This is a genomic window from Streptomyces canus (genome assembly GCF_030815415.1).
Taxonomy (GTDB): domain Bacteria; phylum Actinomycetota; class Actinomycetes; order Streptomycetales; family Streptomycetaceae; genus Streptomyces; species Streptomyces canus_F.
Genome location: NZ_JAUSWW010000001.1, coordinates 6,483,473 through 6,541,143 on the forward strand (window position 1 = coordinate 6,483,473; position 57,671 = coordinate 6,541,143).

Annotated in this window: 47 protein-coding genes and 2 pseudogenes (2 of these 49 running past the window's edge); 22 read left to right on the top strand and 27 right to left on the bottom strand. The window is 71.5% G+C overall.

Annotated features, from left to right (window positions below; translation table 11 throughout):
- Together QF037_RS30035 and QF037_RS30040 are read right to left on the bottom strand one after the other, a co-directional pair.
- Window positions 1-2,170, bottom strand: partial view of an ABC transporter permease gene (locus QF037_RS30035; protein ID WP_307030505.1) — the 5' portion only. 1,058 nt of this gene lie to the left of the window's left edge; the window shows 2,170 of its 3,228 coding nt (coding positions 1-2,170); it begins with the start codon at window positions 2,168-2,170; the stop codon falls past the left edge of the window.
- Between the two features lie 146 nt (window positions 2,171-2,316).
- The gene (locus tag QF037_RS30040; RefSeq protein WP_307030507.1) at window positions 2,317-2,721 is read right to left on the bottom strand and encodes a globin; all 405 of its coding nucleotides are present in this window, start codon (window positions 2,719-2,721) and stop codon (window positions 2,317-2,319) included.
- 125 nt (window positions 2,722-2,846) lie between these two features.
- Here QF037_RS30040 and QF037_RS30045 point away from each other — a divergent pair, with 125 nt between their 5' ends.
- Window positions 2,847-3,833, top strand: coding sequence for a methyltransferase domain-containing protein (locus tag QF037_RS30045; RefSeq protein WP_307030509.1), 987 nt, complete (start codon window positions 2,847-2,849; stop codon window positions 3,831-3,833).
- Between the two features lie 262 nt (window positions 3,834-4,095).
- On the opposite strand, the gene QF037_RS30050 is transcribed toward QF037_RS30045, so the two are convergent.
- The 15 genes from QF037_RS30050 to QF037_RS30120 form a co-directional block, all read right to left on the bottom strand.
- Window positions 4,096-5,748 (bottom strand): FHA domain-containing protein, encoded by a 1,653-nt coding sequence (locus QF037_RS30050; protein WP_307030511.1) that lies wholly within the window; start codon window positions 5,746-5,748, stop codon window positions 4,096-4,098.
- Window positions 5,749-5,796: 48 nt separating this feature from the next.
- Window positions 5,797-7,143: a vWA domain-containing protein gene (locus tag QF037_RS30055; protein WP_307030513.1), complete on the bottom strand. Its 1,347-nt coding sequence runs from the start codon at window positions 7,141-7,143 to the stop codon at window positions 5,797-5,799.
- A gap of 100 nt (window positions 7,144-7,243) precedes the next feature.
- Window positions 7,244-8,596, bottom strand: a complete 1,353-nt coding sequence (locus tag QF037_RS30060; protein WP_307030515.1) for a PP2C family serine/threonine-protein phosphatase — start codon at window positions 8,594-8,596, stop codon at window positions 7,244-7,246.
- Window positions 8,597-11,128 carry a serine/threonine-protein kinase gene (locus QF037_RS30065; RefSeq protein WP_307030517.1) on the bottom strand — a complete coding sequence of 844 codons (2,532 nt, stop codon included), beginning with the start codon at window positions 11,126-11,128 and terminating at the stop codon, window positions 8,597-8,599.
- Window positions 11,125-12,459 (bottom strand): hypothetical protein, encoded by a 1,335-nt coding sequence (locus QF037_RS30070; protein WP_307030520.1) that lies wholly within the window; start codon window positions 12,457-12,459, stop codon window positions 11,125-11,127. The genes QF037_RS30065 and QF037_RS30070 overlap by 4 nt, the downstream gene beginning before the upstream one ends.
- A 62-nt stretch (window positions 12,460-12,521) precedes the next feature.
- Window positions 12,522-13,628 carry a glutamate ABC transporter substrate-binding protein gene (locus QF037_RS30075; protein ID WP_373463834.1) on the bottom strand — a complete coding sequence of 369 codons (1,107 nt, stop codon included), beginning with the start codon at window positions 13,626-13,628 and terminating at the stop codon, window positions 12,522-12,524.
- 14 nt (window positions 13,629-13,642) lie between these two features.
- Window positions 13,643-15,055: a hypothetical protein gene (locus QF037_RS30080; protein WP_307037446.1), complete on the bottom strand. Its 1,413-nt coding sequence runs from the start codon at window positions 15,053-15,055 to the stop codon at window positions 13,643-13,645.
- Window positions 15,056-15,321: 266 nt separating this feature from the next.
- A complete protein-coding gene (locus tag QF037_RS30085) occupies window positions 15,322-16,287 on the bottom strand; it encodes an N-acetylglucosamine kinase (protein ID WP_373463835.1) in 966 nt (321 codons plus the stop codon).
- A complete protein-coding gene (locus tag QF037_RS30090; protein WP_307030524.1) occupies window positions 16,284-17,549 on the bottom strand; it encodes a 6-phospho-beta-glucosidase in 1,266 nt (421 codons plus the stop codon). Before QF037_RS30090 ends, QF037_RS30085 begins: the two co-directional genes overlap by 4 nt.
- An 87-nt stretch (window positions 17,550-17,636) precedes the next feature.
- Window positions 17,637-18,530, bottom strand: coding sequence for a carbohydrate ABC transporter permease (locus QF037_RS30095; RefSeq protein ID WP_307030526.1), 894 nt, complete (start codon window positions 18,528-18,530; stop codon window positions 17,637-17,639).
- A 3-nt stretch (window positions 18,531-18,533) separates the two neighbouring features.
- Window positions 18,534-19,475 carry a carbohydrate ABC transporter permease gene (locus tag QF037_RS30100; protein WP_307030528.1) on the bottom strand — a complete coding sequence of 314 codons (942 nt, stop codon included), beginning with the start codon at window positions 19,473-19,475 and terminating at the stop codon, window positions 18,534-18,536.
- Window positions 19,476-19,477: 2 nt separating this feature from the next.
- A complete protein-coding gene (locus tag QF037_RS30105; RefSeq protein WP_307030530.1) occupies window positions 19,478-20,812 on the bottom strand; it encodes an ABC transporter substrate-binding protein in 1,335 nt (444 codons plus the stop codon).
- Window positions 20,813-20,884: 72 nt separating this feature from the next.
- On the bottom strand, window positions 20,885-22,078 hold the full coding sequence (locus QF037_RS30110; protein ID WP_307030532.1) for an ROK family transcriptional regulator: 1,194 nt from the start codon (window positions 22,076-22,078) through the stop codon (window positions 20,885-20,887).
- Window positions 22,079-22,263: 185 nt separating this feature from the next.
- Window positions 22,264-23,097 carry a hypothetical protein gene (locus tag QF037_RS30115; protein WP_307030534.1) on the bottom strand — a complete coding sequence of 278 codons (834 nt, stop codon included), beginning with the start codon at window positions 23,095-23,097 and terminating at the stop codon, window positions 22,264-22,266.
- Between the two features lie 145 nt (window positions 23,098-23,242).
- Entirely contained in the window at window positions 23,243-24,334 is a 1,092-nt protein-coding gene (locus tag QF037_RS30120) for a mechanosensitive ion channel family protein (protein ID WP_307030536.1), read from the bottom strand.
- 291 nt (window positions 24,335-24,625) lie between these two features.
- Here QF037_RS30120 and QF037_RS30125 point away from each other — a divergent pair, with 291 nt between their 5' ends.
- On the top strand, window positions 24,626-25,162 hold the full coding sequence (locus QF037_RS30125) for an HNH endonuclease (RefSeq protein WP_020116449.1): 537 nt from the start codon (window positions 24,626-24,628) through the stop codon (window positions 25,160-25,162).
- A gap of 85 nt (window positions 25,163-25,247) precedes the next feature.
- On the opposite strand, the gene QF037_RS30130 is transcribed toward QF037_RS30125, so the two are convergent.
- The 3 genes from QF037_RS30130 to QF037_RS30140 all read right to left on the bottom strand — a co-directional run bounded on the left by QF037_RS30130 (window position 25,248) and on the right by QF037_RS30140 (window position 28,212).
- Entirely contained in the window at window positions 25,248-26,666 is a 1,419-nt protein-coding gene (locus QF037_RS30130) for an ABC transporter permease (protein ID WP_307030540.1), read from the bottom strand.
- Window positions 26,667-26,995: 329 nt separating this feature from the next.
- Window positions 26,996-27,682, bottom strand: a complete 687-nt coding sequence (locus QF037_RS30135) for an ABC transporter ATP-binding protein (RefSeq protein ID WP_307030542.1) — start codon at window positions 27,680-27,682, stop codon at window positions 26,996-26,998.
- The gene (locus QF037_RS30140) at window positions 27,679-28,212 is read right to left on the bottom strand and encodes a PadR family transcriptional regulator (RefSeq protein ID WP_307030544.1); all 534 of its coding nucleotides are present in this window, start codon (window positions 28,210-28,212) and stop codon (window positions 27,679-27,681) included. Before QF037_RS30140 ends, QF037_RS30135 begins: the two co-directional genes overlap by 4 nt.
- A gap of 664 nt (window positions 28,213-28,876) precedes the next feature.
- Between QF037_RS30140 and QF037_RS30145 the strand changes: the two genes are divergently transcribed.
- The 8 genes and pseudogenes from QF037_RS30145 to QF037_RS30180 all read left to right on the top strand — a co-directional run bounded on the left by QF037_RS30145 (window position 28,877) and on the right by QF037_RS30180 (window position 40,310).
- The gene (locus QF037_RS30145) at window positions 28,877-32,890 is read left to right on the top strand and encodes an amino acid adenylation domain-containing protein (protein WP_307030546.1); all 4,014 of its coding nucleotides are present in this window, start codon (window positions 28,877-28,879) and stop codon (window positions 32,888-32,890) included.
- 78 nt (window positions 32,891-32,968) lie between these two features.
- Window positions 32,969-33,577, top strand: coding sequence for a serine O-acetyltransferase EpsC (epsC, locus tag QF037_RS30150; RefSeq protein ID WP_307030547.1), 609 nt, complete (start codon window positions 32,969-32,971; stop codon window positions 33,575-33,577).
- Window positions 33,578-34,031: 454 nt separating this feature from the next.
- Window positions 34,032-34,649 (top strand): annotated as a pseudogene (locus tag QF037_RS30155) (ATP-grasp domain-containing protein); the annotation flags it as partial.
- A gap of 9 nt (window positions 34,650-34,658) precedes the next feature.
- The gene (locus QF037_RS30160; RefSeq protein ID WP_373463976.1) at window positions 34,659-35,900 is read left to right on the top strand and encodes a cysteine synthase; all 1,242 of its coding nucleotides are present in this window, start codon (window positions 34,659-34,661) and stop codon (window positions 35,898-35,900) included.
- Window positions 35,897-37,162, top strand: a complete 1,266-nt coding sequence (locus tag QF037_RS30165; RefSeq protein ID WP_307030549.1) for an ATP-grasp domain-containing protein — start codon at window positions 35,897-35,899, stop codon at window positions 37,160-37,162. The genes QF037_RS30160 and QF037_RS30165 overlap by 4 nt, the downstream gene beginning before the upstream one ends.
- Window positions 37,163-37,241: 79 nt before the next feature.
- Window positions 37,242-38,498, top strand: coding sequence for an ATP-grasp domain-containing protein (locus QF037_RS30170; protein WP_307030551.1), 1,257 nt, complete (start codon window positions 37,242-37,244; stop codon window positions 38,496-38,498).
- A 9-nt stretch (window positions 38,499-38,507) separates the two neighbouring features.
- Complete coding sequence (locus tag QF037_RS30175; RefSeq protein ID WP_307030553.1) at window positions 38,508-39,773, top strand: MFS transporter; 1,266 nt, start codon at window positions 38,508-38,510, stop codon at window positions 39,771-39,773.
- A gap of 84 nt (window positions 39,774-39,857) precedes the next feature.
- Window positions 39,858-40,310 carry a cupin domain-containing protein gene (locus QF037_RS30180; protein ID WP_266826971.1) on the top strand — a complete coding sequence of 151 codons (453 nt, stop codon included), beginning with the start codon at window positions 39,858-39,860 and terminating at the stop codon, window positions 40,308-40,310.
- A gap of 92 nt (window positions 40,311-40,402) precedes the next feature.
- Here QF037_RS30180 and QF037_RS30185 read toward each other — a convergent pair whose 3' ends face one another.
- The gene (locus tag QF037_RS30185; protein ID WP_307030555.1) at window positions 40,403-40,951 is read right to left on the bottom strand and encodes a nucleoside deaminase; all 549 of its coding nucleotides are present in this window, start codon (window positions 40,949-40,951) and stop codon (window positions 40,403-40,405) included.
- A gap of 31 nt (window positions 40,952-40,982) precedes the next feature.
- Window positions 40,983-41,819 (bottom strand): LLM class flavin-dependent oxidoreductase, encoded by an 837-nt coding sequence (locus tag QF037_RS30190; protein ID WP_307030557.1) that lies wholly within the window; start codon window positions 41,817-41,819, stop codon window positions 40,983-40,985.
- A gap of 287 nt (window positions 41,820-42,106) precedes the next feature.
- Between QF037_RS30190 and QF037_RS30195 the strand changes: the two genes are divergently transcribed.
- The 3 genes from QF037_RS30195 to QF037_RS30205 all read left to right on the top strand — a co-directional run bounded on the left by QF037_RS30195 (window position 42,107) and on the right by QF037_RS30205 (window position 44,765).
- The gene (locus tag QF037_RS30195; protein ID WP_307037450.1) at window positions 42,107-42,304 is read left to right on the top strand and encodes a hypothetical protein; all 198 of its coding nucleotides are present in this window, start codon (window positions 42,107-42,109) and stop codon (window positions 42,302-42,304) included.
- Complete coding sequence (malQ, locus tag QF037_RS30200) at window positions 42,305-44,392, top strand: 4-alpha-glucanotransferase (protein WP_307030559.1); 2,088 nt, start codon at window positions 42,305-42,307, stop codon at window positions 44,390-44,392.
- 97 nt (window positions 44,393-44,489) lie between these two features.
- The gene (locus QF037_RS30205) at window positions 44,490-44,765 is read left to right on the top strand and encodes a hypothetical protein (protein ID WP_307030561.1); all 276 of its coding nucleotides are present in this window, start codon (window positions 44,490-44,492) and stop codon (window positions 44,763-44,765) included.
- 136 nt (window positions 44,766-44,901) lie between these two features.
- Here QF037_RS30205 and QF037_RS30210 read toward each other — a convergent pair whose 3' ends face one another.
- Entirely contained in the window at window positions 44,902-45,522 is a 621-nt protein-coding gene (locus tag QF037_RS30210; RefSeq protein WP_307030563.1) for a TetR/AcrR family transcriptional regulator, read from the bottom strand.
- Between the two features lie 141 nt (window positions 45,523-45,663).
- Here QF037_RS30210 and QF037_RS30215 point away from each other — a divergent pair, with 141 nt between their 5' ends.
- On the top strand, window positions 45,664-47,115 hold the full coding sequence (locus QF037_RS30215; RefSeq protein WP_307030565.1) for an FAD-dependent monooxygenase: 1,452 nt from the start codon (window positions 45,664-45,666) through the stop codon (window positions 47,113-47,115).
- A 51-nt stretch (window positions 47,116-47,166) separates the two neighbouring features.
- Here QF037_RS30215 and QF037_RS30220 read toward each other — a convergent pair whose 3' ends face one another.
- On the bottom strand, window positions 47,167-47,688 hold the full coding sequence (locus tag QF037_RS30220) for a MarR family winged helix-turn-helix transcriptional regulator (protein ID WP_307030567.1): 522 nt from the start codon (window positions 47,686-47,688) through the stop codon (window positions 47,167-47,169).
- A 146-nt stretch (window positions 47,689-47,834) separates the two neighbouring features.
- Here QF037_RS30220 and QF037_RS30225 point away from each other — a divergent pair, with 146 nt between their 5' ends.
- Both QF037_RS30225 and QF037_RS30230 read left to right on the top strand, forming a co-directional pair.
- Window positions 47,835-49,145 (top strand): MFS transporter, encoded by a 1,311-nt coding sequence (locus QF037_RS30225; protein ID WP_307030570.1) that lies wholly within the window; start codon window positions 47,835-47,837, stop codon window positions 49,143-49,145.
- 70 nt (window positions 49,146-49,215) lie between these two features.
- Complete coding sequence (locus QF037_RS30230) at window positions 49,216-50,166, top strand: EamA family transporter (protein WP_307030572.1); 951 nt, start codon at window positions 49,216-49,218, stop codon at window positions 50,164-50,166.
- Between the two features lie 87 nt (window positions 50,167-50,253).
- Here QF037_RS30230 and pepN read toward each other — a convergent pair whose 3' ends face one another.
- Window positions 50,254-52,827 (bottom strand): aminopeptidase N, encoded by a 2,574-nt coding sequence (pepN, locus tag QF037_RS30235; protein ID WP_307030573.1) that lies wholly within the window; start codon window positions 52,825-52,827, stop codon window positions 50,254-50,256.
- Between the two features lie 121 nt (window positions 52,828-52,948).
- On the opposite strand from pepN, the gene QF037_RS30240 reads away from it, so the two are divergent.
- Window positions 52,949-53,425, top strand: coding sequence for a DUF1203 domain-containing protein (locus QF037_RS30240; protein WP_307030575.1), 477 nt, complete (start codon window positions 52,949-52,951; stop codon window positions 53,423-53,425).
- Between the two features lie 206 nt (window positions 53,426-53,631).
- Here QF037_RS30240 and QF037_RS30245 read toward each other — a convergent pair whose 3' ends face one another.
- Window positions 53,632-54,648: an aspartate-semialdehyde dehydrogenase gene (locus QF037_RS30245; protein WP_307030577.1), complete on the bottom strand. Its 1,017-nt coding sequence runs from the start codon at window positions 54,646-54,648 to the stop codon at window positions 53,632-53,634.
- Between the two features lie 106 nt (window positions 54,649-54,754).
- Window positions 54,755-55,102 (bottom strand): hypothetical protein, encoded by a 348-nt coding sequence (locus QF037_RS30250; RefSeq protein ID WP_307037837.1) that lies wholly within the window; start codon window positions 55,100-55,102, stop codon window positions 54,755-54,757.
- On the opposite strand from QF037_RS30250, the pseudogene QF037_RS30255 reads away from it, so the two are divergent.
- The 5 genes and pseudogenes from QF037_RS30255 to QF037_RS30275 all read left to right on the top strand — a co-directional run.
- Window positions 55,043-55,241 (top strand): annotated as a pseudogene (locus tag QF037_RS30255) (IS200/IS605 family accessory protein TnpB-related protein); the annotation flags it as partial. The gene QF037_RS30250 and the pseudogene QF037_RS30255 sit on opposite strands and share 60 nt — an antisense overlap.
- Window positions 55,242-55,460: 219 nt before the next feature.
- A complete protein-coding gene (locus QF037_RS30260; protein ID WP_307030579.1) occupies window positions 55,461-56,000 on the top strand; it encodes a sigma-70 family RNA polymerase sigma factor in 540 nt (179 codons plus the stop codon).
- A gap of 1 nt (window position 56,001) precedes the next feature.
- Complete coding sequence (locus QF037_RS30265; RefSeq protein ID WP_307030581.1) at window positions 56,002-56,745, top strand: hypothetical protein; 744 nt, start codon at window positions 56,002-56,004, stop codon at window positions 56,743-56,745.
- 85 nt (window positions 56,746-56,830) lie between these two features.
- The gene (locus tag QF037_RS30270; RefSeq protein WP_307037451.1) at window positions 56,831-57,313 is read left to right on the top strand and encodes an RNA polymerase sigma factor; all 483 of its coding nucleotides are present in this window, start codon (window positions 56,831-56,833) and stop codon (window positions 57,311-57,313) included.
- A gap of 2 nt (window positions 57,314-57,315) precedes the next feature.
- Window positions 57,316-57,671: the start of a hypothetical protein gene (locus QF037_RS30275; RefSeq protein WP_307030583.1), read on the top strand. The gene runs 385 nt beyond the window's last position; the window shows 356 of its 741 coding nt (coding positions 1-356); it begins with the start codon at window positions 57,316-57,318; its stop codon lies off the right edge, out of view.

The window sequence follows — 57,671 nt, forward strand, 5'->3', positions numbered from 1 at the left end:
TGGGCAGGGGCTGGACCAGCTGGACGTCCGTGAGCGTCAACGGGCCTGCGGGGACCGCAAGTTCGAGGGTGTGCGGGCGGCCGTCCCCGGCGAGCGTGCCCGCCGGAACCCGGTAGGGGGTGCCGTAGCGGTCCTCCAGCGTCACCGTCACATCGGCGGTCGTGTCCGCGGTGGCGCCGCGCAGGGTCGCCGTCAGCCGCAGCCGGTACGTGCCCGCCGGTATCCTCGCGCCCGCCGTCGCGCCCTTCGGACCGAGTCCGGTGAGCAGCGGGCGTACCGGCTCGGCGGCCAGGTCCCGGCGCATCAGCACGGTGTCCGCGGCGTGCGCGGTGTCCAGGGCCAGCACCGCCGCCGTGCGGTTGCCGGACAGCGGCAGTTCCGTGCGGACGGCGGGAGCCGCCTGTCGTACGTGGTCGACGGCCGCGTACTCGTCGGTGCGGCCGAGGTCGTCCTGCCCGTTGGCCAGTACCCGCACCGGCACCCCCGCCCGGAAGTCGGCCTGGTCGTCCTGCGAGCGGTCCCAGGAGGCGCCCTGGGCGATCGCCAGCATGCCGAGCGCGACGGCGAGGACCAGCAGCAGCACCGGACCCGCACCGCGCCCCGGACGGCGCCCGATCTGCCAGCCCGCGAGGGCCGTGGCCAGACCCCGCCCGGCGGCCGCCCGGCGTTCGGCGAGACGGGCCAGCGGCGGCAGCAGACGCAGAGTGATGACCGTACCGGCGAGGAGCGCCAGGGCGGGGGCGGCGACCAGCAGCGGGTCCACGCCGAGGGCGCCCGAGCTGTCGCCCGTGACGGCACCGGTGGTCTCTCCGCTGAGCTGCCAGTACGCGACCCCGGCGATCACCAGCAGTCCGATGTCCGCGCCCGAGCGCAGCGCGCCCGGCAGCGCGCGGGCCCGGCCGGTCGCGAAGGAGGACGTCAGCGCGGGCAGGGTCACCGCCAGGGCGCAGCCCAGCGCCACACCGGCCGCGACCAGCCACACCCCGATCCGCCCGGCGGCCGGCACATCGAGACGCAGCCCGATCCGGGCCAGCGCGCCCTGCCCGGCGAGCAGCCGGGTCAGCGGTCCGGCCAGCAGGGGCGCGAGCGTCACCGCGGGCACCGCGAGCAGCAGCGCCTCGGTGGCGGCCAGGCCCGCGACCCGGGGCCGGGAGGCGCCGCGCGCCCTGAGCAGCCGGGTCTCGCCCGCGCGTTGGGAGCTGAGCAGCCGGGCCACCAGAAGCAGGGCACAGCCCGCGAGCAGCCCCAGCTGGAGGGCGACGATCAGCAGGGTGGAGCGTGAGACGAGCAGGGCGCGGTCGACGCGGTCGAGGACGGCGGGCAGTTGGGTGTTCGCGGCCGTCGTGCCGCTCAGCGCGGACTTCCCGCGCATCGCCGCGCTGCCGCCGAGCGCCGCCTCGCGCAGCGCGTCGATCCGCCCGGTCGTCAGCGTCGAGAAGTCGGCGGTCGCCAGCCAGGCCGACGCCCCGGCGCTCACCCGGCCGTCGGCCAGCGCGTCGGGAGCGGCGAGCAGGGGGCCGTACGTTGTGAAGTCGAGCTTGTTGACGCCGCGGCCGTGCAGGTCGTCGAGGAGCTGCCAGTACGGGGCGTCCGTGCGGGCCGGCCGGTACAGGCCGACGACCGTGATCCGCACGTCCGGGCCGTCCAGGCGGTCGACGAGGGTGAGGCGGGTGCCGGGCTTCAGCTTCATCAGCCGGGCGGCGCTCTCCGGGAAGGCCACCTCGTCCACGGCGGAGGGCATCCGGCCCTCGGTGATCCGTACCTGCGATCTGTCCAGTGCCGCGAAGTGCGTGAGATCCGGGTCCTCGGACCGCTCGGCTGCGGGCCGGAGCGAGCGGGGCAGCGCGTACGGGCCCGACCGCATGAGCTTGTGCACGGTCACCGGCAGCCCGTCGAAGGTCTTCCGCGCCCCTTCGCGTACGGCGGTGTCGGCGGCCGTACGCTCCTCGGCGGGGACGTCGGCCTTGACGACGAGCGCGGTGTCGGCGGCGTTGCGGGTGTCGGTCAGGGAGTGGCGCAGGGCCGCGTCGCCGATCGCGCCCGAGTAGGCGGTGAGGGTCGCCAGGACCGCCGTGGTCAGCAGGACGGCCAGCAGTGCGGCGGCGAGCAGCGGACGGTGTGCTCGCGCCCGCAGGAGGACGAACCGCGCGAATCCCCCGAACCCCGTCACTCCGACCCGGCCCCCCGCCGTGTTGTCCAGACCTCCCGGCGATGTTGTCAGAGGACAGTGGGGGCGGGTAAGCGGTTGTGGACCGGGCTTGACCGGATCGTGATCGGAATCCGGCGTCGAACGACCGGAATCCGGGACTCAGCCGGTCAGCTCGCGGTGTTCACCATCGAGGCCGCGGCATACGTCAGGTAGTTCCACAGCGTGTGCTCGTGCTCCTCGGACAGACCGAGCTCGTCGACGGCGACCCGCATGTGCTTCAGCCAGGCGTCGTGCGCCGCACGGTCCACCTGGAACGGGGCGTGCCGCATCCGCAGCCGGGGGTGGCCGCGGTTCTCGCTGTACGTCGTCGGACCGCCCCAGTACTGCATGAGGAACAGCGCCAGGCGCTCCTCGGCCGGGCCCAGGTCCTCCTCGGGGTACATGGGCTTGAGTATCGGGTCCTCGGCCACACCCTCGTAGAAACGGTGGACGAGGCGGCGGAAGGTCTCTTCGCCGCCGACCTGCTCGTAGAAGGTCTGCTCCTGAAGCGTGCCGCGCGGAATCTCTTTCACGGGTCCATGGTCTCAGACGGGGGAACCAGGACTTGGGGCTTAGGACCTCTGGCCGGGAGGGGGTGATTCCGGATCGGTGGGCCGTGGTGCTCGCTTCGGCCGCGGTCCCGCAGGACAGTGGACATATGGGTGCGCATGCTCTCCACAGGGACCTGGACGTCGTCGCCGCCGAGGAGCGGGCCGCGCTGGTGCACCGCATCGAGGCGAGCGGGGCCTGGGCGGACGACCCGGTGTGGCGGGACGCCTTCGTGGCGGTGCCGCGGCATCTGTTCGTGCCGTACTACTACGTCGGCGTCAAGGGCGGCTACGAGCGCCGGTGGGGCGAGAGCCCCGACCCGCGCACGCGCGAACGCTGGGTGCGCGGCGCCTACGCCGACGCCCCGCTGGCCACCCGGATGCGGGACGGCGAGCTGGTCTCCTCCAGCAGCCAGCCCTCGCTGATGGCGATGATGCTGGCGGCACTGGAGGTCGAGGACGGTGCCAGGGTCCTGGAGATCGGTGCGGGTACGGGGTACAACGCGGCCCTGATCGCGCACCGGCTCGGCGACGACGCCCTCGTCACGACCATCGACCTGGAGCCGGAGATCACCGAGGCGGCGCGGCAGCACCTGGCCGCCGCCGGGTACCGCCCGCTCGTCGTCACCGGCGACGGTGCGCGCGGGGTGCCCGAGCGGGCCCCCTTCGACCGGATCATCGCGACCTGCACCCTGGCCTCGGTCCCGCGGGCCTGGCTCGCCCAGTGCGCCCCCGGTGCCCGGATCCTCGCCCCCCTCGCCACCGGCCTGATCGCGCTGACCGTCCGGGACGCGGGGCACGCCGAGGGCCGCTTCCTGCACACGCCCGCCTACTTCGTGCCGCTGCGGGGCGAAGGGCGCCCGGAGTCGGAGCCCGCCCGGCTCGGCGGGGTGCCGTCCCGGGCCCGGGAGAACGAGCTGTTCCGCTTCCTGCTGGAACTGAGCCGGGGCAGCCTCGATCCGCAGGAGGCCTACCAGTTGTGGGAGCGCGAGGGGTGTCCGCAGCGCGAGCGCTACGGGATCACGGTGAGCGACGGCCGCGAGTGGGCGTGGCTGGACGACCCGGAGGGACCGTACGCGTGGCCGCTTGGGGGCTGACGTGGCGAGGGGCGTCGATGCGGTGAGGGCGGCCGCGGGGCGGAGGCGGCGGTCCGGTGCGGTGGTGGGCGGGAGTGGGCGGGGCTCGATGATCGGGAGGGACCGTACGCGTGGCCGCTTGGGGGCTGACGTGGCGAGGGGCGTCGATGCGGTGAGGGTGGTTGGCGGGGTGGAAGCGGCGGGCGGGAGTGGGCGGGGCCGCTCGTAGCCGACATGGCCAAGGGGCCCGGCGCGTGGTGCGCCGGGCCCCTGGTCGTCGTGACTATCCGCGGCGGACCGTGATGGTCGTCCAGGCGCCCACGTGTACGCGGTCGCCGTCCTGGAGCGGGACCGGGACGAAGGGCTGGATGGGCTCCTCCGCGCCGTTGACCGTGGTGCCGTTCGTCGAGTTCTGGTCGACGACCGCCCAGGTGCCGTCGGGCTGCTGGACCAGCACGGCGTGCTGGTGCGAGACGCCCGGGTCCTCCGGCGGCACCGACAGATCGATGTCGGGGGTGTCGCCGGTGGAGTGCCGGCGGCGGCCGATGGTGATCTGGTTGCCGGTGAGGGTGCGCTGCTGCTCGGGCGAGTATGCGGGCAGGTTGAGCCCCGCGGCCTCGGGGCCGGAGCGCTGCATCATCGCCATGAAGTACTCGCGGTCCGGACCGATCGTCGCCGACCAGGTCGCGGGCTGCTGCGGGTAGCCGGGACCGGGTCCGGGCGGGGGCTGGGTGGAGCCGGGCTGCGGGTAGCCGTAGCCGCCGCCGGGACCGTTGGGCGCGGTGGAGGACGGCGGGGAGATCACCCAGTCGTCGTCACCGCCGCCGAAGCCACCGGGACCGCCGGGACCGGGCGGCTGCTGGAAGGCCGAGGGGGCGCCGCCGGTCGCACCGGGGCCGGCGGGCGGCGTCGGTCCCGGAGGCGGAGGCACCGGGCGCGAGGGGTCGCCGCCGAAGGCGGAGGGGGCGCCTTGGCCGCCGGGACCGCCGGGCCGACCGGGTCCGCCGGGTCCACCAGGGCCGTCGTAGCCGCCGGGCCCACCGGGGCGACCGGGACCGTCGTAACCGCCCTGACGGCCGGGGCCGCCAGGAGCACCGGGACCACCGAAGCCGCCGGGAGAGTTGGGGCCGTCGAAGCCACCCTGGCCACCGGGGCCACCGGGGCCACCGGGTCCGCCAGGGCCGTCGTAGCCGCCGGGCCGACCGGGACCACCGGGACCGTTGTAACCGCCGGGAGCGTTGGTGCTGCCTGGTCCACCGGGGCCCTCGAAGCCACCCTGGTTGCCGGGGCCACCGGGTCCGTTGGGTCCGCCGAAGCCGCCCGGACCGCCGGGGCCGCCGAAGCCGCCCTGGTTACCCGGACCGCCCTGGTTACCCGGACCGCCCTGGTTACCCGGACCGCCCTGGTTGCCCGGGCCGCCGGGTCCGCCGAAGCCTCCGGGGCCGTTCGGGCCGGGGGGCGGGGGCGGGCCTCCGGGCGGGCCGGAGGGGTCGTTGCCGAAGGGCGGGATCGGTTCGGCGGGGCGGTTCATCTGGGACGGGCGGGAGCCCTGGTACTCGTACGAGTCACCGGCGCCGTACGACGAACCCTGCGGCGGTCCCTGGAAGCGGACGCCCGGGCCGGGGGCCGGCGGGCGCGGGGCGGCCGGGGTGTACGAGGTGGCCGTGTTCGTCAGGAAGTTCCACCGGCACTCCTCGCAGAACGGCGCACCGCCCTCACGGGGCGTACGGCACTGCGGGCAGAGCTCCGGCTCATGGTCCGGGACGGCGGACAGATGCGGCGGGCGCCCACCGGGCTGACCCGGCGGCGGGAAGCCGTAACCACCACCGGGCGGCGGCGGGGGAGGGGGCGGAGGTACGGCACCAGCCATGCGGTGACCGCAGACCTCGCACCAGTCGTCGGAACCCGACTGGTGTCCGTTAGGGCAGGTCGGCATGTCGGCGCGTCCCCCTCTCCTTCTCTGTCCTACCAGGGTCCTGCTAGGTCACTTCTTTACACGAACAGTCTTTGTGGACCGGGTCTCGAGAGTCATCTCGTCCGCTTCCGCGACCTTCGCCTTCAACCGCACAGTACCTGTCGCGGCATCGACCACGTCCACCACCTTCGCAAGCAGTTTCGCAGTATCGGCGTTCCCCGAGGCGCTCGCGAGCTGAACGGCCCGGCCCAGTTTGGCCGTTGCTCCATCCATATCGCCCGCTTTGCGAAGATCGAGGCCTTGTTGGATGACTTGTGCCAGTTCGGCCTGGCCGGTGTAGTGGGCGACCTGTGGGTTGATCGACGTCGAGGCGACCATGTCGTCGGTCCACACGGCCCGTACCAGACCCTGCGCGCCCAAGTTCTGGGCGGAGCCGTCGGGTTGGGGGACGACCAGGGAGACCCGGGCGGCCAGCATCTCCTGGCCGAGGGCGGCGGCCGGGACCTCCACGCAGAGGTGGTAGTCACGGGACTCGTCTCCCCAGGAACCGGTGGGATAGTCCCCGGCGCGGGGGCCGGCCTCGGTGCGCCGGTCGGTCAGCTCCACGACCGTGGGAGCGACCTGCTTGACGAACTTGATGGTGGTGCCGACCGGTGTCCACACCCGCAGGGAGACGTCCGCGACCTCCTTGCCCATGGCCGTCTCCATCATCTGTGTGAAGTCGGCGGCGAGACCGGCCGGGTCGGCAACGATGTCCGCCGTGCCGAGCAGGGCCGAGGCGATCCCTGTGACTTCACTCACTTCCCAGTCGGTGCCCACGCCACGGGCGTCACAGGTGAAGCGTCCGGCGCAGGCGTCGAGGGAGGCTTTGAGGTCCTGCGCCGACTCGTGTTCGTTGCGGCCGTCGGTGAGCAGGATGCCGTGACGGATGGTGACGTCCGCCGAGGACAGCAGCCGGTCGGCGAGCCGCAGCCAGGTGCCGATGGCGGTGCCGCCGCCCGCGCTGAGCTTGCGCAGGGCCTGCTTGGCCTGGTCACGGGTGGTGCTGTCGGCGACCGCGAGCCGGCCCCCGCCCGGGTACACCTCCCTGGCCACGTGGGTGCCGTCGATCACCGCGAAGTGCACCCCGTCGCGCAGGGTGTCGATGGCGGCGGCGGTGGCGTCCCGGGCGTTGCGCATCTTGGTCGGCGGATAGTCCATCGACCCCGAACAGTCGACCATGATCGCCACGGCCGCATCCGGTCCCTGCCCCGGTGTGAACAGATGCGGTACCGCGACGGCGCTGCCGATCGTGCCGCCACCGGTCGCGGTCACCGTGACGATGCCGTTGACCTCGCGGGCGCCTTCCGGCAGGTACTCGTTCTGGTACACGTCCATCGAGAACTGCGGCACGTTGGACTTCGAGAAATTGGCCATGCCTGCTGAATCCCCCTCGCAGACCCCACGGTTGTCGTGAGGTGATGACTGTGTGCGGACCGGTCCCCTCCGGTCCGCTGAGACGTCCCCGAAATCGGCCTCAGGCCGATCCTGCCCCCTGCGGCGGGGCGGGGAACGGCACGACGGCCACTGTTACGTTGTCGTGGCCCCCGCCGTCCAGAGCGTGACCGACGAGCACCTGTGCGCTGTGCAGCGGACGCACCGCCGCGTCGAGCGGTACGGCCTCGGCCATCTCCTGCGCCGCCTCGGCGTAGTTCCACAGTCCGTCGGTGCACACCACCACTACACCCGCACGGTCCGGCTTGAAGGAAGCGGTGTGCGGCTCCAGTTCGTACGCGTCCGCGCCGAGCCAGCCGGTGATCGCGTGGGCCCGCTCGTCGGCGTAGGCCTCCGCCTCGTTCATCAGACCCGCGGCGACCATCTGCGCGGCCCACGAGTCGTCCTCGGTGAGCCGGGCCGGCAGCGAGCTGCGGTCGACCGGGACCCAGTAGGCGCGGCTGTCGCCGACCCAGCCGACGACCAGCAGCCCGGACGTCACGATCGCGCCGACGATCGTGCAGGCCGGGGCGTTCTGGTGCGGGGCGTGCTCCCGCGCCGTGGCCGGTTCCGCGGCCAGCGAGTTGACCGCGCGCGAGGCGGCGACGATCGCGTCGTGCATGGCCTGCTGCGGGTGCGTGCCGAGCGGCAGGGCGGCGAGCAGCGACTCGCTCGCCGCGCGGGACGCGGCCAGGGAGGCGTCGTCGGGGCGGGTCGCCGAGGAGACGCCGTCGCAGACGATCGCCATGGCGGCGGACCGGCCGTCGGGCAGGGTCGCGTTGCCGATGGCGAACGCGTCCTCGTTGCGGTGGTGGCGCAGGCCCCGGTCACTGACGGCCGCGATCGGGCCGGACTCCTGCTCCATGTGGTCGCGTTCGCGTGGCTGGGCGTGGCCGCAGTTCTCGCAGTAGCCGTCGTGGTCGACGCGCCCCGCACGGCAGGCGACACACACCTTGACGCCCTCCGCGGGGGTCGGCGTCTCCTGGGCGACGCGTGGGTCGGGTGCCTGGAGCGGGTACTCGTCCGGCTCCGGCGGGCGGTCGAAGCGCACGCCGGTGACGGGGGAGACCGGGGAACCGGTGGGCGGGGGCTCATGGGCGCCCGCCGCGGGCACGGCCGGCAGCTCACGGCCGCCGGAGTCGGTGCCCGCCAGGTCCGTCGGCAGATGGGTGGCCGGCGGGGTGTCGGAACCGGCCGGCTCGGGGGCGACCGGCCAGGGGACCCCCTCGGCCGGACCCGAGCCGTTGACGACGAGCGTCGGCTCGTCGTCCGGCGGGGCGGGCACGGCGGACAGGTCGTATCCGCACGCACCACAGAAACGGTCCCCCGACTCGAGGGGTTCCTCGCAGCTCGGGCACCTCGACAGGGCGATCGGCTGGGGCATCTGCGACATCAACTACACCCACGTCCGGGGGCGGTAACGATTGGCACGTTCCACCAGGTCGATCCTCTCCTCGCCGCCTCGGGCCAGCCGGGCCAGCGTGCGGTACGAACGCTCCAGTCCGAAGCGGAGTCCCCGCTCGTCCAGTTCGCTGCCGAGCAGTACCCGGCGTGCGGACGGTGCGGCGCCCTGACCACCGGAGAGTATCCAGTCCAGCGCGGAGCCGAGGACTTCCGCGGACAACTGCTCCCGGCGCGCCGGATCCAGCCCGTACGCGTCCAGCGCCTCGACCTGCCCCGCGGCCGCGGTCAGGTCGTCCAGGAACGGTACGTCACCGGCGGCCGCCGTGCGTCCGCGCAGTCGCGCCCGTACGGCGGCCACGCGGGCGGCCGTGTAGTGGATGGACGACTCCGGGACCGACTCCAGTGTCCGTACGGCGCCGGTGCGGTCCCCGCTCGCGAGCTGGACGCGGGCCAGACCGAAGGCGGCGCTGACATAGCTGGGGTCGGTCGACCACACGAGACGGTAGTACTCGGCCGCGTTGTCGAGCTGTCCCAGCACCTCCGCGCACAGGCCGAGCGCCAGCTTCGGCGCGGGCTCGCCCGGGAAGGCGTCGTAGATCGCGTCGAAGGCGAGCGCGGCGGCCTCGTGATCGCCGGTGACGAGCGAGGCGACTCCGCGGTACCAGACCACCCGCCAGTCGTCGGGCCGCTCCTCCTCCAGCCGCCGCAGGGCCTCCAGCGCGGTGTGGGCGTCCCCGTTCTCCAGCCACGCCCGGATCTGCCGCAGCCGGGTCTCGACGGAGGGCGCGGGTGCGGCGGCGAGTGCCCCCAGCAGCTCGGCGGCCGCGGTGGCCATGAGCCCGGCGAGGAACCCGGCGTTGGGATCGGCGGGGTCGACCCGGGGAACAGGCAGGGCCAGGGCCGCGGCCGGTGTCCCCACAGTCTTGACGAGGGACTCGGTGCTGCCGAGCGCCGGGACGACGACCCCGCCGCCGGCCGACAGCTGCGGAAGGGGAGAAGACGAACGGCGGCGGGTGACGACCACCCGCGCCCCCAGCCGGGACACCTCGCCGTCCAGCTTCGGGAACAACTCCGTGTCCGTCACCCGCAGTTCGGGACCGAACAGCGTCGACAGCGCGGGCCGGGCGCGCCCCGTCTGGAGGGACACGACCTCCCGCAGCACGCCCGTCAGCTGCTCGGCCATCTCCTGCGCGGAGGCGAACCGGCGGGCCGGGTCCGGGTCGGTCGCGCGGACCAGCAGCCGGTAGAACGACTCGTACTGACGGAAGACCTCGATGTTGTCGGGGTCCGGCAGCGAGTCCACGAAGACGTTCGTGTAGCCCTGGAAGTCGAAGGCCAGGACCGCCAGCGTCCGCGCCACCGTGTACAGGTCGGAGGCGACCGAAGGGCCGACCTCCGCGACCTCCGGTGCCTGGTAGCCCACCGTGCCGTAGATGGCCGACTCGTCGTCGTCCATCCTGCGCACCGCGCCCATGTCGATGAGCTTGAGCTGGTCCTCGGTCTGGATGGCGTTGTCGACCTTGAAGTCGCAGTACAGCAGATTGCGGCTGTGCAGATGACCGAGGGCCTCCAGGGCCTCGATGCCGTACGCGCAGGCCTGCTCCACCGGCAGCGGGTCGCGCTTGCCGGTGGGGGTGCGGCGGTCGTTGGCGATCTCCTTGAGCGACTTGCCGCCGACGTACTCCATGACGATGTAGCCGTCGAGCGAGCCGGTGCGCTGGTCGAGGTGCTCGACGAAGTTGTAGATCCGCACGATGTTGGAGTGCTCGATCTCCGCGAGGAAGCGCCGCTCGGAGATGGCGGCGGCCATCGCGTCCTGGTCGCCGGTGTCCAGCAGGCCCTTCAGCACCACCCAGCGGTCGGACACCGCGCGGTCCACCGCGAGATAGACCCAGCCCAGACCGCCGTGCGCCAGACAGCCCACGACCTCGTACTGGCCGTGCACGATGTCACCGGCGTTGAGCTTCGGGATGAAGGAGTACGGGTTCCCGCACTTCGTGCAGAAGCCCTCGGTGCGGCCGGGGCGGTCCCCGCGGGAGCGGCCCACCTGCGCCCCGCAGTCCGAGCGGGAGCAGAACCGCTTGCGCTCGGGGACCTCCGGGTTCTCCTGGACCATCGCGCGCGGGTCGGGCCGCGGCACGTCCGGGACCTGGACCAGACCCACGCCGAGCCGGCCGCGGGCGCTGGTGTTGGTGCTGGACCCGGAGCTGCGCACCGACACCGAGCGGCCCGTCGTACGGCCCGACAGGGCGCGCGAGAGGCGTCCCGACACCGAGCGCCGGGACTTCGACGACTGCGACGACGTACGGGAACTGGTACGGCTGCTGGCGCGCGAACTGCTGCTGGCCGAACCACGGGAGCTTTTGCCGCCGCCGGTGATACCGGTCGGCGGGGAACCCACCATGCCCTTCGACGACACCACCGGTGCCAGACCGCAGGTGTCGCAGTACAGTTCGCCACCGCCCACGTCCTCGTACGATCCGCCGCAGCCGGGCCGCTGACAGGTCTGCTGTGCCTCACTCATGACTGGGCCTCCCCCCTACGGTCCTCGGGCCCGCTCTGCTCCGGCACCCGCGGGCTGCGGAACAGGTCGGCGGCCGCCTGCTGGTAGCGCAGGACGGCCTGTTCGGCGACGCGCAGATCGCAGGGCGCGCTCCACAGCATGCGGCGCGCCGCGTCGTACCGCTCGATGAGGAACGGATCCTCGGCGAGGCCGTGCCGGGCGACCTTCGCCTTGTACGCGTCGAGGCGGCCGCGCAGCTCCGCGCGGACCGCCAAAGGCTGGGTGACCGCGCTCAACGACTCGCGGGCACGCAGCAGTTCGTCCTCCGCCTTCTGCTCCAGGGACTCCAGGAGCGGCGAGAGGCGGTGCCACTGGGCCTGTCTGCGGTACTCGGCGGCCGTCGCCAGCTGCTCCTGCAGCGCGGTCGGCGGCCCGCTGACGACGGGCACCTCCGTGGCGGCGATCTTCGCCAGCACCTCGCCGCGCGCGATGCGGGCCTCGGCGAGCGTACGGTCCGCGCGGGACAGCACGTCACGCAGCCTGACCAGGCGCTGCTCGGCGTCCTGGCGGACCGTCAGCACCGCGTCGATCTCCCGGCGCACGTCCTCCAGGGCGCGTGCCTCCCGGTCGTACACCGTGGTGTCGGGCCGGCCGCCGCCCGGTGCCGAACTCCCCTGTGCCGGCAGCCAGTACGCCAGCGGGTCCGACACCACCTGCTCCCGCAGATGCGTCAGCGTGCGCGTGATGCGCTCCAGGTCGTCGCCGGCCGGGTGCTCGCCCGGGCGGACGCCGACGGAGTGCGCGAGCTTGCGGGTGCGCTGGAGCTCCGCGGCCAGTAGATCTATGCGCGCGGGCAGCGCCGACCACACCGCGTCGGCGGCGACGACCATGTCGAGGCTCGTCGCGTACAGCTCGTTCATCCGGTCGACGAGGGTGACCAGGCTGAACTGCTCGCTCAGCTTGCCCGAATTGCCGTGCAGCGTCGGCGCGTTGGCCGTCGCCGTGGCGCTGCCGGCCACCGTGACCGACTCGCCGCGCAGCAGCTCCGTCAGCTCCGCCAGATCGCCCTGGCTGGACCAGCGACGGCGGGACCTGATCTCCCGGGCGCTGCGCAACGCGTCCGTGTACGCGTCGAAGTACGCCCACAGCAGCGTGATCGACGCCTCCGCGGACGTCCAGCGCTCCTTGGTGACACCCGTGAGCGCGGCGCCCTCGAGCAGTCTGCGGCCCGAGTGGTCCTGCAGGGCGAGGAGTGAGGTCTCGATCGCCTCGTACTCCGCGCCGAGCCGCGCCAGCGCACGGTCCACCTCGTCCCGGTCCATCACCGGCCCGGGGGGTCCCGTGACGCCCATCGATCACCTCTCGCTGCTGCGTTGTCGGGGTTGGGTTCGCGTTGTGGGGGGTTCGCTCCGCGTCAGCTCTTGCGCAGGTATTCCGGAGCCGGGGGCTCGGACTTCGCCGAGTCCGTTCCCAGTGTCGCCGACAGCCACTTGTCGTACGACGCCTGCCAGCCGTTCGCGGTGTCCTTGCGGTAGTCCACCAGGATCTGGTTGACCCGGCGTACCAGATCGTCGGCGTCGAGCTTCATCGCCACGCCGTAGTACTCGGTGGTGAAGGGGGCGTCGCCCTTGAGCTCGACCGTCGGGTCCTGCGCGGCCTGGCTCGCGGCGAGCGCGCCGTCGGTGACCACGGCGTCGACCTCACCGAGCTGGATCCGCACCAGGCAGTCGAGTTGGTTGGGGACGACGGTGGAGGTGATGTCGGTGGTCTTGGGGAGCTTGCCGGCCTTCTGGCGCGCCTTCAGCTCGGAGTTGGCCGTCGAACTCGCCGCCGTGCACACCTTCTTGTCGGCGAGAGAGCCGTCGGGGCCGGTGATCGGCGAGGACTTGGGCGCGAGGACCTGCTGGCCCGTCTTGAAGTACGGGGCGGAGAAGGCCACGTCGGCCATCCGGCTGCAGTTGATGGTCATCGTGCGGACCACCATGTCGACCCGGCCCGACTGGATCGCCGGGATGCGCTGGTTGGTGGGGATCGCCTTGAACTGCACGGCGTTCGGGTCGCCGAGGATCTCCTGGGCGATCCGGTGCACCAGGTCGATGTCGAAGCCCTCCAGCGTGTTGCCGCCCTCGTCGTTGTTGGGGTCGCGGTAGCCCCAGCGGTAGCTGTTCTGGTCGACGCCGACGATCAGCTTGCGCTTCTCGCCCTCGCGGGCCTTGATCTTCTTGATGGTGTCGCCGTCCGCGCTCGACGGGGACAGGGTCTGCTTCTCCGGGGCCTTCTTGATCTGCGGGTCCAGGCAGGGATCGTCCTCGGCCCTCGCCTGGACGCCGTGGGCCACGCCCGGGCCGCCGGTGCTCTCGCCCTCGCCGGACGACTGCGTCAGCGGCAGCAGCAGGACGAAGGCGACCGCGAGGGCGCAGACGACCGCCATCGCGGCGACCCCGCCCCAGCCCTTCAGACCGGTCCGCAGTGCTCGCCCACGTCGTGTACGCCGTGCCTTCGGTGCGTGCGGTGCTCGCATCGGCTTGCCCCCTCTCACCGGTACTCCGACAGCCTGCGGCCGATGCCGAGGACCGCGCCGGCCGCGCCCAGGACGGCGAGGACGGCGGCGCCCACCGGGAGCCCCGTCATCGCGCCCCGGCCGTCGCCGGCCGCCTGCGCGAACTCGGCCTCCTCGTGCTCGAGCGCGCCGGCGAGGTTGTCGTCGACGCTGTCGAAGCACTCGCCGGTCGCGCCCTTGGCGCCGATGACCAGGTTCAGGGCCTCGTCGTAGTTGCCGAACTCGTCCTGTTCACGGGCCGCGGCGTGCCGCTCCTTCCACACCGTCATGTTGCCCTGGGCGGCCGTGACCGGCTTCTTGCCGGAGCCGTCGTCGGCGAGCTTCGCCGCCTCCGCCAGGCCCTTGCCGAGGGTCTTCATGTCGGTGTCGAAGTCGTAGTCGTAGGCGTCCACGCTCACGTCTTTGCCGTTGGCGTCCTTGACCATCTTCGTCTCGGCGCCGCGGGCCACCAGGGTCAGGTTCTCGTTGCCGCGCGCCTTGAGAGAGGCGATGCGGGCGTCGTGCAGCACGTTGAGCGAGCGGACACCGTGGTCGTAGGAGTCGTTCAGGTCCGCGCGCGCGACGCTGTGGCCCACGACGAGCCACAGCATGACGACCGTCGCGGTGGCCGTCGCGGCCACCAGACCGTGGTTCATGAGGCGGTTGGTGCGCTGGTAGTTGCGGTGCTGGGCCCAGGCGAGCGCGGCCAGGGCGAGGACGCCGAGACCGATCGCGGCCCAGGGGTAGGGCGTCGCGTCGGCGTAGTCGGCGCGCAGCCGCTGGTTCTCCTTCTTGTACAGGTCCTCGGCCGCCGGGAGCATGTCGTTCTGCATCGTCTCGTTGGCGAAGCGCAGCCAGGCGCCGCCGACGGGAAAGCCCTGGCGGTTGTTGGTCCGCGCGCGCTCCACATAGCCCTTGTACTGCGGCAGCAGACGGTTGAGCTCGGAGACGGTCGCGGCGGCGGCGGAACCGGGGTCGGAGTTCGCGGCGGCCTTGACGAGGCCGGCCGCGGCCCGGTCGATGTCCTTCTCGTAGCGGTCGCGGGACGCGGCCGACTCCTGGCCGCCCGCCAGGAAGTTGCCGGAGGCGGTGGTGTTGGCGTCGGCGAGGCTGCGGTAGATGTCTGCGGCGGCGCTGCTGAGCGGCTGGCTCTTGTTCAGGACGTCGTCGGCGGCCGCCGCGCGGTCCGTCATCTGCCAGGCGGTGACCGCGCCGAAGGCCACCACGAGGGCGGCGAGGAAAGCGCCGATGATCCGCAGCCGGCCGGGTTCGGTGGTGGCCGCGGCGCGCAGCCGGTCGACGCCCTCGGCGAACGCGGTGCGACGGGGCTCCGGCGGTGGGGCGGGTATGGGGGAGCCGCCGCCCGGTGAGCCGTTGGAATACGTCGGTTGTGGTGGTACCGCGGGCATGGTGGGCATGCCTGGTACCGGTGGTGGTGCCGCGCTGCTTTTCGGCGGGTGTGTCACTGTTGACCTCCCCCATGGTCATCCGTCGCGGCAAGTATCGCTGCCGGGACCGACATCCGCACCGGCCTTCACTGGATCTTGATCGGATTGCAGTGCGGTGCGCGGGTTTCCGGCATTGCTCGGCGCCCCGCACCACCCCCTGCCCATTCACACGCGGGGGGGATCTGTTCGGTTCCAGGTTCGGGTTTCGGGGGCGGTGTCAGGGTGCTTCAGGCGTCGTAGTACCTCCGCACCCGGGTCTGTGCCGCCATGGTCGCCCCCAGCCCGTCCAGGCCGAGCAGGGCCGCTCCCAGCACCGGGCTCGCCGTCACCACCTGCGGTACGGCCTTGGGGGCGCGGGCGGCCAGCAGGTCCCGTATGCCGTCGTCCAGTTGGGGATGGCGTGCCGCCAGGATGCCTCCGCCCAGCAGTACCGGGGTCTCCTCCGCCAGCAGGTCCAGGCGGGTCAGGGCCACCGTGGCCATCGTCGCCACCTCCTGCGCGAGACGCTCCACCAGGGCGCGGGCCACCGGGTCCCCGTCCGCCGCCGTGCCGAACAGGACCGGGGTCAGTTCGTGGCGGCGGGCCGGTTCGATGTGCTCCAGGTGCAGGGCCTCGATGAGGGCGAGCATGGTGTCGTGGCCGAAGTGGGACGGCAGGGTGCGGGAGAGGGCCGTCGGCTCCCCTCGGCCGTCCTCCGCCCGCGCCGCGTGCCACAGGGCCTCCTCGGCCAGACCCCAGCCGCCGCCCCAGTCGCCGGAGATACGGCCCAGCGCGGGGAAACGGGCGGTGCGGCCGTCGGGGCGCATGCCCACGCAGTTGATGCCGGCGCCGCAGACGACCGCCACACCGCGGGGTTCGGTGACACCGGCCCGCAGGATGGCGAAGGTGTCGTTGCGGACCTCCACCGTCGTTCCCCACGCGCGCGCGTGCAGGGCCGCGGCCAACTGCTCCTCCTCGACCGGGAAGTCGGCGTTGGCCAGACAGGCCGAGACATGGTCCACCGAGGTGATCCCGGCCGCCGCGAAGGCCTCGGCCACCGCTCCGGCGAGTGCGTCCACCGCGGCCCGCACCCCCACCGCCGGTGGCCGGAAGCCCCCGCCGCGCGCGGTGGCCAGGACGGTTCCCTCGGCCGTCACGACCGCGACGTCGGTCTTGCTGTTGCCCGCGTCTATGGCGAGGACACGTGCGGTCATGCCCACGCGAGATGCTCCCGGTTGTGTGCGATCAGTCGGTCGGTGAGTTCTTCCGCGTACGCGTACTGGCCGATCAGGGGGTGGGAGAGCAGGGCGCGGAAGACACGGTCGCGGCCGCCGCGCAGCGCCGCCTCCAGGGCCAGGTTCTCGTAGGCCGTCACCGCCGCCGTCAGGCCCGCGAAGAGGGGGTCCACGGTCTGGACCGGCAGCGGGGTCGGGCCGGTCCGGCCCATCGCCGCCTGCACCTCGATCACCGCGTCGTCGGGGAGGAAGGGCAGCGTGCCGTGGTTGTAGGTGTTCACCACCTGGTACGGGCTTCCGGTGCCGGTGAGCAGGCCTGCCGCCAGGTCCACCGCCGCCTCCGAGTAGAAGGCGCCGCCCCGCCGGGAGAGGAGCTCCGGTTTCTCGTCCAGCCCCGGGTCGGCGTACAGCCGGAGCAGCTCTTTTTCCATCGCGGCCACTTCGGCCGCCCGGGAGGGCTTGGTCCGCAGTTCGCGTACGACCTCGTCGTGTGCGTAGAAGTAGCGCAGGTAGTACGACGGGACCACGCCCAGGCGGTCGAGGAGCGCGCGGGGCAGCCGCAGATCGGTCGCGATCGCCTCGCCGTGACCGGTCAGCAGGTCGGGCAGTACGTCCTTGCCCTCGGGGCCGCCCAGGCGTACGCCCGTCTCCCAGGTGAGGTGGTTGAGGCCCACGTGGTCGAGGAAGATCTCCGGCGGTGCCACGTCGAGCAGGGCCGCGAACTTGCGCTGGAAGCCGATCGCCACGTTGCACAGACCCACCGCCTTGTGGCCGGCCTGGAGAAGGGCCCGGGTGACGATGCCCACCGGGTTGGTGAAGTCGATGATCCAGGCGTTCGGGTTCGTACGGCGGACCCGTTCCGCGATGTCCAGGACGACCGGGACCGTGCGCAGCGCCTTGGCGAGGCCGCCCGCGCCGGTGGTCTCCTGGCCCACGCAGCCGCACTCCAGCGGCCAGGTCTCGTCCTGTTCACGGGCCGCCTGGCCGCCGACGCGGAGCTGGAGGAGCACCGCGTCGGCGCCGTCCACGCCCGCGTCGAGGTCGGAGGTCGTCACGATCCGGCCCGGGTGGCCCTGCCGGGCGAAGATACGGCGGGCCAGGGCGCCCACCAGCTCCAGACGGTCCGCCGACGGGTCGACCAGGACCAGTTCCCCGATGGGGAGGGTGTCCCTCAACCGGGCGAAGCCGTCGATGAGTTCGGGTGTATAGGTCGAGCCTCCGCCGACCACGGTGAGTTTCACTGGAGGGACACTCGCTTTCGGGCGCCGGGGATGGTCTTGATCGGCCGGGGGTCCGGGGGTTGTCCCCCGGGGAGACGCAGCATGCGTTCAGCCCTTTACTCCGGTGAGCGTGACACCCTCCACGAACGCCTTCTGGGCGAAGAAGAACACGAGGATCACGGGGGCCATGACCAGCACGGTCGCGGCCATGGTCAGGTTCCAGTCGGTGTGGTGGGCGCCCTTGAAGGACTCCAGGCCGTAACTCAGCGTCCAGGCGCCCGGGTTCTCCGAGGCGTAGATCTGGGGGCCGAAGTAGTCGTTCCAGGCGTTGAAGAACTGGAAGAGGGCCACCGCGGCGATACCCGGCTTCGCCATGGGCAGGACGACCTTCAGCAGGGTGCGCAGGTCCCCGCAGCCGTCCACCTTCGCCGCGTCCAGGTACTCGTTGGGGATCGTCATCAGGAACTGGCGCAGCAGGAAGATCGAGAAGGCGTCCCCGAAGGCCAGCGGGATGATCATCGGCCACAGGGTGCCGGAGAGGTCCAGCTGCTTCGCCCAGAACAGATACATCGGGATGACGACCACCTGCGGCGGCAGCATCATCATCGAGATCACCAGCATCAGGGAGAGGCTGCGGCCCCGGAAGCGGAACTTGGCGAGCGCGTACGCCACCGGGACCGACGACACGACCACGAGGACGGTGCCGAGCCCGGCGTAGAGGAGCGTGTTCTTCCACCAGGTCAGAAAGCCCGGGGTGTCGAAGACCTTGCGGTAGTTGGCCCACTCCCAGGTGTGCGGGATGAGGTCCCGGCTCAGGGCCTGGTCGTCGCTCATGAGCGAGGTCAGGAAGACGAACACGAAGGGGAGCGTGAAGAACAGGGCCGCGGCGATGCCGAGGGAGTGGATCGCGATCCATTCCAGGAAGGCCTTGCGGCGGGCCGTGCGTTCGGCGGGGGAGGCCGGGGTCTTCAACTCCGCCGGCCGGTCCAGTACTTGGGTCATGCGTCAGTCACCTGCCTGGATGAGACCGCCGCGGCGCCGCATCAGGATCGCGGTGAAGGCCATGGAGAGGGCGAAGAGGACGAGGGCCACGACACAGGCCGAGCCGTAGTCGAAGCGCTGGAAGCCCAGGTTGTAGACGAGTTGGGGGAGCGTCAGGGTCGACTTGTCCGGGTAGCCGGGCTCGAACATGGTGCCCGCGCCCTGGATCACACCCGAGGCGACCTTTCCGGCGACCAGCGGCTGGGTGTAGCACTGCATCGCCGCGATCACCCCGGTGACCACCGCGAACATGATGATCGGCGAGATGTTGGGGATCGTGACGAACCGGAACCGCTGCCACGCCGAGGCCCCGTCCAGCTCCGCCGCCTCGTACTGCTCCTTCGGCACGTCGAGCAGCGCGGCCATGAAGATGACCATCAGGTCGCCCACCCCCCACAGGAACAGCAGGGTGAGGGCCGGCTTGGACCAGCTCGGGTCGTTGAACCAGCCGGGGGCCGGGATGCCGGTCTTCTCCAGGATCGAGTTGACCGGGCCCGTACCGGGGTTGAGGAGGAAGGCGAAGGCCATCGTGGCCGCGACCGGCGGGGCCAGGTAGGGCAGGTAGAAGAGGGTGCGGAAGACACCCGTACCGGTCCTGATCTTCGTGATGAGGAGACCGATGCCGAGTCCGAAGAGGACCCGCAGGGTCACCGTGATCACCACCAGCCACAGGGTGTTGCGCAGGGCGGGCCAGAAGTAGGGGTAGCTCTCGAAGACGTAGGTCCAGTTCTTCGTCCCGCTCCATGTCGGCGGCTTGAAGCCGTCGTAGTGCATGAAGGAGAAGTAGAGCGTCGAGATCATCGGGTACGCGAAGAAGACCACGAAGCCGATCAGCCAGGGCGACATGAAGGCGGCGGTGCGCAGCGCCGAGCGGCGGCGCTTCGACCTCAGTGTGTTGCTGCTCATCGCTACTTCGCCTGCGCGATGTCCGTGTCGATCTGCTGGGCCGCGGCGGCGAGGCCGGCCTTGAGATCCTTGGTCTTGCCGCTCTCGTATTCGTAGCCGAGGTCCTGGATCGTGTGGAGGTAGACGCCGCCGTTGAGGGAGGCGGGGCTCGTCGTGGAGTGCGGGTTCGCCGCGATGTCCAGGAACGTCTTGAAGCGCGGGTCGTACTTCAGCTTCGGGGACTTCAGGGCCGCGAGGGTCGAGGGCACGTTGTGGATGGCGTTGGAGAAGTCCACCACCGCGTCCGTGTCCGTGGTGATGTACTTGACCAGCTCCCAGGCCGCGTTCTGCTTCTTGCTGGTGGCGGCGATGCCGGTGATCGTGCCGGTGATGTAGCCCTTGCCGTACTGGTCCGCCTGGTCGTCGGGGACGGGCAGCGGAGCGACGCCGATCTCGAAGTCGGGCTTGGCTTCCAGAGCCATGCCGAGGCGCCATTCGCCGTCGAGCTGCATGGCCACCTGGCCGGTGTGGAAGGGGTGCTTGGGGCCCCATTCGTCACCGAGCTTGGTGCGGTACTTCTCCAGCTTCTGGTAGCCGCCGAGCTCGTCGACCAGCTTCTTCTGAAGGGTGAAGGAGGACGACACCGCCGGGTCCGTGGCTACCGTCGACTTGCCGCTCTTGTCGAAGTACGTCGGGGAGAACTGGCCCATGTAGTGCTCGGTCGTGGTCTCCCAGCCGTGGTAGTTCGGCATGAAGCCGAGCTGCTTGTAGCTGTCGCCCTGATTGATCGTCAGCTTCTTGGCGTCGGCCTCGAACTCGGACCACGTCTTGGGCGGACCGCTGATGCCCGCCTTCTCGAACGCGGTCTTGTTGTAGTAGAGGCCGTACGCGTCACCGAGCAGGGGAGCCGTGCAGCGGTTGCCCTCGAACTGGGTGTACTCGTTCATCGCCGTCGGGAACGTCTTGGCCGGATCGATGCCGGACTTCTCGAAGAACGGGTTGAGGTCGACCAGGGCGCCGGAGGAGCAGAACTTGCCGACGGCGTTGGTGGTGAAGGACGAGATCACGTCGGGCGCCTTGGAACCGCCCGCGCGCAGCGCCTGGTTGATCTTGTCGTCCGTCATGTTGCCGACGACGTTGACGTGGATGTTGGGGTGCGCCTTCTCGAAGCCGGCGATCAGGGACTTGACCGCCTTCACCTCGGCGGGCGCGCTCCAGGCGTGCCAGAAGTTGAGGGTCGTCTCCTTCGAGGCGTCGTCGTCGGCGCCGGAGCTCGACTGGCCGGTACAGGCGGAGGTGGTGAGAAGGGCCGCGGAGGCGATCAGGGCAAAAGCCGTTATTCGGGCGCGCTTGGGCATGGCGAGGTCTCCCTGGGGCGGGGAATGGATGAGAGGGCCGGGACGAGAGGGGGGCTTACCGGGGGTGAGGGCTCAGCGCGAGGTGTCGAAGACCTCGTCGCGGGTGGCCGCCAGCGCGCTCTCCAGCGCGCCGCGCAGCACAGGGTGTTCGGGTACGTCGCCGAGGACGAGCTTGGGCCTGGCAGCGGCCAGCTCCGCCAGCTCGGACTGGACGAGGGAACGCAGCACTTCGCCGCCGGAGGCGAGCGAGGCGCCGCTCAGGACCACGAGTTCGGGGTCGAGAACGGAGACGAGGGAGGCGAGACCGGTGGCGAGGTGGGTCGCGTAGGTCTCCAGCAGACGCTGGTGGCGGGGGTCTTCGGACTCCGCGGCCCGCTGTACGAGGGCGGCGGCGACCTCGGCGTAGGGGCCGCTGGGGATGTCGTCGACACCCAGTTCGCGGGCGAGTTTCGGGATGGCCTGCGAGCCGGCGAGTTCCTGGTAGCCGCCGCTGTTGGCCTTGGTGACCTGCCGGACCAGGGGGGCGCCGGGCACGGGCAGGAAGCCGACCTCGCCGGCGCCGCCGGTCCAGCCGCGGTGCAGCCGGCCGCCGAGGACGAGGGCCGCGCCGAGGCCGCCCTCGTTCCACAGCAGCACGAAGTCCTCGTGACCGCGCGCGGCACCGAGCCGCTGCTCGGCCACGGCGACGAGGTTGACGTCGTTCTCGTACTCCACCGGCATCGGCAGCGCGGCGGCGAGTTCGTCGAGCAGGGCCGGGGTGTGCCAGCCCGGGAGGTGGGAGGCGTAGCGCAGCCGGCCGGTGTTGGGGTCGAAGGCGCCGGGGGTGCCGATGACGAGGCGGTGGACGTCGGCGCGGGCCAGCCCGGCCGCCTTCACAGCGCCGTCGAGGGCGTCGGTGACCTGCTGGACGACGGGCTGTGCGGGGCGTCTGCCGGGGGTGGGCAGTTCGTACGACCCCACCGTGCGGCCGGTGATGTCGGCGACGGCGGCGAGGATGCGTTCGGGGGTGACGTCGAGTCCGGCGGCGTGTCCGGCGGCCGGATTGACCTCGTACAGCTGGGCGTTGGGGCCGGGTCGTCCCTCGGTGGTGCCGGTGGCGAGGACCAGTCCCGCGGCTTCGAGGCGGGCCAGGAGCTGGGAGGCGGTCGGCTTGGAGAGGCCGGTGAGCTTGCCGATCCGGGTGCGGGACAGCGGGCCGTGCTCCAGGAGGAGGTCCAGTGCGGCTCGGTCGTTCATGGCGCGCAGGGTGCTCGGGGTGCCGGCCATGTGTACCCCTCTCCCGGGACGGTTCCGCAGCAGACTTTACGGAAGGCAATTGTTAGGAAGGTTTCCTGTCGGATGCAGGGAACATAGGTCCGGGCCGTGGGGGAGTCAAGGGGGGTAGAACAAACCGCCCCCGCAGGAAACGGAGTCGTTACCTGCGGGGGCGGTCAGGGGTGATGCGGGGGTGACTACTGGACGTCGATGAAGTCGCCGGTGGCCTTCGCGGCGGCGGTCGTGGCGGTGCCCGCGAAGACGTAGCGGTAGTAGCCGTCCTTCGACGCCGTCACGGTCGACTTGAGGTAGCCGCCGGTCGAGGAGGTCACCGTCTTGACGGTGCTGTAGGTCTCCGAGCCCTTGGCGCGGAACTGCAGGGTGGCCTGCTGGGAGACGTAGCCGCTGTAGCCGCCGGTCTCCCAGTTGGCGCGGGTCAGCTTGCCGGTGACCGTGATGGTCTTGCCCTTCTTCACCGGCTCCGGCGAGGCGTTGGCGGTGACCTTGGCGGCGCGCTGGATCTTGGCGGTGCCCTTGTTGCCCCAGGCCGCGAAGCCGTACTCGAAGCTGACCTTGTCGTCCGAGTCGTCCTGGTCGGAGGTGACCTGGCCGTAGAAGCCGCCGACCTTCCAGGTGGTGGCGTCCGCGGCCTCGAAGAGGTTGTACGACGGGTCGACGGTGAGGGTGTCGGAGCAGGACTCCGTCACCGTGGTGTCCGTCGTCGCCGTGGTGGTGCAGACCGGTGAGGCGTCGCTCTCGATCTCGTTGTCGAAGGACGCGAGCGAGCCGCGGTAGAGCAGGACGCCCGCCGCGTTGTTCTTGTAGTCGATCGTCAGGTCGGCGGGACGGGTCAGGGTGTACGTCACCGGGACCGTCACCTCGTTGGTGGTGCCCACGACGATCGCCTTGCCGTTGTTCACGGCGACGTCCGCGAAGACGAGGTCCGGCGTGGCGGCCTGGGCGGCGGGCACGGCCAGCGCGGACAGGGCCAGGGCACCGGAGACGACGGCGCCTATGGCGAGCTTTCTCATGCTTTCCCCACATTCAGAGCGGGCCCCTGGGCGTTGCGCTCAGAACAAGGACCCGCTGATGGCCTGAACCTAAGCGGCTGAGGGTGGCGTTGGGAATGCGGAGAAGGTGTGAACAAGATTATTTCCGCAGGTGAGGCGTGACGTCCTACTTCGTCACGCTCGGCGGCGTTATCGGCGTGGCCGCCTGGGCCTGCGGGGAGGAGGCGTTCGCGTAGGCCGACGGGGCCGCCATGCCCGCCGTCGGGTCGGCGTCCGGGGTGGGGTCCATGAGGACGACCGGGCCGCCCACGATGGGGATCCGGGCCGCGTCGAAGGCTCGCTTGACGCGCCAGCGGAGTTCCCGCTCGACCGTCAGGGCCTTGCCCGGCATGGTCTTCGCCGAGACGCGGACGACCATCGAGTCCAGCAGGACGTTGTCGAGGCCCAGGACCTCGATCGGGCCCCAGAGGAGCTCGTTCCAGGGCTCGTCCTTGCTCATCCGCTCGGCGACGTCGTCGAGGGTCGCCTTCACCTTGTCCAGGTCCTCGTCCGCCCGGACCGTGACGTCCACGGCGGCCGTCGCCCAGCCCTGGGAGAGGTTGCCGATGCGCTTGACCTCGCCGTTGCGGACGTACCAGATCTCGCCGTTGTCACCGCGGAGCTTCGTCACGCGCAGGCCGACCTCGATGACCTCGCCGGAGGCCACGCCCGCGTCGATGGTGTCCCCGACGCCGTACTGGTCCTCCAGGATCATGAAGACACCGGAGAGGAAGTCGGTGACCAGGTTGCGGGCGCCGAAGCCGATCGCCACGCCCGCCACACCCGCGGAGGCGAGGAGCGGGGCCAGGTTGATCTCGAAGGTGCCGAGGACCATCAGGGACGCGGTGCCCACGATGATGAAGCTCGCCACCGAGCGGAGCACCGAGCCGATCGCCTGGGAGCGCTGACGACGGCGCTCGACGTTGACCAGGAGGCCGCCGAAGGCCGTGCCGTCGACCGCCTGGACCGTGCGGTTCATGCGATCTATGAGCTTGGTGATCGCCCGCCGCACCATCACTCTCAGCACCGCCGCGATCACCAGGATCAGCAGGACGCGCAGACCCATCGCCAGCCAGGTCGACCAGTTCTGCTCGACCCAGCTGGCGGCATTCGTCGCGCTCTCCTGGGCATCCTGGAGCGAGGGGACGGCGGGCGTCGACGTGTCCGAAGGGGACGGGGACGGCGACGCCGCGGCCAATAGGGCGGCGGACAACGACACGGCAGGTACCTCCAGGTGCAGCGCCTGCCTCCCGGTACGGCGGTCAAAGATCGTGAAGGTCACGGAAAGGTCACCGGGCGGCAGACCCACCACACTAACGGTGCATCGTGTGTGGATCGTTGCAATGTTCGGGGGAGAGACCGTCCTCACCTGGGGATGAAGAAAGGTGTGGTCGAAAACACTCTCAGCCCGTTACCAGGAGATGGTGGCGTTTCCAGCAGGCATGAGGGGACACTGACTACAGATCGTCCCGGCGCGAGCCACGCGCCGCCGACGCCCAAGGAGGCATCCGTGCCGCATGTCCTGGTCCTGAACGCGTCGTACGAGCCACTGGGCGTCGTACCGCTCCGTCGCGCGCTCGTCCTCGTCCTGGAGAACAAAGCGGTCTCCCTCGAGGAATCCGGCGCCTTCATGCACAGCGCAACCGTCACAGTCCCCGCACCAAGCGTGGTCCGGCTCAAGCGATTCGTCCGGGTTCCCTATCGGGGGCCCGTTCCTCTGACCCGCAGGGCGCTCTTCGCGCGCGACGGGGGCCGGTGCATGTACTGCGGTGGCGTCGCAACCAGCGTCGACCACGTCATCCCGCGCAGCCGCGGGGGCAAGCACGTCTGGGACAACGTGGTGGCGTCCTGCCGCCGCTGCAACCACGTGAAGGCCGACCGACACCTGTTCGAGATCGGATGGCGGCTGCGCCACAAACCCGCCCCGCCCACCGGTCTGGCCTGGCGCATCATCGGGACCGGACACAGGGACCCGCGCTGGCTGCCGTACTTGCAACCGTACGGCGCGGAAGACGCCATGGCCCGGATCGACGGCATCTCTGCCTGACGACGATCCGGGCCTTCGTGTTGCCGCGGACGGTTGCGCACCGGTCCCGGGGGCCCCCGTGCCCCCGGGACCGGTCGTTCACCGCTCACGCGTAGCGCAGCTCCGCGGGATTCAGGGAGCGGCGCAGCAGCGGGAGCGAAGTGGCGGCGGCGAGCAGACAGCAGGCGTACACCGCGAAGGGGACCAGGAGCGCGGCGTACGGCGTGACGGCGGGCCCGTCCCCGACCAGCCGGGAGTACCCGACCCCGATCGCCATGCCCCCGGCGCCGCCCAGCAGCAGTGCGGGCGCGAGCGGCAGCGCGGTCTCCAGGAGCAGCGCCCGGCCGAGCACCCGTTGCGGCACCCCGGCGGCGGTCTGCGCGGCCAGGCCCCGGCGGCGGGTGGCCAGCGACTCGGCGGTGCCGACGGCGAGGCCGGAGAGGGTGATCACGAGGGTGGCGGCGATCGCGGCGGCGACCAGGTTCACGCCCGTCGTGTAGTACGACATGCTCGCGGCCAGCTCGTCGGGCTTCCTGGAGTCCAGCTCGGCGAGCAGCACCTGCCGCACGCCCACGAAACCCGTCCCGACGACCGTCACCAGCAGCACCGCCGCATGAGTGCGGGCCGCGGCCCAGGGGTCGTCGCGCAGCCTCTCCGCCGCGATCAGGGTTGCCGCGGTCCGGGCCCGGCGGGCCAGCCACCGGCCCGTCAGCGTGGCCACCGCTCCGGTGATCCCCACCGCGGCCACGCCGACCAGGACAAGCGCCCCGGCCACGAGCAGCGGCCCGTTCGCGTACGAGCCGCCGTCGCCGGGCATACCCGAGGACGTGCTGCGTGTCGCGGCCAGCGCCACCGCCGCCACGACCAGCACTCCGCCGGCGAACAGCGCCCAGAACCCGCGCCCCGACCCCGTCCGCACCCGGCGGACCCAGCCGAGCGGCGAGGCCACCACCCGGCGCAGCGCCAGCACACCCGCCGCGGCGCCGAGCACCGGCACACCGAGGGCGACCAGCGTGATCCCGGCCCAGGCGAGCCAGGTCGGGTGCTGCCACTGGCGCAGCAGTGCCACGGCCGAGGCGACGGTGGCAAGCAGCGAGCCGAGCAGACAGGCCAGCCCGGTCTCCAGTGCCGCGATCCGCCGCACCTGCCCGGCCGAGGCCCCCGCCAGCCGCAGCCCGGCCAGTCGCCGGTCGCGGTGCACGGCCCCGATACGGGCGCACTGGCCGAGGAAGCCGAGGACGGGGATCAGCAGGAGCAGCAGGACGACGATGACGCCGGAGCGGGTGCCGGGGTCGTCGAGGAGACCCGCGCCCACGGACACGTCGTAGCGGCCCTGGAGCGCGGCGAGGCTCACCGCGGCCAGCGCGAACCCGGTCGCGAGCCCCGCGCCCACCGCCGTGAGCCCGACCCGCCACCACTCCCGCCGGTCGGAACCGCGGGTGAGCAGCCAGGCGAGGCGGAGGTCGGAGCCCAGGGAGCCCCTGCCGCCGGGCCGGGTGGTGGGAGTGGTGTGTGGGGATCGCATAGTGCCGTCTCCGGTCGGGTCGCCGTGCAGGCCGGGTCGCGTGCTACCGGGTCGGCCGCCCGGCTCGGTCCGTGGGGGCCGGGTGTCGGTGTTGCCGGTGGGACTGCCGGGCCCGGTGCCGGGGGTGGTGCGGGTGGGCTGCGTGGCGGGGTCGGCTTGCGGGGGGTGGGTCCTGGTGTCCTCGACGGGTCCACCAGGCCGGGCGTCCGGGGTGGGCTGCGCGGTCCGTGGGGGTCTGGTCCTGGTGTTCTCGGGTGGTCCGCCGGGCCCGGTGCCCGGGTCGGTGTCCACGGGGCTTGTGCCGTCGCTGCCGGGGTGCGGGCCGGGCGTCACACCGTCACCCCGGTCGGCGCCACGAGGCCGTCGCTCAGGCGTGCCTCGCGGTCCGCGTACGCCGCCACCTGGGCGTCGTGGGTGATGAGGAGGACCGCGGTGCCCTGCTCGCGGGCCGTGTGCACCAGGGCCGTCATCACCTGCTCGCCGGCCAGCGAGTCCAGCGCGCCGGTGGGCTCGTCGGCGAAGACCACCTTCGGTTCGGTGACCAGGGCCCGGGCCAGCGAGGTCCGCTGGGCCTGCCCGCCGCTCATCTCGCCGGGCCGCAGCCCTTCCTGCCCGCGCACCCCGAAACGCTCCAGCCACTCACCGGCCCTCTCGTGGGCGTCCCCGCGCGCGGCGCCCGCCAGCATCAGCGGCAGGGCGACATTGTCGAGTGCGGTCAGCTCGGGGATCAGCTGGCCGAACTGGAAGACCACCCCGAACTCGGTCCGGCGCAGCTCGCTCAGCCGCTTCTCGGGCAGGGTGTCGAGCCGTTCACCGGCGTAGGAGACCGAGCCGCCGTCCGGACGGACGATGCCCGCCAGGCAGTGCAGCAGCGTCGACTTCCCGCTGCCGCTGGCGCCGGTGACGGCCAGGATCTCGCCGGCCCGCAGCTCGACCGAGGCGCCGCGCAGGGCCTCGGTCCTGCCGTGCGTCTTGACGAGGTCACGGGCCGCCAGAAGCGGCACTTCGTTGCTCATGCTGTGTCGACCTCCGCGGTCAGGGTGGTCAGCCGGCCGGCCGTGGTGGTCATCCAACGGAGGTCGGCGTCGAGGTGGTTGAGGGCGTAGTCCGCCGAGAGCACGGTCGCGAGATCCGCGCCCTTGGCTGTCTTGACCTGGGTGAGTTCACGCATCCGCACCATGTGGGCGGTGCGTTGGGCGCTGAGATACGCCTCCGGGTCGCCGTCGGCGAGGATCGCGACAACGACTTTGGCGAAGATCTCGTTGGTCACGAAGGGCGCGGGCGGCGTGATCTCCCCTGCCCACGTGGCGAGTTCTTGCTGTCCGTCGATGGTGGAGCGGTACATGGTGCGTTCCGGTCCGCCGTCCGAGTCGGTGCCCTCGACCTCGGCGAGTCCGTCGCGGACCAGTCGTTGAAGGGTTGTGTAGACCTGCCCGTAGGCCAGCGGGCGGGCCTGCGGGAAGCGTTCGTCGTGCCGTCGCTTGAGGTCGTAGCCATGGCTCGGCCCCGTGGCGAGCAGCCCCAGCAGGATGTGGCGGGTGCTCATGGCGATCATTATGCACTCGCTACATGTACTGAGTGAATAGTGGTCGGTTATCGGTCGCGGGTGACCGTTCACCGGTGGCTGGATCCGGCCACCGCCCTCGGTCGAGGCCTGTCCGAACTGTCCCCGAAGCGCCCCCATATGACACCTCGTCATGCACCGTGATTCAGCCAACAGCCGTGCCATGTGACGTAATCGGGGTTTTACAACGAGGGTCGACTGGATTTAAAGTGAGGGTTGATCGCATGATGATCACGGCCGACGTCACCAATCGGCCCATCAATCGGGGGGTATTGAAAGGTATGTTCGCGAAACCCAGTGGTAGATCACTGAGCTTCTGTTCGCGATGTCCCGGGTCGGTCTGAGCGCCTGTATTGCGCCCCGTGGTCGCAGGGAGTTTCCCCGACCGTCGGCGACCGTTCATTCACATCCAAGCGCTTTCTGTCTGACGTAAAGCCAGAGAACCGTCCTTTGTCGCGCCCTTCTCGATTCTGAGACAGGGGAATTTCCCGTGCGCTGATCGAGGTCGACTCCGGCTGCTGACGCTGACATGGTCTTGCCCACCCTTTGGCAGGTCCATGCCATTCCTTTGCCTTGCCCAAACGCACTCACAAAGTGACTAATTCCAGGTTCGAGGATGATGGCGACAACGATGGGGTCCGAGGAATTGTCCCTGCCAGACATGCTGCGCGCGGCCGCGCTCGCCCGACCCGATCGGACCGCCGTCTCGTGCGGCACCCAGCGACTGACCTTCCGGCAGCTCAGTGAACGCGCCGAGACCCTGGCCGGTCATCTGCGCGGCCTCGGAGCGACGACGGACGAACCCGTCGGGATCTTCATGGATCCCTCCGTCGACCTCATGGCGAGCGTCTGGGGCGTCCTGCACTCGGGCGCCCCCTATCTGCCGCTGTCGCCGGAGTACCCGGACGAGCGCGTCCGCTACATGATCGCGGACTCCCGGACCAAGCTCATCCTGACGGACGAGTCCCTGGTCTCCCGGCTGTCCGCGCTCGCTCCCGCGCACACGCAGATCGTCACCGTGGCCGGGGCGAGGGCCTCCCGGGACGCCGTCGCCGGTCCGCCGCAGCCCCCGCACGGCGACACCCTGGCCTACGTCATCTACACCTCCGGGAGCACGGGCAACCCGAAGGGCATCGGTATCGAACACCGCAGCATCGTCAGCCAGATGCGCTGGCTGGCCGGTGAACAGGGCCTGGACGAACGCCGGACGGTGCTCCAGAAGACCCCGCTGAGCTTCGACGCCGCCCAGTGGGAGATCCTCGCCCCGGCCTGCGGCAGCAGTGTGGTGATGAGCGAACGAGGCGTCTACGCCGACCCCGGCGGTCTCCTCGACCTGATCCAGACGCACCGGGTGACCACGCTCCAGGGCGTGCCGACCCTCCTCCAGGCGCTCGTCGACTCCGGACGGCTGTCCGACTGCGTCTCGCTCACCCAGCTCTTCAGCGGCGGCGAGGCACTCACCAAGAGCCTGGCGATCGAGCTGCTCGACGCGCTGCCGGACGCCGAACTGGTCAACCTCTACGGCCCCAGCGAGACCACGATCAACGCCTCGTCCCTCACCGTGGACCGCGACACCGTCCAGCACGGCCCGGACCACATCGCCATCGGCCGGCCCGTGCACGGCATGAGCTTCCACATCCTCGACCCCGCCCGGCGGCCCGTGGCGCCCGGCGAGTCGGGTGAACTCCACATAGCCGGGCGGCAGTTGGCCCGGGGCTATCTCAACAACCCCGACATGACCGCCGAACGGTTCATCCCCAACCCGTTCGCCACCGACCCGGACTCCGCCCGCCTCTACCGCACCGGCGACCTGACCCGCTGGAACGACGACGGGACCGTGCAGTTCCTCGGCCGCACCGACAGCCAGGTCAAACTGCGCGGCTTCCGGGTCGAGCTGGACGAGATCAAGGTGTCCATCGAGAAGCACGACTGGGTCAAGCGGGCCGCAGTAGTGGTCCGCGACGACACGCGGGTCGGCGCCAACCTCATCGCCTTCGTCGAACTCGACCCGCACCGGGCCGCGGTCATGGACCAGGGCAACCACGGCGCCCACCACCAGTCCAAGCAGAGCAAGCTCCAGCTCAAGGCCCAGCTCGCCGATCTGGGCGTCCGCCAGGAGCACGGCCTGCCGTTCATCGAGCTGCCCGGACGTGCCGCGACGCCGGATCAGCGGCGCACGGTCTTCGCCCGCAAGACGTACCGCTTCTACGAGGGCGGCGACGTCACCCGGCAGGACCTCCTGCGTCTGCTCGCCCCCGCGACGGACCAGGTGGCCGCGCCCCGGGACCCGGACACCCTGACCCTGACCGAACTCGGCACCCTGCTGCGCTGGTTCGGCCAGTTCACCAGCGGTGAGCGGCTGCTGGCCAAGTACGGCTACGCCTCGCCCGGATCGCTGTACGCCACCCAGCTCTACCTGGAGCTGTCCGGCATCGCGGGCCTGGAGGCGGGCCACTACTACTACCACCCGGTCGAACACCGGCTCACACTGATCGGCCCGGCCGCCGCCGGGGAGCCGAGGCTGCGGGCCCACTTCATCGGACGCCGCTCGGCCATCGAGACCGTCTACCGCAACAACATCCAGGAAGTCCTCCAGTTCGAAGCCGGTCACATGGTCGGCCTCTTCGACCACGTCCTGCCCGCCTACGGGCTGCGGATCTCCGCGCGCCCGGCGGAGCCGGCGGTCAAGGACGTCCTGCGCTGCCCGGACGAGGACTACTACCTGGCCTCGTACGAGATCCGCACGGCCGCCACCGAGGCCGAGCCCGCCGCGGTCGACCTGTATGTGCAGGCCCACCCGGGCCGCGTCGCCGACCTGGCCGACGGCCAGTACCGCTACCACGCCGGCGAACTGGTGCGGGTGTCCGACGAGTTGGTCCGCAAACAGGATGTCATCGCCATCAACCAGGAGGTCTACGCGCGTTCGAGCTTCGGGGTCAGCATGATCGGCAGTGCGCCCGAGGCATGGCAGCGCTATGTCGACCTCGGCCGGGAACTCCAGCGCCTCCAGATGAACGGCCTGGACCTGGGGCTGATGTCCTCCGGGTACAGCTCCGAGACCGGCAACCCGCTGCCCTCGGCCCGGCGCATCGCGGACCTCGTCGGCCTGGGCCCGGACACGGCGTCCTACTTCGCCGTCGGCGGCCGTATCAGCGCCCAGCAGCGGCTCAGCGAGGGCATGAAGGAGGACTCCGTGCACATGCGGGGTCCCGCCGAGATCATCAAGGACAACCTCGCCGCGGCCCTGCCGCCGTACATGGTGCCCAACCGGGTCACCGTCCTCGACGCCTTCCCGCTCACCCCCAACGGCAAGGTCGACCACCAGGCCCTGCGCGAGCTCGACAAGGCCGCCGTCGACGACACCGAGGCACCCGTCGTCCCGCCGCGCACCCCCACCGAGGAGGCCATCGCGGCACTGTGGGGGAAGGTGCTGAAGCAGGAGCGGGTCTCCATCCGCGACAACTTCTTCGCCTCCGGCGGCCATTCGCTGACCGCGGTCTCCCTGGTCAACCGCATCAACCAGGAGCTGGGCGCCGCCCTGCCGCTCCAGGTGCTGTTCGACGCGCCGACCATCGCCGAACTGGCCCGGCGGGTCGACCGCGAGCCCGCCACCGCGGCCTCCCGGCTGGTGCGGCTGCGCGCCGCGGACGGCCGTCGGCCGGTCTTCTGCTGGCCCGGTCTCGGCGGCTACCCGATGAGCCTGCGGCTGCTGGCCGGCCGCCTCGACCTGGACCGGCCGTTCCTCGGCGTCCAGTCCTACGGCATCAACGCGGACGAGACCCCGTACGAGACGTTCGCCGAGATGGTCGCCAAGGACCTCGAACTCGTCCGGCGGGTCCAGCCGGCCGGCCCGTACACCCTGTGGGGCTACTCCTTCGGGGCCCGGCTCGCCTTCGAGGCCGCCCACCAGCTGGAACAGGCCGGCGAGCAGGTCGACGAGGTGATCCTCATCGCGCCCGGGAAACCACCCGTGGAATTCCTCGGCGACGCGGCCGGCCGGACCTCGACCGGCTTCGACGACTCCACCTTCGTCTCCATCCTGTATTCGGTGTTCGCCGGAAACCTGGAGAAGTCGGCGGTCGAGGAATGCCTTGCCGCGACACACGACGAGGAATCCTTCATCGCCTTCGTCAGCGACCGGTTCGAGCACCTGGACCGTGAATGGGTACGCAGGATCGTCGGCGTGGTGCGGCGGACATTCCTCTTCGAGTACGACCCTCACGAACTCGCCGAGCGCACCATCGCCGCGCCGGTCACGGTATTCAGGGCGACCGGCGACCAGGAATCGTTCATCGACTCCGGTGAAGCGCTTACCACCACACCTCCCGCGCTCCACCGACTCAAGGCCGATCATTACGAGTTGCTGCGCGCGAACGGAATAGACGAACTCGTCGGCGCCATAAAGGCCGCACGACTCACCAGAAAGGTCACCGGAGTGCCGCACGTCAGCATCAAGCATTTCCCCAACAACCTCGAGGCCGAGCAGGTCACCGCTCTGGTCGACGCGATCACCAGTGCTGTCCGGACGGCCTTCGCGGTCGACGAGGGCGCGGTCTCGATCGCCCTCGAACCGGTGGCCCAGGACGCCTGGAACGAGCGGGTGTACGTCCCGGAGATCGAGAACGGCGCCGGAAACCTGGTCAAGGCCCCCAACTACTGAGCCGGGCGCCCGGATCCGACGCTGCCCACCCCCACCAGGACATGAACCACCTCAGGACATGAACCACGGAGGACCGCGATGCGCACAGTGATCACCAGGATGAGGGAGGACCTCGCCGTGATCGTCGCGCGAGACCCGTCGATCCGCACGCGCGCGGAGGCCCTGCTGCACCCCGCGCTGCCCGCGGTGTGGACCCACCGCGTGGCCCACGTCCTGTTCACCCGTGGGCACCGTCAGACCGCCCGGCTCCTCGCCTACCTGGCGCGCGCCTTCACCGGTGGCATCGAGATCCACCCGGGCGCCCGGCTCGGCCGGCGCGTCTTCATCGACCACGGGGCCGCCGTGGTCATCGGGGAGACCGCCGAGGTCGGCGACGACGTCACGATCTTCCACCAGGTCACACTCGGCGCCGTCGGCTGGTGGAAGGACGGACGGCGCGAACCCGGCGCCCGCCGCCACCCCGTCGTCGGCGACCGCGTGGTCCTCGGCACCAACGCCATCGTGCTCGGCCCGGTCACCGTCGGCCACGACGCGCTGATCGGCGCCGGGGCGCTCGTCCTGGGCGATGTGCCCCCGAAGGCCCGCGTGATGGCCCCCGCCGCCGAGATCGTGTCCCGGCCCTCGGCCGCGGACCGCGAGGACGCGGACCAGTTGCTGCGCGCCCTGGCCACCTCCGGGTGCTGGTGACGCCCAGGTCACCGGCCCCACCCCATTCGTCGCAGTACCCCGCAACGTTCGCCGCATCTCAACCCGACCACGTGTCGGCACGCCATCGGAGGCACAGATGACTCACGTCGGTGTACTGGAGAGCAACCTCTCCGGTTCCGGCTTCGAGGGCCTGCAGATCATCAAGGAACTCGACTGCCGGGTCACGTTCTTCACCCGCGACCTGGACCGCTACCTCGAAGTGCCGGGCGGTCCGGCCTACTTCGAGAAGTACGTCGACGAGATCGTCCACTGCGAGACGAACATCCTCGAGGAACTCCTGCCGCACGTGCACCAGGCCGGTGCCGAGCACCCCTTCGACGCGTTCCTGACCCTGGCCGAGTACGACGTGGTCGTGGCCGCCGAGGTCGCCGTCCTCCTCGGGCTCCCCACCGTCAGCGTCGACGGCGTCGCCACGTCCCGCAACAAGGCGCTGATGCGCCGGCGCTGCGCCGAACTCGGCGTCGCGATACCGGCGTTCCGCACCGTGCAGACCCCCGCCGAGGCGGCGACCGCCGCGGCCGAGATCGGCCTGCCCTGTGTGGTCAAGCCGGCCGACGAGACCTCCAGCGCCGACGTCCGGCTGGTGGAGACCGCGGAACAGGCCGCCGAACACGTCGAGCTGATCCGCTCCCGCGTGGAGAACACCCGCGGCCAGAGCCGCTACCACGAGCTGATGGTCGAGGAGTACCTGACCGGCCCCGAGGTCAGCGTCGAGGTGCTCGCCGACGGCGACCGGTACGAGGTCCTCGGCGTCACCGACAAGTCGGTCATCGGCCAGGGCTACTTCGTCGAACTGGCCCACAGCTTCCCCTCCAGCCTGCCCGACAAGCTGGTGGGTGCCATCGGCGACCTGGCCGTGGAGTCGCTGCGCGCCTGCGGGTTCGACCTGGGCATGGCCCACGTCGAGATCAAGGTCACGGAGTCGGGGCCCAAGCTCATCGAGATCAACCCCCGGCCCGCCGGCGGCAAGATCACCTACCTGGCCGACCGCGCCCTCGGCATCAAGTCCCTGGAGCTGGTGGCCCGGCAGTACCTCGGTCAGCCGCTGCCGGCCCAGGTCGTGCCCGAGCACCCCGTCGCCGGCGCCGCCATCCGCTACCTGATCGCGCGGCCGGGCCGGGTGGTGTCGGTCTCCGGCCAGGAACGCGCCGCCGCGCTGCCCGGCGTGGAGGAGGTCATCGTCAAGCCGAAGCCCGGCGCCGTGCTGCGCGAGCCGCGCCGCAACGGCGACCGCGCCGGCCATGTCCTCGTGATCGCCGAGACCGCCCAGCTCGCGGCGCGGACCGCCGAGGCCGCCGTCAAGGAGATCGACATCCGGACCGAGCCGGTCACCGCCCGCCCGGTCGCCGACTCCCTCGTCGACCTGATCGGCCGCACCCCGCTGCTCCGGCTCCCCGTGGACCGCGTCCTGGCCGGGGTCCCGGCCGAGACCGAGGTCCTGGCGAAGCTGGAGCTGTTCAACCCCTGGTCCAGCAGCAAGGACCGGGCCGCGCTGTCGATGCTGCGCGGCGCCGAGGAGCGCGGACTGCTCACCCCCGGCAACGGCACCGTGATCGAGGCGACCTCCGGCAACACCGGCATCTCGCTGGCCGCCCTCGCCGCCGCCCGCGGCTACCGCTGCGTCATCGTGCTGCCCGACAACGCGACCCAGGAGCGCGTCGCCATGCTCCAGTCGCTCGGCGCCGAGGTGGTGCGCACCCCGCACACCGGTGGCTACCAGGCGGCCGTCGACAAGGCCGAGGAACTCCACCACGAGACCCCCGGCTCCTGGTTCTGCTGCCAGCACGACAACCCCGACAACACCCGGGCGCACTACGAGTCGACCGGCCCCGAGATCTGGGCCGACGCCGAGGGCCGTATCGACGTCTTCGTCTGCGGAGTGGGCACGGGCGGCACGCTCAGCGGCGCGGGACGCTACCTGCTGGAGCGCAACCCCGACGTACGGATCGTGGCCGTCGAGCCGGCCGGCTCGCCGCTGCTGTCCGGCGGCGAGCCCGGCACGCACACCATCCCCGGCTTCAACGGCGGCTTCATCGCACCCACCACGGAACGCGAACTCATCGACGAGGTGATCGCGGTCGCCGACGCCGACGCCCTCGACACCACCCGGCGGCTCGCCATGCAGGCCGGCCTCACCGTCGGGGTCTCCTCCGGCGCGGTCGTCCACGCCTGTGGTGTGGTGGCCGCCCGTCCCGAGAACCGGGGCAAGCGCATCGTGACCCTGCTCCCCGACACCGGCGAGCGCTATCTGAGCCTGCTCAGCCGCGTCGCCGAGGAGCAGGCGGCCGGGGGCACCCGGTGACGGCGCCCGTGGACGTCCGGCCCCGCCTGCTGATGGTGATGCCGTACCGCCAGTTCGTCCGCAAGGCACAGGACGAGGGGTTCTGGGTCGGCGCGATCTGGGACCCGCGGCTGGAGTCGCCCGAGTACCTGGACGACGTACGCGCCCTGGCGGACGTGTTCGTCACGGCCGACTTCCGGGACGAGGCACTGCTGCGCCGCACCATCCGCGAGGCGGCGAAGGAGCACCGCGCCTCGGTGATCTACCACATCGGCCGCGAGGAGACGATGGCCGCCGCCTACGAGGTGGCCGAGGAACTGCGCATCGAGGTCAACCCGGCCGAGGCCGTCCGGTTCCTCACCGACAAGCACGCCATGCGGGACCTGCTCGCCGAACGCGGACTGTCCCCGGTGTCCTTCGAGGCGGTGGCGACCCGGGGCGGGGTACCGGACGCGGTCCGCCGCATCGGCCGCCCGGCCGTGGTCAAGCCGACCGCACTGGCCGGCAGCCGGGGCGTGTTCCTGTGGCAGGAGGAGACGGACCTCGCGGTCTGGACGGCACTCGTCGAGCAGTACGACTACGACGGTCCGTTCCTGGTCGAGGAGTATCTGCGCGGTCCCGAGTACAGCGTGGAGACACTGAGCCGGGACGGCGAGCACCGGATCGTCGGGATCACCGAGAAACTGCTCGGCGCGCCGCCGCTGTTCGTGGAGGCGGGGCACGTCCATCCGGCGCCCCTGCCCCCGGAGCGCCGGCAGGCCGTCGAGGACCTGACGACCGAACTGCTCACCGCGTGCGGGTACCGGTTCGGACCCGCGCACACCGAGGTGATCTGGACCGAGGCCGGCCCCCGCATCGTCGAGTCGCAGGCCCGGCTCGGCGGGGACCGGATCCCACGCCTCATCCAGCTGGCCACCGGCCTCGACATCGAACAGGCGATCTTCGCGAGCCTGGCGGGCACCCCGGCCGGGCCCGCGGAGGCGACCGCGACGGCGGTCGTCCGGTTCTTCGCCTTCCCACCGGGCCACGTCGACGAGATCCGCGGTCTGGAGAAGGCCGCCGGACTCGACTACGTCGACGAGCTGAGCCTCAAGCTGCACCCCGGCGACACCGTGACGGAGGTCCGCGACTCCAAGAGCCGGCACGGACACGTCATCGTCTCCGGCGCCTCGCCCGGCGAGGCCCGCCGGCGGTGCGCCGAGGTGCTCGCCGCTCTCGAGGTCGTCATCGACGGCACGCCCGTACGAGCGGACCACGCCGGAGCGCTCGGGGCGGCCGTATGAGTGCCGTCGGTCACGACTCCCCCCACCCCAGAAAGGCAGCGGCCATGCAGTGGTCCGAACCAGTAACCCGGAGGTCCCCATGACCACCCCCGCCCCCGACGCGCAGGTGGTGTTCGTCGGCTACAACGCGGCCTACCTGCGCGCGATCGACGCGAGCGTCCCCAGCGGGTCCGTCGTGGTGATCGAGGAACCCGACATCATCCGCAAGCGGGAACTGTCGGACGCGGCGGCCCGCTTCGACTGCCTGGACCGCATCGTGCCGGCGAGCTACCAGCAGTCGACCGAGGCCCTCGACCTGGCGGCCGAACTGACGGCCGTACGCCCCGTGGCCGCGGTCGTCCCGGGCCTGGAGTACGCGGTCCCGGCGACGGCCGCGCTGGCCGAGAAGCTCGGGCTGCCGGGCGCGACCGAAGCGGCCGCGCAGGCGCTGCGGGACAAGGTCCGGCTGCGCGAGGTCACCGGTGCCGCCGGCGTGCGCAATCCGCGCTGGCGCGAGGTGTTCGGGCCCGAGGACATCCTCGACTTCGCCGGTGACGGTCCGGTGGTGGTCAAGCCGGCGAACCGGCAGGCGAGCGTCGGCGTGCAGCTGCTGGACTCGGTCGACGCGGCCTCGGCGGCGCGCGCATGGGAGCGGACCTCGTCCGCGGCCGAGTACGAGCAGGTGCCCGACCGGGAGCTGGCGTGGCGGTTCCTCGCCGAGGAACGCCTTCAGGGGCCCGAGTTCAGCGTCGAGGCGCTGGTGCGGCAGGGCGAGATCATCTTCCAGAACGTCACGGCCAAGACCGTGATCCCCGGGCCGTACCCGGTGGAACTCGGTCATCTGCTGCCCGCCCCGCTGGACGAGGACACCCAGAACGCGTTCGGCGCGGCCATGCGGGCCCTGGTCGACGCCACCGGCTACCGGACCGGCATCCTGCACGCCGAGTGGATTCTCACCGACTCCGGTCCGACGCTGGTCGAATGCGCCGGCCGCTGCCCCGGCGACTATCTGATCGACCTCAACGACCTGGCCTACGGCACCCGGATCAGGCTGACCCTGATCGACCTGCTCGCCGGCCGTCCGGTCACGCTGCCCCGGTCGGCTGAGCAGACCTCGGCCATCCGATTCCTGGCCGCCGGGCCCGGCACCGTGACGGAGGTCTCCGGCGTGGCCGAGGCACAGGAACTGCCCGGCGTCCGGGTCGTGGAGGTGGACGTCGCGGCGGGCGACGAGGTCCGGCCGTGGGCGTCCTCCTGGGACCGCGCCGGGCATGTCATCGCCACCGGGCCGGACGCCGACAGCACGCTCCGGCGCGTACTCGACGCGGACGCCGCCGTCCGCATCACGACCGAGTGAGGACGGAACATGTCTGATCTGTGGCAGCGCGTCCGAGGCTGGCGGGGGTCCGTCCCCGGCGGCTCGGTCGGCCTGCGGCTGGCCGTGATGGCGATGATCGACGCCGTCGGCACCGGCGCCTTCCTGGCCGTCTCGGTGCCCTTCATCACCAGGTCCGTCGGCCTGTCGGAGGGCAAGCTGGGCCTGGGCCTGACCCTGTCCGCCGCCATCGCCCTGGCCACGGCGATCCCGATCGGCATCCTCGCCGACCGGATCGGTCCGAAGAAGGTCCTGGTCGGGGTGAGCCTGTGGCGGTGCGCCTGCTTCGTGGTGTACCCCTTCGTCCAGAATCTGTGGCAGTTCCTCACCGTGGTGTGTCTGCTCGGCCTGGTCGACAAGGCGGCGGCACCGATGGAACAGGCCCTGGTCGGCCAGGCGACGGAGGCCGAGGACCGGGTCAGGGTGGTCGCGGTCCTGCGGGCCCTGCGCAATGTCGGCTTCACCGTCGGCGCCCTGCTCGGCGGGATCGGGCTGCTCATCGACAACCGGGCGGGATACGCCGCGATCCTGCTGCTCAACGCCGTCTCGTTCGCCGTGCTCGCGACTCTGGCCGCCCGGCTGCCGGTGCTCAGCGCGCCGGCGAAGAGCCTGCGCCGCCGGTTCTCGATGAGCGTGCTGCGCGACGGATCGTTCCTGTCGTTCACCGGGATCAACGCCGTGCTCACCATGCACATGACCCTGTTGAGCATCGGCATCCCGCTGTGGATCGTCGGACACACCGAGGTCTCGTCCGCGATGATCGCCCCCCTGGTGGCGGTCAACACCGTGCTCGCGGTCGCCCTCCAGGTGCGGGCCAGCCGGGACACGGAGACCATCGCCGGCGCGTCCCGCGCCCTGGTGCGGGCCGGTATCTCCCTCGCGCTGTGCTGTCTGCTGCTCGTCGCGGCACCGAAGCTGCCGGTCGTCCTGGCCGTCGGGGTGCTGCTGCTGGCCATGATCGCGCTGACCGGCGGCGAGCTGTTCCAGTCCGCCGGCGGCTGGGGCGGTTCCTATCTGCTCGCGAAGCCCGGCCAGGAAGGCGTCTATCTGTCGGTCTTCTGGCTCGGCGTGGCCATTCAGCAGATCGCGGCGCCGGTCCTGGTCAGCGTGGTCGTCACGACCGGCACCACGGGCTGGGTCGTGCTGGCCGCACTGTTCGCCGTCTGTGGATTCGCGGCCCCGGTCATCGGCCGGTGGGCGCAGGCACAGGCGGACAGCAGGCCGCGGCCGGAGCCGGAGCCGGCTGCGGCCACGTAACCACCAAGTCCAGCCCGTCATCCGGGCGTTCCTCTGATCACCACCCGCTGATCACGACCTGATCAGGCACAACCAAGGAGAATCATGTCTGTTCCGCTCTATGTCCCCGCAGGCGGCGGCGAGTACGTCGACATCCGGGACACGAAGAGGACGTACCTCAAGCTCACCACTCCCATGTCCAACGGTGAGTTCGGCTTCTTCGAGCACCACATGGCCCCGGAGGCGAAGGGCGCCGCCCCGCACATCCACAAAGAGTCCACCGAGATGTTCTACGTGGTGAAGGGCGAGATCGAGTTCACCATCGGGGACGAGAAGGTCGTGGGTGAGCCGGGCGCGTTCGCCTACGTCCCCAAGGGGGAGCCGCACGGCTTCACCAACCGGGGCAGCGAGGACGCCACCCTGCTGATCATGTTCTACCCGATCTACGACCGCGAGGACTACTTCCGGGGTCTCGGGCGCCTGACGGCCAACGGCCGCAACCCCAGCCTCGAGGAGCTCCAGGAGCACATGGCGAAGTACGACCAGTTCATGTGCTGACCCGGGGACCCGCGGACTCGCGGATCTGTGGGAACGGCCGGGGCCCGGCGGCGGAATCCGCCCCCGGGCCCCGGCCGTAGGCCATGCCCTCGTCAGCTCGCCGGGCTGTCCGGGTTGCGGAAGCGCCACTGCAACTCCCGTACCTGCTCGGCGAATTCGGGAACGGGGCCGACCACCTCGAGGCCGGGCACCACGTCCTGGACGGTGAGCGGAGCAAGCGGCGAGGTGACGGCCACGCCCCACTCCGCCTTCCAGTCCCGGGCCTGCTGGGACGAGCTCGCGTACACGATGCGGCCCAATCCTGCCCAGCCGTGCGCGGCCGCGCACATCGGGCAGTGCTCGCCCGAGGTGTACACGGTCGCCGCGGCCCGCTCCTCGGGGCTCAGCCGGGTCGCCGCCCAGCGGGCCAGCTCGAACTCCGGGTGCGCGGTCGGGTCGCCCGTGGTGGTCTCGCGGTTGCGCTCCTCGGCGAGGATCGTGCCGTCCGCGCCGACCAGCACGGATCCGAACGGCCAGTCGCCGGCGTCCACCGCCTCGGCCGCCAGTTCCACACAGCGGCGCAGATAGGGCAGTTCGGCCTCGCCGACGGTGGTGGCGCGGTCGGTGTCGTTCTCGGGCAGGCCGTGGGTGTCGAGGGTCACTGTCACTCCGTCTGTCGTGGGGATGGGTCGGTTAGACACGGTGCGCGGCCACGGTGGCCAGCGCCTGCCACGCCACCTCGGGGCGCAGCGTCTCGTCCGGATCACCGTGGTAGGGGTCGAGCAGCAGCGTCTGGGCGCCGGCGAGGCGCAGCCGCTCGATGTCCTCGAGAATCTGCTCGAGGGTGCCCTCTCCGGCACGACGATCGGGGTGGTCGATCGGTTTTTCCGTGATCCGGAGATAGATACGCGGTGCCAAATCCGGGACGGGTCGATCAAGCTCGGCGGAAATGCCCTTCAGTCGCTCCAGCGCCTCCTCGAACCAGGGCATCGTGAACCGCAGGGGATGCCACGGTGTGCCCAGGCGCACGGCTCGGCGAATTGCGGCGTCGCTGTTTCCGCCGATCCAGATCGGAATCTGCCCGCAGCCGTAGTCGGCGTCGTTTTCCCATGCCGTACGAAGGGTCCGCAGGAGTTCGTCGGTGAGTGCGCCACGCCGTTCGAAGGGGACGCCGAGCGCCTCGAACTCCTCCTTGGCCCAGCCCACGCCGACCCCCAGGATCAGCCGCCCGCCGCTGAGTTGTTGCAGGTTGGCCGCCATGCGGGCGACCAGCAGGGGGTGCCGGTACGGGGCGATGAGAACGGTTGTACCCAGTTTCACCCGGGTGGTGATTCCGGCCAGCCAGGCGAGTGTTGTGACAGGTTCGTAAAATGGTGCCGGATATTGCCGCGCGACATCCGGGGTGATCGCCACGTGGTCGGAAACCATCAGCAGGTCGAAACCGAGGCCCTCCACGGTTTTGGCCCAACGGGCGAGGTTATCCGGATTTGTTCCGGGTCCGAAGTTGGGAACATTCACGCCTATCTGCATGGGCGCCAGACTAGCAAGATCTCATCGGCCGGTGGGCGGCAGAAAAGAGATTCCCGACCGGTTGCCGAACCGGTGAATCGAGCGGAGTTCAAGAGGCGCCCGGAAACGTGCGGCAGCTGCCGCGGCGGGATCGGGACGGACGCAACAGAATGTGAGGAGATGCACGTTGTAGCCATTCGTACGTCTGCCACGGCGCCCACTGGGTAGGGCTGCGATAACCCGCAAGGTCGCCGTACTCGACAAGGAGGCCCCTCGTGGTCGCTCCCGCACACCCCCGCTCCAAACCCGTGGCGCAGCCGCCCTTCCTCGAAACCGAGCCGCACTTCTGCGTGTTCAGCGCGGAGGGCGCCTGCGCCGAGATCCCGCTGACCAGTGAGGCACCGCTGCCCGACGCGGAGCCCCTCACCAGCGAGCCGCCGCTCGCCGAAGCCGCACACCTGACCAGCGAGTCCGCGGTCTTCGAGCCGGACCCCGCGAGGCCGTAGATGGTGGCGCAGGGGTCGGCCGAGCCGCCTTCCGAGGACCTGTCCCGCCTCGCCGAGCTGCACGGCGTCGCCACTTCCTACAGCCCGTCGCCGGGCCGTACGGTCGCCGCCTCGGCCACCGCCGTCACCCTCGCCCTGGCCGCCCTCGGCGTCGACACCGGCCGCCCCGCGGCCGCGCTGGCCGCCCGCGAGCGTGAGCTGCGCGACCGGCTGCTGCCGCCGACGGTGGTCTGCTGGAGCGGCAGCCCGCCCGCGTCCCTCGGGAACCTGCCCAGGGGCACTCGGCTGCGGATCGAGACCGAGCAGGGCGAGACTCGCGCCGCCGCCGACCAACTCCCGCCCGGCATCCACCGGTTGACCGCCACGGCGCCCGACGGCCGGGTGGCCGAGTCCCACCTGGTCGTCGCCCCCGCCCGGCTCCCCACGGCCACCGGACGCTCGTACGGACTCCTCGTCCAGCTCTACTCCCTGCTCTCCCGGCGCTCCTGGGGCATGGGCGACCTCGGCGACCTCACCGAACTGACCGCCTGGGCCGGGCGGGCGCTCGGCGCCGGGTTCGTGCAGGTCAACCCGTTGCACGCGGCGGTGCCCGGCGCCCCCACCGACCCCTCGCCGTACCGGCCCTCCTCGCGGCGCTTCCCGGACCCGGTGCATCTGCGCGTCGAGGACGTGCCCGAGTACGCCCATGTCACCGACCGCGAGGCGGTGCGCTCGCTCGCCGAACGGGCCGGGCGGCTGCGTGAAGCGGTGCTGGACAAGGGCGCGTTGATCGACCGGGACGCCGTGTGGGAGCTCAAGCGGGAGGCGCTGGAGCTGGTGCGCGAGGTGCCGCTCGGCCCCGGCCGGCGGGCCGCGTACGTCGACTTCCTCGCCGAGGAGGGCGAGGCCCTGGAGGACCACGCGACGTGGTGTGCGCTGGCGGAGGTGCACGGCTCGGACTGGAGCCGGTGGCCGGCCGGACTGCAGGACCCCCGCTCGCCCGAGACGGCCCGCGCCCGCGCCGAGTTGATGGACCGCGTCGACTTCCACTGCCGGCTCGCCTGGCTCACCGACGCCCAGCTCGTCGCCTCGCAGCGGGCGGCACGGGAGGCCGGGATGCCGGTCGGGATCATCCACGATCTGGCGGTGGGCGTACACCCCGGGGGCGCCGACGCCTGGGCGCAGCAGGACTACTTCGCGGTCGGGATGTCGGTCGGCGCACCGCCGGACGCCTTCAACGCGCGCGGGCAGGACTGGGGGCTGCCGCCGTGGCGCCCGGACCGCCTGGCCGCATCGGGCTACGCCCCCTACCGACGCCTGCTCAAAGCCCTCTTCCGCTACGCCGGCGCCCTGCGCATCGACCATGTGATGGGTTTGTTCCGCCTCTGGTGGGTCCCGCAGGGGCACCCGCCGACCGAGGGCACCTACATCCGCTACGACGCCGAGGCCATGCTCGCGGTCCTGGTCCTGGAGGCCTCGCGCGCCGGGGCGATGGTGATCGGCGAGGACCTGGGCACGGTGGAGCCCGGGGTGCGCGAGACGCTGCGCGAGCGCGGGGTGCTCGGTACCTCGGTGCTCTGGTTCGAGCGGGACTGGGAGGGCGACGGCCGGCCCCTGCCGCCGGAACGCTGGCGCGCCGACTGCCTCGCCACCGCGACCACCCACGACCTGCCCTCCACCGCGGCCCGTCTGACGGGCGAACACGTCGAACTCCGCTACCGGCTGGGCCTGCTGACCCGGGAGCTGGCGGAGGAACGGACGGAGGCGGCGGCGGACACCGGGGAGTGGCTGGAGGTACTGGCGCGGCTGGGCCTGCTGCACGGCACCGGCGGCGGCCACAGCACATCGACGGAGGAGGCCGAGATCCAGGCCGTGCACCGGTTCCTGCTGCGTACGCCGGCGAGGCTGGTGGGGGTGTGGCTGCCGGACGCGGTGGGCGACCGACGGCCCCAGAACCTGCCGGGCACGTGGGACCAGTACCCGAACTGGCGCCTGCCGATCGCGGACGCGGAGGGAAGGCCGGTGACGCTGGAGGGGCTGGCGGGCTCGCCGCGCCTGCACGCTCTGGTGGAGGTGCTGCGCGGGCCGCGCACGGTCGGGCCGGGCTGAGACGGGGGACGGGCGGATCCGTCCGGTCCCCCTCTCATCGCCTACGTATGGCACCCCGGGCGCGCGGGGCCACAAGGCATTCGATACTTTTGGGATCGTGGACAAGAAGAACGCCCTGCGCGCCGGTGCCCTGGCTGCCGGTACGACGCTGATGATGCTGCTCATGACGTCTCCCGCGCTCGCAGTCACCCGCGACGACGGCGACGACCCCGGTCCGGGCCTGAGCGTCATGGAGACGCTGGGTCTCTACGTCGTGGCCCCGCTCGCGATCTTCGCGATCATCACCGGTCTGGTGATGGTCCTGGACAAGTCCACGGACCGTGAGCCGAAGGTGAAGACCAAGGTTCCCGTGAAGGCGAAGGCCGGAGCCTGACCGAGCCGGCGGCCGCCACCACGGCCGGACCGCTCACCGCACGTTCCCCGAGGGCGCCGACCCCGCCGCACGTACGCGCAGCAAGCCGTACGTGGGCGAGGCCGGCGCCCTCGGTGTGTTCTCCCGCGCGGTCGGCTCAGGGGCTCGGCGCGGTCAGATACCGCTGCACCGTCGGCGCCAGCCACGCCACGATCTCCTCGGGTGCCAGCGCCACCGCGGACGGGATCCGCAGCACATAGCGGGTCAGCGCGAGGCCCAGCAGCTGTGACGACACGAGCGCGGCCCGCGCCGGGACCTGCTGGGGGTCCGGGCACGCCCGCTCGGCGACCGGCAGCAACTGGTCCCGGAAGACGCCCTGCATCCGCTCGGCCCCGGCCGCGTTCGTCGCGCCGACCCGCAGCAGGGCCGTGAGCACCTCGTTCTCCTCCCAGGTGGCCAGGAAGTGCGTGACGAGAGCCCGGCCGACGTCCTCGCGGGGCAGCGCGCCCACGTCCGGCAGTCGCAGGTCGATGGCGACCGCCGCCGCGAAGAGGCCCTCCTTGTTGCCGTAGTAGCGCATCACCATGGACGGATCGATGCCCGCGTCCTTGGCGATCGCGCGGATGGTGGCCCGCTCGTAGCCGTCGGCGGCGAAGCGTTCGCGGGCCGCGGTGAGGATCGCGCCGCGGGTGGCGTCGGAGCGGCGGGGGGCGCCTGAGCCGGGCCCGGCGCCCGGGCTGGGAGGCGTGGTCGTGGTGTCGCTGTTGCTGCCGTTCATGCCTACGAGCGTAGGTCAACGTCCGTTTGCCAACAAGTGTTTGCCTACAACTGTTGACGCGCTTCGGGCTTCTCGCTAGCTTCGTCGACAAGCGAAGGCCAACAAGCGTAGGCAAACAATCGTTGGCAACAGGAGGCCACCATGAACGGCACCGCCACCCACCGCACCGTGATCATCGTCGGCTCCGGCCCCACCGGCCTGCTCCTCGCCGGTGACCTCGCCACCGCGGGTGTCCCCGTCACCCTCCTCGAAAAGCGCTCCCACGACATCAGCAACCTCTCCCGCGCCTTCGGTGTACACGCCCGCACCCTGGAGCAGCTCGACGCCCGGGGACTCGCCGACCAACTGCTCGCCACCGGCGACACCATCACCGGCCTGCGCGCCTTCGACCGCCTCACGCTCGACCTGACCACGCTGGAGTCCCGCTTCCCGTTCATGCTCATCACCCCGCAGTACGAGGTCGAGCGGCTGCTGGAGCGGCGGGCGAGGGAGGCCGGGGTCGACTTCGCCTACGAGAGCGAGGTCGTGGGGCTGCGCCAGGACGCCGACGGGGTGGAGCTGGAGGTGCGGGGCGCGGACGGGACGGTCGCCGTCCGTCGCGCGGCCTACGTCGTCGGCGCCGACGGACACCACAGCGCCGTACGCCGGGAGATCGGCCTGGACTTCCCCGGGGTCTCCGTCATCAAGTCGCTGTTCCTCGCCGACGTCCGGCTCGCCGAGCGGCCCGAGGACGTGCTCACCGTCAACGGCGCGGGCGACTGCTTCGCGATGATCGCCTCCTTCGGCGACGGCTGGTACCGGGTCATGGGCTGGGACCGTCACCACGAGGTCGCCGACGACGTCCCGATCGACCTCGACGAGGTCAAGGACGTCGCCCGCCGCGCCCTGGGCTCCGACTACGGCATGCACGACGCCCGCTGGCTCTCCCGCTTCCACAGCGACGAACGCCAGGCGCCGCGCTACCGGGTCGGCCGGGTCTTCCTCGCCGGCGACGCCGCGCACATCCACTCCCCGGCCGGCGGCCAGGGGATGAACACCGGCCTCCAGGACGCGGCCAACCTGAGCTGGAAGCTCGCCGCGGCCGTGCAGGGGTGGGCGCCGGACGGGCTCCTCGACACGTACGAGACCGAGCGGCACCCGGTCGGCAAGGCGGTGCTGCGCAGCAGCGGCGGACTCGTCCGGCTGGCCCGCGCGCAGAGCCCGGCACTGCGCGCCGTCCGCGCCCTCGTCTCCGCCGTCGGCAACACGGTCGGTCCCGCCCGGCGCAAGGCCCTGGGCCAGATCTCCGGCATCGGCTACCGGTACCCCGCCCTCCGCGGCGCCCACCGCCTCACCGGCACCCGCGTCCCCGACGTCGCCCTGGCGGGCGGCCGCCTTCACGAGGCCCTGCGCGGCGGCCGCTTCGTCCTGATCACCCCGGACCCCCAGGCGTACGAGGACCCGGGCACCCGCAAGGACCGGCTGACCGTGGAGTGCTGGGCGAGCGGCCGTCGTACGACCGTCCTGGTGCGCCCCGACGGATACGTGGCCTGGGCGGCGGACGCACCGGACGCCACGGCGATCGAGGAGGCGGTCGCCGCCGCCGTGGGGTGAACGGGGGCGGGCCGCCTGTCCGTGGGTTCATCGCCGCTGCCGGCGGAGCGCTCAGTGCGGAGACGTCTGGGTTCCTGCCAGCAACTGGCGGAGCAGGTCGGCCAGTTGGCCGGCCTGTTCGTCGTTCAGGACGGACAGCGCCTGTGTCTCGGTGGCGAGGCCGGCGCCGACCGCCTCGTCGAGCACGGTCAACCCCTTCTCGGTGAGGGTGACTTGGAGGCCCCGGCGGTCGTGCGGATCGGGGGAGCGGCGGAGCAGGTCCGCGCGTTCCAGCTTGTCGAGGCGGCCGGTCATGCCGCCCGTCGTGAGCATCAGCGTCGCGGAGAGCTGACGGGGCGAGAGGGCGTAGGGCTCGCCGGCGCGGCGCAGGGTGGCCAGGACGTCGAACTCGCCGCGGGAGATCCCGTAGGGGGCGTACGCCTTCTCCATCCGGTCGCCCATGGCCCGTGACAGCCCGAAGATCCGCCCGAAGACCTCCATCGCCCGGGTGTCGAGGTCGGGCCGCACGGTGCCCCACTGCTCGATGATCGCGTCGACGAGATCTCCGGGGGGCTGCTGCGGCGTGGCGTTCATGGGTCGAGTATCCGCCGCGAACCGGTCGGCCGCAAGAAAGTAGCTTGCGGGAAAGTGGCTTGCAGGAAAGTTGCTTAGCACTAAGCTGCTTTCGGGCGAGTTACTTTCTGGCGTGCCACCGCACGTCACCTCTCTTGGGGGACGTCATGGGGAATGCGGTGCGGACCGAACGCATACCGGGGGAGTGGGCCCTGCCCGTCGCCGCCGCCGTCAACGGCGTCGGCACGGGCATGTACGTCCCCTTCACTCTGGTGTTCTTCCACTACGTCACCGGCCTCTCCTTCACCGTCGTCGGCCTGGTGCTGACCGTGACCGGACTCGTGGGCATCGCCGCCCTCCCGCTGGCCGGCACGGCCGTCGACCGGTACGGCGCGAAGCGCGTCCAACTCGCGCTGTACGGCGTGCGGGCCGTCGGCTTCGCGCTCTACCCCTTCGCCCACTCCCTCGCCGCCTTCGCCGTGGTCGCCCTGGTCACGGCCGCCGCCGACCGTGCCTTCCCCGCCGTGCAGTCGTCGCTCATCGGCGAGGTGGCGCGCGGCGCCGGGCGCGACCGGCTCCAGGCGGCCACGCGTGCGCTGCAGAACGCCGGCAACGGCGCGGGCGCCCTGCTGGCGACGCTGGTCATCGCCTTCGCCGGCACCACCGGCTACACCTACGCGGCCTGGGGCAACGCCCTGTCCTTCGCCCTCGCCTCGCCGCTGCTGCTGCCCCTGCGGCCGGTGCGCGGCCGGGACGAGTCGGCCGGGGTCACGGCACGCGGGGCTGGCTACCGGCTCGTGCTGGCCGACCGGCCCTTCCTGGTCGTCACCGGCGCCAACTTCCTGAACGCGCTCAGCTATTCGGCCCTGTCCGTGCTCTTCCCGCTGTTCATCGTGGAGTGGCTGCACGGGCCCGCCGTGCTCACCGGCGCCGCGTTCACCATCAACACCGTGCTGTGCGCGGTCGCCGGGGTGTTCGTCAGCGGACGGGTCCGCAGGGCCGGTGCCCGGCGCACCCGGGCGGCGGCGCTGGGCGCGGGACTGTTCGCGGTGGCGTTCCTCGCCCAGATCGTGCTGGGCACCCTGCGGCCGGACTCCGGCCCGCTGCTGGGCGGCGCTCTGATCGCCGTGGTCGTCGTCTACACCCTCGGCGAGCTGATCCACAGCCCCGCCGCCGAGGTGCTCGCCGTGTCGGCGGCGCCCGCGGCCGTGCGCGGCCGGTATCTGGCGGCGTACCAGATGTCCTGGTCGCTGGCGAAGGCGGTGGCGCCCTCGCTGTTCACGGCCCTGCTCGCGGTGGACGGCCGCGTGCCCTGGGCGGTCCTCGTCCTCACCTCCGCCGTGGCCGCCGCGCTGCTGCTCCGCGTGGAACGCCACCTGCCGGCGGACGCGGTACGCCCCGTCGCGGAGACGGTCGTCCGGACGGCGGGCGCGGAGACCGCCGAGCGGACGGGCACCGCGGAGAACGTCCGCCGCTGACGAGCGGGGCGTCGCCCGAGAGGTTCACCCCATGCTTCCTCCCACCCCGCCACCCCGAAGGGAACCGGTCATGACCCGGTCCGCGACCATCCTCCTCACCGCCCTAGCTCCCGTCTCCTGGGGCACCACCTACGCCGTCACCACCGAGTTCCTCCCGGCCGACCGTCCCCTGTTCACCGGACTGGTGCGCGCCCTGCCCGCCGGGCTGACGCTGCTCGCGGTGGCGCGGGTGCTGCCGAAGGGGGCCTGGTGGTGGAAGGCGACGGTGCTCGGGGCGCTGAACATCGGTGCGTTCTTCCCGCTGCTGTTCCTGTCGGCGTACCGGCTGCCCGGCGGTATGGCCGCGGTCGTCGGGTCGGTGGGGCCGCTGCTCGTGGTGGGGCTGTCGGCGCTGCTGCTGAGGGAGCGGCCGACCGCACGGAGTGTGGTCACCGGGGCCGTCGCGGCGTTCGGGGTCAGCCTCGTCGTACTGAAGGCGGCCGGGGCGCTCGACCTCGTGGGGGTGCTGGCGGCCTTCGCCTCGGCCGCCTCGATGTCCGCCGGGACCGTGCTGACCAAGCGGTGGGGACGGCCCGACGGAGCGGGGCCGCTCGCGCTCACCGGGTGGCAGCTGACCGCGGGCGGGCTGCTCATCGCGCCGCTCGCGCTGCTGGTCGAGGGTGCCCCGCCCGCGCTCGACGGACGGGCGGTGGGAGGCTACCTCTATCTGGCGCTGGCGAACACGGCGGTCTCGTACTGGCTCTGGTTCCGCGGCATCGGCCGGCTCAGCGCCACACAGGTCACCCTCCTCGGCCCGCTCTCCCCGCTGACCGCCGCGATCGTCGGCTGGGCGGCGCTCGGACAGTCGCTGACGCCGGTCCAGCTGGCCGGGATGGCGGTGGCGTTCGGGGCGACGGTGGCGGGGCAGCTGGGGCAACGGGAGGCGCGCACCGCCGGTCGGTCGTTCCGGCGAGGTGATGCGGGGAGACGAGCGCGGAGCGTGACTGGCGGGAGGTCGACCTCCTGTACCGGTCCGTGCTGATCCCGCAAGCCCGGCGCCCGTCTCTGAGGACGCACGAGGGGCGCCCGGTGCGGTGCCGGGCGCCCCTCGTCGTCGTACCGGAAGCCGCTACTGGGCCGCCGCGTCCGCCGCCTGGGCCTTCAGCGCGCGCTCCACGCCCGCGCGGGACTCCGAGACCAGGCGGCGCAGGGCCGCGTTGGGCTCGGCGGAGGCCAGCCAGGCGTCCGTCTTGTCCAGGGTCTCCTGGGAGACCTGGATCGTCGGGTAGAGGCCGACCGCGATCTGCTGGGCGATCTCGTGCGAGCGGGTGTCCCAGATGCCCTTGACCACCTCGAAGTACTTGTCCGCGTACGGCGCGAGCAGCTCGCGCTGCCCGGTCTGGACGAAGCCTCCGATGACGGCCTCCTGCACCGCGTTCGGGAGTTTGTCGGACTCGATGACCTGGGCCCAGGCCTCGGCCTTGGCCTCCTCGGTCGGGCGGGCGGCACGGGCGGTGGCCGCGTGACGCTCGCCGGCCGCGGTCCTGTCCCGCTCGTACTCGCCCGCGATCTCCGTCTCGTCGAAGCGGCCGACCGACGCCAGACGCTCCACGAACGCCCAGCGCAGCTCGGTGTCGACGGCCAGGCCCTCGATCGTCTGCGAGCCTTCCAGCAGGGCGTCCAGGAGGTCCAGCTGCTCCGGCGTACGGGCCGTGGCCGCGAACGCGCGCGCCCACGCCAGCTGGTGGTCGCTGCCCGCGGCCGCCGAGCGCAGATGGGCCAGCGTGGCGTCCGTCCAGCGGGTCAGCAGGGTCTCGCGGGCGGCCGGGTCGGCGTACAGCTCGATCGCCAGCTTCACCTGGCGGTGCAGGGACTGCACGACACCGATGTCCGACTCCTTGCCGATGCCGGACAGGACGAGGGAGAGGTAGTCGCGGGTGGCCAGCTCGGCGTCGCGGGTCATGTCCCAGGCCGAGGCCCAGCACAGCGCGCGCGGCAGCGAGGATTCGAAGTCGCCCAGGTGCTCCGTCACGAAGGCCAGGGACTGCTCGTCCAGGCGGACCTTCGCGTACGACAGGTCGTCGTCGTTGAGCAGGACCACCGCGGGGCGGCGCTTGCCCACCAGCTGCGGTACGGCGGTCAGTTCGCCGTCCACGTCCAGCTCCACCCGCTCGTCGCGGACCAGCTTGCCGCTGGCGTCGTCCAGTTCGTACAGGCCCACCGCGATGCGGTGCGGACGCAGCGTGGGCTCGCCCTGCGCGCCGGCCGGGAGCGCGGGGGCCTCCTGGCGGATCGCGAAGGAGGTGATGACGCCGTGCTCGTCCGTCTCGATCTCGGGGCGCAGGATGTTGATGCCGGCCGTCTGGAGCCACTTCTCCGACCAGTGCTTCAGGTCACGGCCGGAGGTCTCCTCCAGCGCGCCCAGCAGGTCGGACAGCCGGGTGTTGCCGAACGCGTGGCGCTTGAAGTACGCCTGCACACCGCCGAAGAACTCGTCCATGCCGACGTAGGCGACGAGCTGCTTGAGGACGGAGGCGCCCTTGGCGTAGGTGATGCCGTCGAAGTTGACCAGCACGTCGTCCAGGTCGCGGATCTCGGCCATGATCGGGTGCGTCGAGGGGAGCTGGTCCTGGCGGTACGCCCAGGTCTTCATGGAGTTGGCGAACGTCGTCCACGAGTGCGGCCAGCGGCTGTCCGGGGCGTACGCCTGGCAGGCGATCGACGTGTACGTGGCGAACGACTCGTTCAGCCACAGGTCGTTCCACCACTCCATGGTGACCAGGTCGCCGAACCACATGTGGGCCAGCTCGTGCAGGATCGTCTCGGCACGCATCTCGTACGCCGCGTCGGTGACCTTGGACCGGAAGACGTACTGGTCGCGGATGGTGACCGCGCCCGCGTTCTCCATCGCGCCCGCGTTGAACTCCGGCACGAACAGCTGGTCGTACTTCTTGAACGGGTACGGGTAGTCGAACTTCTCCTGGAACCAGTCGAAGCCCTGCCGTGTCACCTCGAAGATCGCGTCCGAGTCGAGGAACTCGGCGAGGGAGGGGCGGCAGTAGATGCCGAGCGGGACGGACTGGCCGTCCTTCTCGTACACGCTGTGGACCGAGTGGTACGGGCCGACGATGAGCGCCGTGATGTACGACGAGATCCGCGGGGTCGGCTCGAAGACCCAGATGTCGTCCTTCGGCTCCGGCGTCGGGGAGTTGGAGATGACGGTCCAGCCGGAGGGGGCCTTCACGGTGAACTGGAAGGTGGCCTTCAGGTCGGGCTGCTCGAAGGAGGCGAAGACGCGGCGGGCGTCCGGCACCTCGAACTGGGTGTACAGGTAGGCCTGCTGGTCGACGGGGTCGACGAAGCGGTGCAGACCCTCGCCGGTGTTGGTGTACGCGGCGTCCGCGACCACGCGGAGCACATTGCGGCCCTCCAGCAGCCCCGGCAGGGCGATCCTGGAGTCCTTGAAGACCTCGGCCGGGTCGAGCGCGTCCCCGTTGAGCGTCACCTCGTGGACGGCCGGAGCCACCAGGTCGATGAAGGTCTCGGCACCGGTCTCGGCGACGTCGAAGCGCACCGTGGTCACGGACCGGTAGGTACCGCCCTCTTGCGCGCCGGAGAGGTCGAGATCGATCTCGTACGAGTCGACGCTGAGCAGCTTCGCCCGCTGTTGCGCCTCTTCGCGAGTCAGGTTTGTGCCAGGCACGCGGTCATCTCCTCGATATGTGTGGGTTCGGCGGTTCGGCCATCCTTCCACGGGTCCCGTACCGAACGCGATGTCCAGAACCCGCCGGTGACCGGGACGGATACGGGCCAGCCTGGGATCCATGACCACGTACACCGCACTGCCCATCCCCCCGTCCGTCCTGAAGGAACTGCGTTCTGCTGACGACGCGGGACGCCGGATGGTTCCCGTGACCGACGAGGAGGGCGGGGCACCGCTGCGCTGCTGTCTGCGGCGCGGCGCGCCGGGCGAGCGGATCGCCCTCGTCTCCTACGCCCCGCTGCGCCGCTGGGCCGCGCAGACGGGCGCCGAGCCCGGGGCGTACGACGAGCAGGGCCCCGTCTTCGTCCACGCCGAGGAGTGCGCGGGGCCGCAGCCCGGCGGCCACCCCTTCGCGGGCGCCCACCGCACGGTCCGCCGGTACTCCGCCGAGGGGCACATCCTGGGCGGAGAGCTGGTCGCGGCCCCCGACGACGAGGCCTTCCGGAACGCGTTCGACGACCCGGCCGTGGCGCTGGTCCACGTCCGGGCCGTCGAGTACGGCTGTTTCCTCTACGAGGTGCGCAGGCCCAGCGCCTAGGCCCTGTCGTCACATTCCCGCCTGCCCCGCGACGCCATGCACGCTCCCCCACTGCCTTGAGGGCGTGGGAGGGGCCCCCACTCGCCGCACCGGGCACAAACCCACGTACAACCAGTACGAGGGCCTGTGCCCGGCACGCCGAGAGCACGCACCTGACGCCGCGGGGCCCGCCCTTCGGGCGGACGACGGGAATGTGACGACAGCGCCTAGCCCTTGAGCTCCGCCGCCACCAGCTCCGCGATCTGGACCGCGTTCAGCGCGGCGCCCTTGCGGAGGTTGTCGTTGGAGATGAAGAGAGCGAGACCGTGCTCGACCGTCTCGTCGCGGCGGATGCGGCCGACGAAGGAGGCGTCCTGGCCGGCGGCCTGGAGGGGGGTCGGGATGTCGGAGAGAGTCACGCCGGGGGCGCCCGCCAGGAGCTCCGTCGCGCGCTCCGGGGTGATCGGGCGGGCGAAACGGGCGTTGACCTGGAGGGAGTGGCCGGAGAAGACCGGGACCCGCACGCAGGTGCCGGAGACCTTCAGCTCGGGGAGCTCCAGGATCTTGCGGGACTCGTTGCGGAGCTTCTGCTCCTCGTCCGTCTCGTTCAGGCCGTCCTCGACGAGGTTGCCCGCGAAGGGCAGGACGTTGAAGGCGATGGGGCGCTTGTAGACCTGCGGCTCGGGGAAGTCGACCGCCCCGCCGTCGTGGGTGAGCTTGTCCGCGTCGGCGGCGACCTTCTGCACCTGGCCGTGCAGCTCCGCAACGCCCGCGAGGCCCGAGCCGGACACCGCCTGGTAGGTCGTGGCGATCAGCGTCTCGAGGCCCGCCTCCGTGTCCAGCACCTTCAGGACCGGCATCGCGGCCATGGTGGTGCAGTTCGGGTTGGCGATGATCCCCTTGGGGCGGTCCGCGATGGCGTGCGGGTTCACCTCGGAGACGACCAGGGGGACCTCGGGGTCCTTGCGCCAGGCCGAGGAGTTGTCGATCACTACCGCGCCCTGCGAGGCGACCTTCTCGGCCAGCGCCTTCGAGGTCGAGCCGCCTGCCGAGAACAGCACGATGTCCAGGCCCGTGTAGTCCGCCGTCGAGGCGTCCTCGATCGTCACGCCGTCCAGGACCGACCCCGCGGAGCGGGCCGAGGCGAACAGGCGCAGCTCTGTGACCGGGAAGGCGCGCTCCTTGAGGATCCTGCGCATGACCGTGCCGACCTGACCGGTGGCTCCGACGATTCCGACCCTCACAGCGACTCCTTTGCGTGGCGTTTACGTGGCCTGGACGTTTCCATCATGCGTCTCATCCGGCCCGTCGTGTCCAATCCTTTGCCCGGGTAATGGGACGGCACTCGTGTCAGGGGCGCAGTTCCAGCGTCCACCCGCCGAGCGACCTGACATGGAGGAACGTGCCCGAAACGCGGTGCGGGCCGGAAGATGCGGTGAGTTTCCGGTGCGGGAACAGATTTTCGTCGAGTTCGAAGACGTGGATCATGGTGGTTCCGACGACCACCAGCTCGGCCTCGGGCCCGATGTGACGTACGACTCCATACCGGTCGCCCGGGGTCCGGGCGCCGAGCACGGTGGCCGCGTCGAGCCGTCGGCGGCCGAGGGTGTCGGCGATCGGCAGCTCCCGCCCAGCCCCCTGCCCATCGAGGCCGCGCTCGCCCACGGCGTGATCGGCACCGACATGAACGCCGACCACCTCGCCGCCTGGCACCCACGGCAACCCGACCGGCAGCCCACGCCGCTTCTCCTACGACCTGACCGGCACCGCCCAGCACTGCGACGCCCAGGTCCGCCACGCCCTCCCCCGCCTCCTGCACTGGGCCCGCACTCGCGGGCGTGAAAGCGATCGCGGTTATCGGACCGTCCAAGCCGGAGCGGAGGTTCCCGGGCGCGAGGGAAACCGCCCCCGCATCCCCTTGGCCCCCCTCGCGATGTGCGTCAGGGGGCCCATGGTGACAGTGATGATCATGTGAAGAAAGAATTCCGGGAATCGGACCGAACGTTTCCGCCCGTACCGGCGTCATAGAGGAAACGCGGCGAGGAGAGGGGGGGCTGTGCTGCGCAGAAAGGCCCGTCGCGGCCTGGGGGACGAGGTCCATGGCGGGCCGGACGACCCCCTCGACGCGGCTCAGGAACGCCGGGTGCGGGCCGTGCTCGCGCTCGGCGGCGTACCGCAGGCGGACCTGCCGGACGGGGTGCAGCAGGTCCGCCTGCGGTTGCTGGAGCGGGCGGCGAAGGGACACGAGGCGCCGCGCGACGTCTCCGCGTGGGCGGCCGTCGTCGCCTCCAACCTCGCCATGGACTGGCACCGCGCCAAGCGCCGCCAGGAACGGATCGGCGAACGCCTCGCCTCCCTGCGCCAGTTGGAGCACCCCTCGGGCGAGGACACCAGCGTGCTCTCCCTCTCCGTGGCCCAGGGCCTCGACGAACTGCCCGACGCCCAGCGCCAGGTCCTCGTCCTGCGTTTCTTCGCCGACCTGCCGGTCCGCGACATCGCGCACGAGCTCGGCGTCCCCGAGGGCACGGTCAAGAGCAGGCTGCACACGGCGGTCCGCGCGCTGCGCGCCCGCCTGCACGAGGGTGAGGTGGTGTGACGTGACCGCCGAACACGACGGCATCGACGCGCTGATGGCCGCGATCACCGACGAACCACTGTCCGAGGAAGCCCGCGCGGACGCCGCCTTCATGGCCGAACACCGGTCGTCGAGCGCCGACCTGACACTGCTGCGCGAGCAACTGGACGTCATCGGCCACGCCCTCGCCGAGCCCGCCCCGGCCGCGGTTCCGGTCCCGGCTCCGGTCCCGAAGTCGGCTCGGGTGGGTCCCTCACCCGTCCGCCGATGGGCCCCCAAGCTCGCCCTCGGTGGCCTCGCGGTGACCGCGGCTGCCTCTGTGGTCGCCGGTCTGGGCTGGCTGATCGCCACGGGCGGGCCCAACGCCATGTCCTCGTCGGACGACAGCGGGGCCAGCGCCCAGAAGTCCGGGGCCGACGCGGACGCCGGCACCCGCTTCGGCAGCCCGCACTATCTCGCCTGCACGCGCCTGGTCGCCGAGGGCACCGTCACCTCGGTCGAACGCCTGGCGGACGGAGTGCAGTTGAGGATCTCCGTGGACGTGGTCCGCTACTTCAAGCAGGACGAGGAGCGCCCCGAGCACCTCACCTACGTCGTCGAGGACACCTTCGGCCGCGGTCTCGTCAAGGGCGACCGGGTGCTGTTCGGGGTCCCGAAGGGCGACGGGGTGCCCGACCACTGGGTGGTCGGCGAGGACGCGGTCGCCCGTGAACGGGCGTGGATCGAGGCCTCGTTGCCGGAGTCGCGCAAGCTGACCTGCGAGTGACGAACGAACGATCTGCGATGCTCCCACGTCATAGGAGAAACACGACTGAGGGAGAGCCGGGGGCGCGGAGGCAGGCGCGGACCCGCTGGACGCGGCGCAGGCCGACCGGGTCCGCGCCGTCCTGGCCCTCGGTGGGGTGCCGCAGGACGATCTCCAGGACGGCCTCCAGCAGGTGCGGCTGCGCCTGCTGGAACGCCGGGCGCGAGGCGAGGATCCGCCGCGGGACGTGGGCGCGTGGTCCGCGGTGGTGGCCTCGAACCTCGCTGTGGACTGGCATCGCACCCAGCACCGGCAGGAGCGCGTCGGCGAGCGGCTCTCCTTGCTCGGTCCGCCGGACGATCATGTCCCGGACGGTACGGAGAACAGCCTCCAGGCCCTCACCGTGGCCGAAGGGCTCGATGCCCTGCCGGACACGCAGCGGCAGGTACTGATCCTGCGCTACTACGCGGACCTCTCGGTCCCGCAGATCGCCGACCAGCTCGGCATCCCGTTGGGAACGGTCAAGAGCAGGCTGTACGCGGCGGCGAAGCTCCTGCGTGACCGGCTGCACGTGGAAGAGACGGTGTGACGATGGAGAAGGACGTCGAGCTGATGGCGGTCCTGCTGGGGGAACCCACGCGAGGACAGGGGCCGGATGCCGCGGCCGGGCACGCGGCCGCGGAACGCGACATGGCCGCCGTACGGGAGCACCTCCACTGGATCGGTGACGGGCTCGCCCGAAAGGCCCCTGGCCGGCCGACCCCCGAGCCCGAGACCGAGACCGAGACCGCGCCGGACCCTGAGCCTGCGTCGGAGTCCGGGCGGGTGCGCGGGCGGCGGAGGCGTCTGGGGCCCTTCGCGCTCGCGGCGTCCGTGGTCGTCGCGCTGCTGGGGACGGGCACGGCGTACTTGCTGGCACACAACGGCCTCGCGGGCGATGCGTCCGA

Coding starts and splice junctions, on each gene's coding strand:
- QF037_RS30045 (WP_307030509.1), top strand. CDS start 2,847: ATGGGTGCGCATGCTCTCCACAGGGACCTGGACGTCGTCGCCGCCGAG.
- QF037_RS30050 (WP_307030511.1), bottom strand. CDS start 5,748: ATGCCGACCTGCCCTAACGGACACCAGTCGGGTTCCGACGACTGGTGC.
- QF037_RS30055 (WP_307030513.1), bottom strand. CDS start 7,143: ATGGCCAATTTCTCGAAGTCCAACGTGCCGCAGTTCTCGATGGACGTG.
- QF037_RS30065 (WP_307030517.1), bottom strand. CDS start 11,128: ATGAGTGAGGCACAGCAGACCTGTCAGCGGCCCGGCTGCGGCGGATCG.
- QF037_RS30070 (WP_307030520.1), bottom strand. CDS start 12,459: ATGGGCGTCACGGGACCCCCCGGGCCGGTGATGGACCGGGACGAGGTG.
- QF037_RS30075 (WP_373463834.1), bottom strand. CDS start 13,628: ATGCGAGCACCGCACGCACCGAAGGCACGGCGTACACGACGTGGGCGA.
- QF037_RS30080 (WP_307037446.1), bottom strand. CDS start 15,055: ATGCCCGCGGTACCACCACAACCGACGTATTCCAACGGCTCACCGGGC.
- QF037_RS30085 (WP_373463835.1), bottom strand. CDS start 16,287: ATGACCGCACGTGTCCTCGCCATAGACGCGGGCAACAGCAAGACCGAC.
- QF037_RS30095 (WP_307030526.1), bottom strand. CDS start 18,530: ATGACCCAAGTACTGGACCGGCCGGCGGAGTTGAAGACCCCGGCCTCC.
- QF037_RS30100 (WP_307030528.1), bottom strand. CDS start 19,475: ATGAGCAGCAACACACTGAGGTCGAAGCGCCGCCGCTCGGCGCTGCGC.
- QF037_RS30105 (WP_307030530.1), bottom strand. CDS start 20,812: ATGCCCAAGCGCGCCCGAATAACGGCTTTTGCCCTGATCGCCTCCGCG.
- QF037_RS30110 (WP_307030532.1), bottom strand. CDS start 22,078: ATGGCCGGCACCCCGAGCACCCTGCGCGCCATGAACGACCGAGCCGCA.
- QF037_RS30115 (WP_307030534.1), bottom strand. CDS start 23,097: ATGAGAAAGCTCGCCATAGGCGCCGTCGTCTCCGGTGCCCTGGCCCTG.
- QF037_RS30130 (WP_307030540.1), bottom strand. CDS start 26,666: ATGCGATCCCCACACACCACTCCCACCACCCGGCCCGGCGGCAGGGGC.
- QF037_RS30135 (WP_307030542.1), bottom strand. CDS start 27,682: ATGAGCAACGAAGTGCCGCTTCTGGCGGCCCGTGACCTCGTCAAGACG.
- QF037_RS30140 (WP_307030544.1), bottom strand. CDS start 28,212: ATGAGCACCCGCCACATCCTGCTGGGGCTGCTCGCCACGGGGCCGAGC.
- epsC (WP_307030547.1), top strand. CDS start 32,969: ATGCGCACAGTGATCACCAGGATGAGGGAGGACCTCGCCGTGATCGTC.
- QF037_RS30170 (WP_307030551.1), top strand. CDS start 37,242: ATGACCACCCCCGCCCCCGACGCGCAGGTGGTGTTCGTCGGCTACAAC.
- QF037_RS30175 (WP_307030553.1), top strand. CDS start 38,508: ATGTCTGATCTGTGGCAGCGCGTCCGAGGCTGGCGGGGGTCCGTCCCC.
- QF037_RS30180 (WP_266826971.1), top strand. CDS start 39,858: ATGTCTGTTCCGCTCTATGTCCCCGCAGGCGGCGGCGAGTACGTCGAC.
- QF037_RS30190 (WP_307030557.1), bottom strand. CDS start 41,819: ATGCAGATAGGCGTGAATGTTCCCAACTTCGGACCCGGAACAAATCCG.
- malQ (WP_307030559.1), top strand. CDS start 42,305: ATGGTGGCGCAGGGGTCGGCCGAGCCGCCTTCCGAGGACCTGTCCCGC.
- QF037_RS30210 (WP_307030563.1), bottom strand. CDS start 45,522: ATGAACGGCAGCAACAGCGACACCACGACCACGCCTCCCAGCCCGGGC.
- QF037_RS30215 (WP_307030565.1), top strand. CDS start 45,664: ATGAACGGCACCGCCACCCACCGCACCGTGATCATCGTCGGCTCCGGC.
- QF037_RS30220 (WP_307030567.1), bottom strand. CDS start 47,688: ATGAACGCCACGCCGCAGCAGCCCCCCGGAGATCTCGTCGACGCGATC.
- QF037_RS30225 (WP_307030570.1), top strand. CDS start 47,835: ATGGGGAATGCGGTGCGGACCGAACGCATACCGGGGGAGTGGGCCCTG.
- QF037_RS30230 (WP_307030572.1), top strand. CDS start 49,216: ATGACCCGGTCCGCGACCATCCTCCTCACCGCCCTAGCTCCCGTCTCC.
- QF037_RS30240 (WP_307030575.1), top strand. CDS start 52,949: ATGACCACGTACACCGCACTGCCCATCCCCCCGTCCGTCCTGAAGGAA.